General features: G+C 31.2%; 54 protein-coding genes and 2 tRNA genes (1 of these 56 running past the window's edge). 29 read left to right on the top strand and 27 right to left on the bottom strand.

The features are described from left to right. Together GIY83_RS15540 and GIY83_RS15535 are read right to left on the bottom strand one after the other, a co-directional pair. A protein-coding gene (locus tag GIY83_RS15540; RefSeq protein ID WP_194618615.1) for a GNAT family N-acetyltransferase crosses the window boundary here: on the bottom strand, window positions 1-345 show its 5' portion. The gene continues 801 nt to the left of window position 1, outside the view; 345 of the gene's 1,146 nt are visible here — the first part of the coding sequence; its start codon is at window positions 343-345; its stop codon lies off the left edge, out of view. 118 nt (window positions 346-463) lie between these two features. Further along, window positions 464-952, bottom strand: coding sequence for a DUF1761 domain-containing protein (locus GIY83_RS15535; RefSeq protein WP_208682406.1), 489 nt, complete (start codon window positions 950-952; stop codon window positions 464-466). Window positions 953-1,184: 232 nt separating this feature from the next. Between GIY83_RS15535 and GIY83_RS15530 the strand changes: the two genes are divergently transcribed. Next, window positions 1,185-1,490 carry a hypothetical protein gene (locus tag GIY83_RS15530; RefSeq protein ID WP_194618613.1) on the top strand — a complete coding sequence of 102 codons (306 nt, stop codon included), beginning with the start codon at window positions 1,185-1,187 and terminating at the stop codon, window positions 1,488-1,490. Window positions 1,491-1,588: 98 nt separating this feature from the next. Next, the gene (locus GIY83_RS15525) at window positions 1,589-2,320 is read left to right on the top strand and encodes a bifunctional 2-polyprenyl-6-hydroxyphenol methylase/3-demethylubiquinol 3-O-methyltransferase UbiG (RefSeq protein ID WP_208682404.1); all 732 of its coding nucleotides are present in this window, start codon (window positions 1,589-1,591) and stop codon (window positions 2,318-2,320) included. A 111-nt stretch (window positions 2,321-2,431) separates the two neighbouring features. Here GIY83_RS15525 and GIY83_RS15520 read toward each other — a convergent pair whose 3' ends face one another. Continuing rightward, entirely contained in the window at window positions 2,432-3,412 is a 981-nt protein-coding gene (locus GIY83_RS15520) for a phosphotransferase (protein ID WP_208682402.1), read from the bottom strand. Window positions 3,413-3,713: 301 nt separating this feature from the next. On the opposite strand from GIY83_RS15520, the gene GIY83_RS15515 reads away from it, so the two are divergent. Both GIY83_RS15515 and GIY83_RS15510 read left to right on the top strand, forming a co-directional pair. Further along, window positions 3,714-5,654 (top strand): oleate hydratase, encoded by a 1,941-nt coding sequence (locus GIY83_RS15515; RefSeq protein WP_208682400.1) that lies wholly within the window; start codon window positions 3,714-3,716, stop codon window positions 5,652-5,654. Window positions 5,655-5,869: 215 nt separating this feature from the next. Next, the gene (locus GIY83_RS15510; protein ID WP_208682398.1) at window positions 5,870-6,751 is read left to right on the top strand and encodes an AraC family transcriptional regulator; all 882 of its coding nucleotides are present in this window, start codon (window positions 5,870-5,872) and stop codon (window positions 6,749-6,751) included. A gap of 298 nt (window positions 6,752-7,049) precedes the next feature. Here GIY83_RS15510 and GIY83_RS15505 read toward each other — a convergent pair whose 3' ends face one another. Beyond that, window positions 7,050-8,144, bottom strand: a complete 1,095-nt coding sequence (locus GIY83_RS15505) for an exopolyphosphatase (RefSeq protein ID WP_208682396.1) — start codon at window positions 8,142-8,144, stop codon at window positions 7,050-7,052. Between the two features lie 418 nt (window positions 8,145-8,562). Here GIY83_RS15505 and GIY83_RS15500 point away from each other — a divergent pair, with 418 nt between their 5' ends. Continuing rightward, window positions 8,563-8,709, top strand: a complete 147-nt coding sequence (locus tag GIY83_RS15500; RefSeq protein WP_194618598.1) for a hypothetical protein — start codon at window positions 8,563-8,565, stop codon at window positions 8,707-8,709. A gap of 81 nt (window positions 8,710-8,790) precedes the next feature. Here the strand turns inward: GIY83_RS15500 and GIY83_RS15495 are convergent, their stop codons facing one another. From GIY83_RS15495 to GIY83_RS15480, 4 genes are all read right to left on the bottom strand, one after another. Continuing rightward, window positions 8,791-9,345: a porin family protein gene (locus tag GIY83_RS15495; RefSeq protein WP_208682394.1), complete on the bottom strand. Its 555-nt coding sequence runs from the start codon at window positions 9,343-9,345 to the stop codon at window positions 8,791-8,793. A gap of 290 nt (window positions 9,346-9,635) precedes the next feature. Then, window positions 9,636-10,109, bottom strand: a complete 474-nt coding sequence (locus tag GIY83_RS15490; RefSeq protein ID WP_229029117.1) for a DUF3575 domain-containing protein — start codon at window positions 10,107-10,109, stop codon at window positions 9,636-9,638. A gap of 149 nt (window positions 10,110-10,258) precedes the next feature. After that, on the bottom strand, window positions 10,259-11,395 hold the full coding sequence (locus tag GIY83_RS15485; protein ID WP_208682392.1) for an AraC family transcriptional regulator: 1,137 nt from the start codon (window positions 11,393-11,395) through the stop codon (window positions 10,259-10,261). Window positions 11,396-11,655: 260 nt separating this feature from the next. Further along, window positions 11,656-13,209: a S41 family peptidase gene (locus GIY83_RS15480; protein ID WP_208682390.1), complete on the bottom strand. Its 1,554-nt coding sequence runs from the start codon at window positions 13,207-13,209 to the stop codon at window positions 11,656-11,658. A 564-nt stretch (window positions 13,210-13,773) separates the two neighbouring features. On the opposite strand from GIY83_RS15480, the gene GIY83_RS15475 reads away from it, so the two are divergent. The 22 genes from GIY83_RS15475 to GIY83_RS25180 all read left to right on the top strand — a co-directional run bounded on the left by GIY83_RS15475 (window position 13,774) and on the right by GIY83_RS25180 (window position 40,319). Further along, window positions 13,774-15,786, top strand: a complete 2,013-nt coding sequence (locus GIY83_RS15475) for a M13 family metallopeptidase (RefSeq protein WP_208682388.1) — start codon at window positions 13,774-13,776, stop codon at window positions 15,784-15,786. A gap of 145 nt (window positions 15,787-15,931) precedes the next feature. Further along, entirely contained in the window at window positions 15,932-16,525 is a 594-nt protein-coding gene (locus GIY83_RS15470; protein WP_208682386.1) for a DJ-1/PfpI family protein, read from the top strand. Window positions 16,526-16,615: 90 nt separating this feature from the next. Continuing rightward, the gene (locus GIY83_RS15465) at window positions 16,616-16,957 is read left to right on the top strand and encodes a hypothetical protein (RefSeq protein WP_208682383.1); all 342 of its coding nucleotides are present in this window, start codon (window positions 16,616-16,618) and stop codon (window positions 16,955-16,957) included. Between the two features lie 46 nt (window positions 16,958-17,003). Then, window positions 17,004-17,423, top strand: a complete 420-nt coding sequence (locus GIY83_RS15460; RefSeq protein ID WP_208682381.1) for a hypothetical protein — start codon at window positions 17,004-17,006, stop codon at window positions 17,421-17,423. Window positions 17,424-17,889: 466 nt separating this feature from the next. Next, window positions 17,890-18,216 (top strand): TOMM propeptide domain-containing protein, encoded by a 327-nt coding sequence (locus tag GIY83_RS15455; protein WP_208682379.1) that lies wholly within the window; start codon window positions 17,890-17,892, stop codon window positions 18,214-18,216. Window positions 18,217-18,311: 95 nt separating this feature from the next. Continuing rightward, window positions 18,312-20,267: an adenylate/guanylate cyclase domain-containing protein gene (locus GIY83_RS15450; RefSeq protein ID WP_208682377.1), complete on the top strand. Its 1,956-nt coding sequence runs from the start codon at window positions 18,312-18,314 to the stop codon at window positions 20,265-20,267. A gap of 168 nt (window positions 20,268-20,435) precedes the next feature. Next, window positions 20,436-21,500, top strand: a complete 1,065-nt coding sequence (locus tag GIY83_RS15445; protein WP_208682375.1) for a hypothetical protein — start codon at window positions 20,436-20,438, stop codon at window positions 21,498-21,500. Between the two features lie 695 nt (window positions 21,501-22,195). Further along, window positions 22,196-22,525: an NHLP leader peptide family RiPP precursor gene (locus GIY83_RS15440; RefSeq protein ID WP_208682373.1), complete on the top strand. Its 330-nt coding sequence runs from the start codon at window positions 22,196-22,198 to the stop codon at window positions 22,523-22,525. 116 nt (window positions 22,526-22,641) lie between these two features. Next, complete coding sequence (locus GIY83_RS15435) at window positions 22,642-22,989, top strand: hypothetical protein (protein WP_208682370.1); 348 nt, start codon at window positions 22,642-22,644, stop codon at window positions 22,987-22,989. A gap of 90 nt (window positions 22,990-23,079) precedes the next feature. Beyond that, the gene (locus GIY83_RS15430) at window positions 23,080-23,427 is read left to right on the top strand and encodes a hypothetical protein (RefSeq protein WP_208682368.1); all 348 of its coding nucleotides are present in this window, start codon (window positions 23,080-23,082) and stop codon (window positions 23,425-23,427) included. 134 nt (window positions 23,428-23,561) lie between these two features. Continuing rightward, complete coding sequence (gene lanM / locus GIY83_RS15425; RefSeq protein ID WP_208682367.1) at window positions 23,562-25,076, top strand: type 2 lanthipeptide synthetase LanM; 1,515 nt, start codon at window positions 23,562-23,564, stop codon at window positions 25,074-25,076. Window positions 25,077-25,668: 592 nt separating this feature from the next. Further along, window positions 25,669-25,821, top strand: coding sequence for a hypothetical protein (locus tag GIY83_RS15420; protein ID WP_208682365.1), 153 nt, complete (start codon window positions 25,669-25,671; stop codon window positions 25,819-25,821). Between the two features lie 83 nt (window positions 25,822-25,904). Then, on the top strand, window positions 25,905-27,959 hold the full coding sequence (locus GIY83_RS15415; protein ID WP_208682363.1) for a sensor histidine kinase: 2,055 nt from the start codon (window positions 25,905-25,907) through the stop codon (window positions 27,957-27,959). Window positions 27,960-27,965: 6 nt separating this feature from the next. After that, the gene (locus GIY83_RS15410; protein ID WP_208682361.1) at window positions 27,966-28,628 is read left to right on the top strand and encodes a response regulator; all 663 of its coding nucleotides are present in this window, start codon (window positions 27,966-27,968) and stop codon (window positions 28,626-28,628) included. A 581-nt stretch (window positions 28,629-29,209) separates the two neighbouring features. Next, window positions 29,210-29,863 carry a helix-turn-helix transcriptional regulator gene (locus GIY83_RS15405; RefSeq protein WP_208682359.1) on the top strand — a complete coding sequence of 218 codons (654 nt, stop codon included), beginning with the start codon at window positions 29,210-29,212 and terminating at the stop codon, window positions 29,861-29,863. A gap of 216 nt (window positions 29,864-30,079) precedes the next feature. Beyond that, window positions 30,080-30,619: a cyclic nucleotide-binding domain-containing protein gene (locus GIY83_RS15400; protein WP_208682357.1), complete on the top strand. Its 540-nt coding sequence runs from the start codon at window positions 30,080-30,082 to the stop codon at window positions 30,617-30,619. 9 nt (window positions 30,620-30,628) lie between these two features. Further along, window positions 30,629-32,194: a TolC family protein gene (locus GIY83_RS15395; protein ID WP_208682355.1), complete on the top strand. Its 1,566-nt coding sequence runs from the start codon at window positions 30,629-30,631 to the stop codon at window positions 32,192-32,194. A 14-nt stretch (window positions 32,195-32,208) separates the two neighbouring features. Beyond that, window positions 32,209-33,471 carry an NHLP bacteriocin system secretion protein gene (locus GIY83_RS15390; protein WP_208682353.1) on the top strand — a complete coding sequence of 421 codons (1,263 nt, stop codon included), beginning with the start codon at window positions 32,209-32,211 and terminating at the stop codon, window positions 33,469-33,471. A 9-nt stretch (window positions 33,472-33,480) separates the two neighbouring features. Then, window positions 33,481-35,679 (top strand): NHLP family bacteriocin export ABC transporter peptidase/permease/ATPase subunit, encoded by a 2,199-nt coding sequence (locus tag GIY83_RS15385; protein WP_208682351.1) that lies wholly within the window; start codon window positions 33,481-33,483, stop codon window positions 35,677-35,679. 11 nt (window positions 35,680-35,690) lie between these two features. Further along, on the top strand, window positions 35,691-38,591 hold the full coding sequence (locus GIY83_RS15380) for an NHLP bacteriocin export ABC transporter permease/ATPase subunit (protein WP_208682349.1): 2,901 nt from the start codon (window positions 35,691-35,693) through the stop codon (window positions 38,589-38,591). A gap of 2 nt (window positions 38,592-38,593) precedes the next feature. After that, window positions 38,594-39,730: a hypothetical protein gene (locus GIY83_RS15375; protein ID WP_208682347.1), complete on the top strand. Its 1,137-nt coding sequence runs from the start codon at window positions 38,594-38,596 to the stop codon at window positions 39,728-39,730. A 310-nt stretch (window positions 39,731-40,040) separates the two neighbouring features. Continuing rightward, a complete protein-coding gene (locus GIY83_RS25180) occupies window positions 40,041-40,319 on the top strand; it encodes an IS1-like element transposase (protein ID WP_370514211.1) in 279 nt (92 codons plus the stop codon). On the opposite strand, the gene GIY83_RS15365 is transcribed toward GIY83_RS25180, so the two are convergent. The 17 genes from GIY83_RS15365 to GIY83_RS15285 form a co-directional block, all read right to left on the bottom strand. After that, on the bottom strand, window positions 40,285-41,187 hold the full coding sequence (locus GIY83_RS15365) for an erythromycin esterase family protein (RefSeq protein ID WP_229029324.1): 903 nt from the start codon (window positions 41,185-41,187) through the stop codon (window positions 40,285-40,287). The two genes, GIY83_RS25180 and GIY83_RS15365, sit on opposite strands and share 35 nt — an antisense overlap. 59 nt (window positions 41,188-41,246) lie before the next feature. After that, a complete protein-coding gene (locus GIY83_RS15360; protein ID WP_208682345.1) occupies window positions 41,247-41,507 on the bottom strand; it encodes a hypothetical protein in 261 nt (86 codons plus the stop codon). A gap of 481 nt (window positions 41,508-41,988) precedes the next feature. Then, window positions 41,989-42,558, bottom strand: coding sequence for a hypothetical protein (locus GIY83_RS15355; RefSeq protein WP_208682343.1), 570 nt, complete (start codon window positions 42,556-42,558; stop codon window positions 41,989-41,991). Next, window positions 42,545-43,039: an RNA polymerase sigma factor gene (locus tag GIY83_RS15350; protein ID WP_208682340.1), complete on the bottom strand. Its 495-nt coding sequence runs from the start codon at window positions 43,037-43,039 to the stop codon at window positions 42,545-42,547. The genes GIY83_RS15355 and GIY83_RS15350 overlap by 14 nt, the downstream gene beginning before the upstream one ends. A gap of 1 nt (window position 43,040) precedes the next feature. Next, on the bottom strand, window positions 43,041-43,877 hold the full coding sequence (locus GIY83_RS15345; protein ID WP_208682338.1) for an alpha/beta fold hydrolase: 837 nt from the start codon (window positions 43,875-43,877) through the stop codon (window positions 43,041-43,043). Between the two features lie 401 nt (window positions 43,878-44,278). Beyond that, a tRNA-Met gene (locus GIY83_RS15340) sits at window positions 44,279-44,351 on the bottom strand. A 127-nt stretch (window positions 44,352-44,478) separates the two neighbouring features. Beyond that, window positions 44,479-45,003 (bottom strand): DUF4269 domain-containing protein, encoded by a 525-nt coding sequence (locus GIY83_RS15335; protein ID WP_208682336.1) that lies wholly within the window; start codon window positions 45,001-45,003, stop codon window positions 44,479-44,481. Between the two features lie 48 nt (window positions 45,004-45,051). Further along, window positions 45,052-45,345, bottom strand: a complete 294-nt coding sequence (locus tag GIY83_RS15330; RefSeq protein WP_208682334.1) for a hypothetical protein — start codon at window positions 45,343-45,345, stop codon at window positions 45,052-45,054. A gap of 9 nt (window positions 45,346-45,354) precedes the next feature. Continuing rightward, on the bottom strand, window positions 45,355-46,884 hold the full coding sequence (locus GIY83_RS15325) for a glycosyltransferase family 39 protein (RefSeq protein ID WP_208682332.1): 1,530 nt from the start codon (window positions 46,882-46,884) through the stop codon (window positions 45,355-45,357). A 133-nt stretch (window positions 46,885-47,017) separates the two neighbouring features. Then, window positions 47,018-47,455, bottom strand: a complete 438-nt coding sequence (locus GIY83_RS15320; RefSeq protein WP_208682330.1) for a hypothetical protein — start codon at window positions 47,453-47,455, stop codon at window positions 47,018-47,020. 44 nt (window positions 47,456-47,499) lie between these two features. Continuing rightward, the gene (locus GIY83_RS15315; protein ID WP_208682328.1) at window positions 47,500-48,042 is read right to left on the bottom strand and encodes a DUF4494 domain-containing protein; all 543 of its coding nucleotides are present in this window, start codon (window positions 48,040-48,042) and stop codon (window positions 47,500-47,502) included. Window positions 48,043-48,168: 126 nt separating this feature from the next. Further along, the gene (locus GIY83_RS15310) at window positions 48,169-49,923 is read right to left on the bottom strand and encodes an STN domain-containing protein (protein ID WP_208682326.1); all 1,755 of its coding nucleotides are present in this window, start codon (window positions 49,921-49,923) and stop codon (window positions 48,169-48,171) included. An 18-nt stretch (window positions 49,924-49,941) separates the two neighbouring features. Continuing rightward, entirely contained in the window at window positions 49,942-50,904 is a 963-nt protein-coding gene (locus tag GIY83_RS15305) for a FecR family protein (RefSeq protein ID WP_208682324.1), read from the bottom strand. A 20-nt stretch (window positions 50,905-50,924) separates the two neighbouring features. Next, window positions 50,925-51,527 carry an RNA polymerase sigma-70 factor gene (locus tag GIY83_RS15300; protein ID WP_229029116.1) on the bottom strand — a complete coding sequence of 201 codons (603 nt, stop codon included), beginning with the start codon at window positions 51,525-51,527 and terminating at the stop codon, window positions 50,925-50,927. A 257-nt stretch (window positions 51,528-51,784) separates the two neighbouring features. Continuing rightward, on the bottom strand, window positions 51,785-51,943 hold the full coding sequence (locus GIY83_RS15295; RefSeq protein ID WP_208682322.1) for a hypothetical protein: 159 nt from the start codon (window positions 51,941-51,943) through the stop codon (window positions 51,785-51,787). Between the two features lie 44 nt (window positions 51,944-51,987). Further along, the gene (locus GIY83_RS15290) at window positions 51,988-53,016 is read right to left on the bottom strand and encodes a sterol desaturase family protein (protein ID WP_208682321.1); all 1,029 of its coding nucleotides are present in this window, start codon (window positions 53,014-53,016) and stop codon (window positions 51,988-51,990) included. Window positions 53,017-53,038: 22 nt separating this feature from the next. Beyond that, window positions 53,039-53,719 (bottom strand): DUF6134 family protein, encoded by a 681-nt coding sequence (locus GIY83_RS15285; protein ID WP_208682320.1) that lies wholly within the window; start codon window positions 53,717-53,719, stop codon window positions 53,039-53,041. Window positions 53,720-54,127: 408 nt separating this feature from the next. Between GIY83_RS15285 and GIY83_RS15280 the strand changes: the two genes are divergently transcribed. Then, window positions 54,128-55,879: a hypothetical protein gene (locus GIY83_RS15280; RefSeq protein ID WP_208682319.1), complete on the top strand. Its 1,752-nt coding sequence runs from the start codon at window positions 54,128-54,130 to the stop codon at window positions 55,877-55,879. 69 nt (window positions 55,880-55,948) lie between these two features. After that, window positions 55,949-56,461 carry a hypothetical protein gene (locus tag GIY83_RS15275; protein ID WP_208682318.1) on the top strand — a complete coding sequence of 171 codons (513 nt, stop codon included), beginning with the start codon at window positions 55,949-55,951 and terminating at the stop codon, window positions 56,459-56,461. A gap of 13 nt (window positions 56,462-56,474) precedes the next feature. On the opposite strand, the gene GIY83_RS15270 is transcribed toward GIY83_RS15275, so the two are convergent. Together GIY83_RS15270 and GIY83_RS15265 are read right to left on the bottom strand one after the other, a co-directional pair. Then, a complete protein-coding gene (locus GIY83_RS15270; protein WP_229029115.1) occupies window positions 56,475-57,059 on the bottom strand; it encodes a GNAT family N-acetyltransferase in 585 nt (194 codons plus the stop codon). Between the two features lie 151 nt (window positions 57,060-57,210). After that, window positions 57,211-57,282 (bottom strand) — tRNA-Glu (locus GIY83_RS15265). Window positions 57,283-57,671 lie beyond the last annotated feature (389 nt).

The raw sequence follows: 57,671 nt of genomic DNA, 5'->3' as shown, positions 1-57,671 counted from the left end.
GAAAGCAAAAGCGTTTTGTCCGGTAAGCATATTATTGCCCACGAATAATACATGCGATGCAAAATTTTTGAAAGCAAAATTACGTACCGAAGTTTTCAGGCATTGATCACGTTCTCCAAAAGAATCCAGTTTTTCTGCAAATAAAAATTGGGTCAGGACAATCCCGGCTAATTTATCTTCGTTGAAAATTCCAATAAAATGACAAATCATATTTACCGGAGAAGAATTTTCCAGTACTTCGAGATATTCTCTGGTCAAAAAAATATTATCTACAGCCAGCGAATTCCATTCTAAAGGCAATGATGATGTGCTATTGTAGATTTTAAAAGAATATGTTGTATTCAAAAGAGTGCGCTAATTTTTTCAAAATTAGGTAATATTTATAATAACTCATCTGGTTTAAGTTATTATTAAGAAAAACCCGTTTGAATTGTAATTTCCGAACGGGTTTCTGTTTTTGTCATTATGCATATGCACATATAATTCCGCCCATAAGTGTTAGGGTTAAAATCCAGTATCCTGAATTGATAAAAATGTATTTCCAGGATTTTCTTTCGAATAAACCATTAATAGCCAACATTGGAAAAGCAAAAAACAACCCCGATATAAAACCATGAAGCGCTCCGTGCTTAAAAGTGCGATAGGCAGTTCCGTAATCGGCCATAAAAGCCGCGAATGAAGGTTTTGCAGTTTCTATTAAAGGAGGTCCGCCCACCATACCTACAGCTCCGGACTGGTGAATTGCCAGTGCTGAGATAATCATGGTCATCATTAAAGAAAAGATGTAGGTGAGTCCGAAAATTTTAATCATATTTCCGTTTTTCAGGGCTTCAGGCGTTAGTCCGGCCTCTCGCATCCAGACAGTTCCGAATACTTTAGGATTATACCAGATAAAACCGGTAACAAGAGTAATTAATGCCGAAATAAAAAAGGGTAAGAAATTCATTTCCATAAGATTAGGTTTTTAGATTAGTTGCTCAAATTTAAGCAAAAATAAAAGACGAAAGCCTCTGAAATTCTTTCATTCTTTTAGAGTGGAGATCTGTTAATTCTCATCAGAAAAAAATAATATATAATTAAGATCGTATTTTTTAAGAATTTGCTTTTTTTTCATAACTTTAATTCATCAATTTGCATAATCAAATAAAATGATAAAAATATTCTAACCTTTTAATAGCAAAATTATGGTAGTACAATATCAAGGTGAACAACACGGAAAAGCAACAACATTTACGATAAGAATTATAGGGAACAATTTGTCTAAAAGCAGTTCTAATTATCAAATCGATTTATTGGTAGGAGATAAAAAATTGCCAACATTTACAACGGCAATTCATCAAAGTTTATCGAATTGTCTTAAAGAGATTTACTTGTTTAGAAAACATAACGGAATAAAATTCGATGCTTCTTCAGAGAAAGTAGCAACGCCTTTAGTGCCTTACGATCAGGTTTTATACAACTATAACAAAGGAGCTTTATTTATGGCATAAGCTGCTTAGATATAGTATACTATTTAAAAGATTGTTCATTGAGCAATCTTTTTTATTTAGCATAAGTTTAAACTTTTAATGAAAAAAAGAGATAGGAAATGAAACAGAATATTTATGATGATATAGATTTTTTCGAAAGTTATGGCAAAATGCCGCGTTCGTTTGATGGTTTAAACTCAGCTGGCGAATGGCATGTATTAAAAAATATGTTACCGGATTTTAAAGGAAAAAGTGTTTTGGATCTTGGCTGTGGTTATGGCTGGCATTGTATATATGCAAAAGAACAGGCAGCGGAGAGTGTTATTGGAATCGATTTATCGCAGAAAATGATTGATAAAGCGAAAGAAAATTCAAAAAATCTCTCAATCGATTATTATCAAATGCCTGTTGAAGATATTGATTTTAAGGATGAACAGTTTGATGTTGTTTTTAGTTCACTTACTTTTCATTATATAGAAAATCTGGAAACTGTTTTTAGCAAAATAAACCGATTTTTAAAGAAAGGCGGAAGTTTTGTTTTCTCAATGGAACATCCTGTTTTTACTTCAAGAGCCCAACAAGATTGGTCTACGAACGAGGAAGGAAGCAGGTTACATTGGCCGGTTGACAATTACCAAGACGAAGGAATCAGGCAAACAAATTTTCTGGGCCATAAAGTAATTAAATATCATCGAACGCTTGCCAGTATTATAAATACCGTCATTGATTCTGGTTTTAGTATTCAACAAATATCAGAGCCTAAACCATCAGAGGAAATTATTGAAAAATATGCTGAGATGAAAGACGAACTGAGAAGACCAATTTTTATTATGATTTCGGCTTTAAAATAGTATTAATCCTGATACCTGAGATAACAGATTACTTGCGATATTATTAGCTAAAAGTTTAATTATACTATTTGAATCTTTTTAATGCTGCTTATCACTTTAAGGCGTTTTATTTTAAATTACTTTTTCATAGTAATCTTTGATCAAAACAGAAATAAAACGCTTTAAATAGACTTCATTCAAAAAGGTGTTTGACCAATTTTCAAACCTGTTGCATTGAACTCCTAAATAAAAATAGTACATGCAAACACCCAAAATTGGAATTAGATGTTTCTCTTCATCGCTGATTTTTTCTATCGTCTCATAACCTTTATAAAATGCATTTATTTTTGTATTTCTTTCGATATCGTCTTTTTCAGTACTGTGCAATTGCAAAATGTAATAGGCAATGTCTAAGCAAAGCCAGCCATTTCCGCAAAAGTCAAAATCAAATAGTGTGACTTTATTATCATCAGAAATATTCAAATTATCAAACCATACATCCATATGCACGATTCCTGTTCGTAATAATTTGTTGTTGGCATTTAGTAATTCCTTTTCCAGAATGAATCGGGTCGAAGTAAGAAATTGCATCTCTTCGGTATCATCAGGGAGAAAAGGTTTGATATAATTCAGGGATTGATTTAATAAAATTTCTGGCGAATAGGTAATTCTGTTAAGCTCTAATCCTTTGGTTTGCTTATGAATTTTAGCCATTAGCGTTCCAATTTCAAAATGAATATCCTCGCTAAAGTTTAAAACTTTATTTCCTTTAGCAAAAGAGAACAAAACAGCAAAACGCAACCCTTCCGGAGCATTTATAGAGTTAATTAGATTATCTGAACGATCTGAAATTGGATATGAAACCGCAATATCATTTTGTTTTAAAAGCTGTAACAATTTTAATTCTTCTACAATTTCTTCTCTGGTTCGCCAGTTGTAGCTATAAAGTCTAAAGATAAATGTATTGTTATCGCTATCAATACGATACGTGTGATTGATTCCTGCTTTTAACAATCGGCAAGTTGTATTTGGGGATAATACATATTTTTCGCAAACAAAATCTGCAATGTCTGACAAAGAAATTATAGAGCTAATTACAGAGAAGGTTTTCATTTGATCGTGCTTAGATTGTTTTTGAGTGTATAAAATTCAAAAGTAAGCAGATTTATTTTTGCAACAAAAAGATTTCTATATTGGATCGCCAACAAAAACGATTATTTAATTAGGTTTAAATAATCACTTAATAACTAAAAAAGTACTCTGCTTTTTATTGATTTTTAGAGATTTTAAAGGATTTAATCGTTTAGTTTTCAATAATCAAAACGGAATTTAGGGATAGCAATAATGAATTTCGGGATGCAGATTATCTTACAGGTACTGCTAACTTTGAGTAAATCAAAAAAATAGATTAGTTATGAATTCTACGACTTCAAAATTCGAAAAATTATTACATGGTTCTAAAGAATATGGAAATGTGAACCACCAACCCGACTCAAGTAAAGAGATTCAAATTAACACACCTGAAAAAACAATGCCTTTTTCAGACCAAATTGGAAATTATCAGCGTAATAAAGCCATTCCGTCAAAATCGTACAAAGACAGTAAAATTTATATTGTAGGAAGTGGTATCGCCGGAATGGCAGCTGCTTATTATTTTATTCGCGATGGTCATATTCCGGGCGAGAATATTATTTTTCTGGATCAGTTGCACGTAGATGGCGGATCGTTGGATGGCGCCGGAAATACAACTGATGGTTATATTATTCGTGGGGGACGCGAGATGGATATGACCTACGAAAACCTTTGGGATATTTTTCAGGATATTCCGGCTCTGGAGTTGCCTGAACCTTATAGTGTATTAGACGAATACCGTTTGGTAAATGATAATGATCCTAATTACTCAAAAGCGAGATTAATTCATAAAAATGGACAAATTAAAGACTTTAGTAAATTTGGACTGGACAAAAAAGACCAACTTGCTATTATAAAATTGTTGCTTAAGAAAAAAGAAGATTTAGACGATATTACCATCGAGGGTTATTTTAGTAAATCTTTTCTGGAAAGTAATTTTTGGTTTTTCTGGCGAACTATGTTTGCTTTCGAAAACTGGCATAGTTTACTAGAATGTAAATTATACATGCACCGTTTTCTACACGCAATAGACGGAATGAAGGATCTTTCTTGTTTGGTGTTTCCGAAATACAATCAGTATGACACTTTTGTTACGCCTCTTAGAAAATTTCTTCAGAGCAAAGGTGTGCAAATCGATCTTAACACACTTGTGAAAGATTTAGATATTCATAGTGATATAAATGGCAAAGTAGTCGAAGCGATCATTATTGAAAAAGATGGTAAAGAAGAAAGAATTCCTGTAGGTAAAGAAAATTATGTAATTGCCACAACTGGTTCAATGACTGAAGATACTTTTTACGGCGATAACAAAACGGCTCCGGCTATTGATTTAAACAAAAATAATAGCGGGCAAAGTGCAGGATGGACATTATGGAAAAACCTGGCAGCGAAGTCACCTGTTTTTGGAAAACCTGAAAAATTCTGTGGAAACATAGAGAAATCTTCCTGGGAATCTGCTACACTTACTTGTAAACCTTCTGCTTTTACAGAGAAAGTAAGAGAGTTGTGTGTAAACGATCCTTATTCAGGTAAAACAGCAACAGGAGGAATTGTTACTATAAGCGATTCAAACTGGTTAATGAGCTTTACCTGTAACAGACAGCCGCACTTTCCTGATCAGCCAGATGATATTTTAGTGATTTGGGTATATGCCCTTTTTATGGATAAAGAAGGCGATTATATCAAAAAAACAATGCCACAATGTACTGGTGATGAAATTCTGGCTGAATTAGCTTATCATTTAGGGATTATTGATCAACTGGATAATATTGTCGAAAATACAATTGTTCGTATTTCATTTATGCCATACATCACCTCTATGTTTATGCCAAGAGCAAAGGGCGATCGCCCGCAAGTGGTTCCCGAAGGTTGTAAAAACTTAGGTTTAGTAGGACAATTTGTAGAAACCAATAATGATATTGTATTTACAATGGAAAGTTCTGTACGAACTGCGAGAATAGCCGTTTATGAATTATTGAATCTGAACAAACAAGTGCCGGACATTAATCCGTTGCAGTATGATCTTCGTCATTTGCTTAAAGCGGCACAATCGTTAAATGATTATGAGCCAATAGTAGGGGAGGGACTTTTAAGAAAATTTCTAAAAGGAACTTACTACGAACATCTTCTTGTAGAAAACGCAGAAGATTCGCAAGAACACGAATCCTTTTTTACAGAACAAATTAATAGATTAAAAGGTTGGATAGGAGGAATTAGAGATTAAAGATTTCTAATAAGATCTATTTATTCTTTACAGGATAATAATTTAGAAAAAAAATGACGCTAAGGCTATTTTGCTGTAGCGTCATTTTTATATTAATTAACGGTCACTTTTTTCTTAAATCATCAGATTTTATAAGGGATTATCTCGAATTATTGCTTATTTTTATACGTAAATTGGTTTTCCAGAATTAATAGTTTTAGCAATATTTACGCAGTATGGATCAACCTTACGATAAAATCAGCGATACATTAGCCTACTTTGAGGTTGATAATAATTTGCCCTATTATGTTTCTTCGGGCAAGAAACAAATAGATTATCCTCAGAAACCTTTCAGGATGGATTATTATTCGTTGTGTATTTGTACAGAAGGAAATATTGTTGTTTCAATCGATGGTCAACGGCATGCTGTAAGTCAATTTAGTTTATTATTGGCAAGACCCGCTACAATTATTGCGTTTCAGAATAATAGTGAAGACTTTAGAGTGAAATTACTTTTCTTTGAAAAAGAGTTTCTTCTTAAAAACATATCGGATCCTTTTATTATTGAGCGGCTTACATTTTTTAAAGACAGATCTTACGAGTTCATACATCTCAAGGAACAAGAAGCTAAAAAGTTGATTAAGCTAATGAAATACCTTGAAAATAAAATTAATGCCAATCTTAAATTTAAAGATGAAATTCTCAGGACGATAATCTTTAATTTGCTTCTGGAAACGGCTGAATTTTTGCCACAAGAAAAAACAGAAAATGACTTAGTTCTTAATAATCCCAAAGAAATTTATTTTCAGTTTCTTAAGCTGGTTATGGAAAATATAAGTCAGCATAAAGGAGTAAATTATTATGCTCAAAAACTTCATATCTCAAACAAATATCTGATTCAGATTGTAAAGAAAGCCGTAGATAAAACGCCTCACGAAATTATCGATGCACATTTATTAAAAGAAGCCGTAGTGTTGTTAGGAAATCCTGCAATCAATATAAGCGACATTGCTTATAGATTGCGTTTTAATTCCGTTTCAGCCTTTGGACGTTTTTTTAAGAAACATTCCGCTATTTCTCCTACTGATTATCGTCGTTTACAGAATTTGTCGCACTAGATTAAAATCTGAAACTTCTTTATTTGTTGAGATCATAGATTTAAATTTTATAAAATTGAATCTAACACAAGATTGTGTAAGAGAGAAAAGTCTTGCGATTTTGTTTTGATGTCCTACGTGAATGCAGCAAACGCAGAAGGAACACCACCAAATGCATAACATAGAAACGATCAAAGTTGTTTTACTAGTGATCGAGAATGCCTAGCAACTTATTATAATTATAAAAGGGTTGTCTCAATGTTTATTTGAGACAACCCTTTTTTTTGCTTTAATCTATAAAAGAAGTAAAACTGATATTTTAGAAATTAGTATTAATTTTCTTAGAACGGTCTGCAATGTATGACATAAGCCAGGTTACTTGTCCGTCTTTTACAAAATATATTTTCTTTGTCGCTACGTTAGGAATACTTTCAAGGCAGTTTGAAAGAATGTTGTTTGCAGAAATAAGGTATTTCTGGTCGTATGTTTTTAAAACTCTGTCTACTTCTGCATTGGTTTTAGAGAGATTACTGAACTTGCTGAAGTTATTTTTCAGGATCGCGTCATAATTAATAACATCTTCTAAGCTGAAAGGAATATAGTGATCTTTTAAGTTTTCATTATAATATAAAGTTGCAAAAGCCCATACAGCTCCTCCTGATAAATAGATTTTTTCCTTTTTTAATATAAGAGGATTTGCATCAAGCATTTCTTTGATTTTTTTACGCAAAACGGTATTAAAGTCAAAAGATTTTTCCTGATATGTCGACATATCATTGGCCTGACTTGGATTTACAACCGTCTTTTTTACTGCATCGGTAAGTGTCATTGTACCAAAATCAAGTTCTAGAGCAATGAACTCTAATTTGTTATCATCAATTTCATCAATGTATCCCCCTTTAGTAGTTTGAGCACCAATGTCTAATAATATTGCGTTAGAATAATCAACAGGAGGTATAGCACCTTTAACTAACATTTTAGCTTCCTCGTCAACGTTGATGATGTCAAAAGTTTTGTTGGTAAGAGTCGAAATTTTATTTTTTAAAACGTCGATGTTGCGGGCAGAGGAGAAAACTGGAGAAGCAACTATAAATATATTTCCTTCAGAAATTTTAAAGTCAGCTCTTACTTTTCTTAATTGGTCAGCAACTATAATACTGGTTTTGTTGATGTCTTCCTGAGGTAATTCTCCAAAACTTGCAATATGATCAGCAAGGCTAATTCTGTCATTGGAAAAGTAAAGAATTTTATAATCTGCTTTCTTGATATTGTTGATTTCAAGAACAGAAGTTTTGATTGCTCTTCTTCCGATTTCAATTCCTACATATACATTTTTTTGCGAAAAGGAATTAATGGAAAAAAATAAGTTTAAAAGAATAAAAAATAAAATCTGGGGTTTGTTTTTTTTAAGCATTGTGTTGTGTAAGTATGATTATAAAAATTTGTTTTGGATGAAGACTTTAAGGTAATTTTGAGGTATTTGTGTGAAAGTCATAATTTTGTGCTGAAAATAAACGGTTTCAATATAAGATTGCAAATTTATAAAAACATTTACGAATACAAACTGCGTTGTAGAGAAAACATTTTAATTAATTTACTGTAATGTTTTCCAATTGTTATTTCTTTTAGAAAATGTTTTTTATTATACAAAATCAAAACAAATTTGTACTATTTTGAAAGGCATCGTATTATTTTGAAAGGTGTTTGTAAATCGAATGAGAATGTATGTTTTTTATACTTGTTTGAAATTCATTTACTTATGATTTATCCCATTATTTTGGCACAACATTTGACTTTACGCAGAAAAAAGTGGTGAATTAAAATGAAAAAATATGAAAGTAAATAAATCAAGAAAAAAAGACACGACGAAACTAGCATTCTCTAATAAATCGATTCGGGCAAAAGACAGAATCGTAAACTCAATAGTATTTACCGTAGTTTTTTGTATTGCTATTTTTATAATTTCCAGATTGGTTTAGGTTTTCTAAGCAATAAAAAAGCTCCAGATTTCTCTGAAGCTTTTGTTGTATTAAAGCGGTTTTTCTAAAACTTAATAAGTATTAGAAAAAGAAATAACCAACAGATAATTGAAATACACTGTTTTTATTTTTGCTGGAAGAACCCTCTACATTATTAATATCCGTTAGTCCCAGATTGTATCTTGCGCCAAAATTAAGTCCGTTGTCAAGTTTATAGCCTAAGCCAAAATTAACACCAAAATCAAAAGTGTTAAACGAATCTTTTACATTTGTCTTTTCATTTTTGGCCGCAAGTAAAAAACCTATTTGCGGTCCGGCTTCAAGGCTCAATCCTTTTGTTAAATAATATTTTCCCATTAAAGGAATGTTCAGATAACTTAAGGCAACTGTATTATCCTCGAAACTATATCCCTGACCGGAATACATTATTTCAGGTTGAAAAGAAAATTTCTCGGAAATGGGAATTTCTGATACAACACCAACATTAAACGATGTTACAACATCAATACCTTTGGTATTATCTCCGCTGATATTGGCAAAGTTTAGACCTCCTTTAGCACCAAATTTAATTTCTTGGGCATTAACATTTAAAAATCCTAAAACTGTAAGAACAGCTAGTAATAAAAAATTTTTCATAAAAATTTGTTTTGAATTATTGAGTCCAAAATTCATATAAGAAAAAGTAAAAAAGGTTTCAAAAGCTTAAAAATGGATAAAATGGCACCTATTTTGGCGGTGTTTTAACATTATTTAATGTTCTGACATGTTGTTTTTTTTTAAGCTTTATAAAAGGTCGTTTTGAAATACCCCTGAATTGTAATCTCTCAGCTTGCACGAGTTTCGCGCTTGTGAATACAAAATTGTTTCAGGATAATCGACAATAAAAAAAGCTCCAAATTTCTTTGAAGCTTTCTCAACGGCAAGCATTAAAATAGATATCCCACACTCAGTCCAAATTTTGCAACTATAGTATGATCTGTTTTATCTGCATTGACTATTATACCGCCATAACCAACATTTGATTCAAAAAGAAATCCGCTTTTACTGACCCATTTCCAGCCTCCGCCGGCACCGAGAGCAAAATTAATAACGTCGGGATTCTCGGTATATATTGAATGATCATCTGATGTGTATATTTTTTTACCATCTATTGAAGCCAGTATTCCAAATCCTTCAACAAACCAGCCTGATGCGTATTTTTTACCAAAATATCTTCTGTAATACGGAGATATTGAATAATTTAAATCCTTTTCATTTTTTGTATTGTCAAAAACATAATAAAAAGAAAGTCCTAATGACGAATTATTATTTAAATGTCTTTGGTAACCAACCTGAAAAGATTGCAATAAAGGAGCCAGTGCATTTAATTTCATTATTTTTCTGATAAGGATCAGTTTCATTTTGAGCATTGACACAATAAAAGGCAAACAAAATGATAAGTAGTAAATAGTTTTTTTTCATAAAAAGGAATTTGAATTATTTAAACGCAAAATTCACTTAAGAAGAAATAGAAAAGGTTTCAAAAACTCAGAAATGTATAAATTGGTACTTATTTGCTGGTGTTCTTATATTCATTTGGTGTCTGACCAGTAACTTTTTTAAAGGCTTTATAAAAAGTTGTTTTTGAAGTAAACCCAGATTCCAATCCCATCGTCAACAAATTATAGTTTTCATATTCAGAATTTGAAATCATTTCTTTGACCGCTTCAACTCGATAGTTATTGATGTAATTGGCAAAGTTGTCTCCTGTTATCGTGTTTATAATTTGTGAAACATATTCTGGGCTTATACCTAATTTTTCAGCCACTTTTTCTCTGTTTAATGTACTGTCTGTATAAATGTGCTGCTCTTTACAAAGATGTTCCAGTTTTTGAAAATAAAGATTATCTACTGTGATAGCTTCCCTATATTCTTCTGGTGTACTATTTTCTGCCATTTGCAGATTGCTATACGAAAGAGCTACATCTGTATTTAAAAAATTGAAAACTGCATCTTGGTCTTTGGCCAGTTTGTATTTGTAAATGCCTATGTAAGCTGTCCAGTGAATTATGAATGTTGCAGAAAGAGCCAGAACACTCATAGTAGAGGAAATATCTAAACCAAGCAATAACCCAACCAAATAGGTCGTAAGCCAAGTCAATAACAATAAATAAAGAATAGTTAATAAAGTAATTATCCATTTTTTTTCTTTAGAGTCTTTTAAATGCCTTATCATAAAATAAGAGTAAAGAGGTAGAAACGGGATGATGATAACGGCAAATAAAAGCTGAATTAGCATAAGTATATTGATTAGGAAAATACTTGAATCCGGGATTTTATAAATTCCTGCAACATTACTAAGATCGTATGTAATATGAACAATAGAGGAATAGGCAAACGGAATATAATACAAATAGTGCTTCTGCCTATTCCTTACAGTATCGTCAATCCGGTTTATAATGAACAGAAATATGAAAACGGGTAATAAAAATATCCACTCGATATCGTCTATAAAACGTAGAAAAGGATACGAAGTAAATGCACCTTCAATTTCAAAAACATAATTCAGTAAAACAATGGAAAGTGCAAATAGTAAGTATGCTAAATATTTATTTGAATTGCTATTGAATAGTGAAGACTTTAAAATGATCAAGCCTAAGACAATTCCTTGAAAAATCGCAATATTTATAAGTGCTGTATAGATCAATTTTTTACTGTAAAAGTTGTTTTTAAGATTTGTTTTGGGATATCATGGTAATGAGTCATTTTTTAAAACATAACTTATTTCATACGAATTGACAGAACGAATTTAGAATAATACTAATAACTTTCTTATTGGATTAAGAAATGATTAACTAAAAAGATTCGTTCTGAATCAGACATTGTTTTACAATCTAAATAAACGAAAAAAGCTCCAGATTTCTCTGAAGCTTTCTGTTGGTTTTGGGAAGTATAAACAAATCCAAATTATTTTGTTTTTATAAGGTTAAGTGTAAACTCCATTTGTGTATCCTTATGTTGGAAAAAATCATCTAGAGATGGCCATACTTCATGGTCGGGCATAATCCCATGACCTTCTGGCTGATTATCCTTTTTTGGAGCATCCTGCAGCAGATTTACAATTGAAAATTGGGTTTTTATCTTTGAATTGGGAAGCTCATAGACCAGTGGTGAATGTCCGTTGTGACGATAGTAACCGCCAACAGTTTCTACACCAACTATGGTAACATTTTCAACGTATGCTTTTACCAGAGAAGCAAAGTGTGAGGCAGCTGATGCTACATTTTCATTAATCAAAAGGTAAACATTGCCTTTAAACCCTGGTGATTTAGGATAATAAACCGGATTGTATTTTTGGTTTTGTACACTTATATTGTTTTTGAAAACCGGATACAGATCTTTTAGGTATGCTTTCCCCATTTTTTTAGAAATACTATCCATTCGTTCTGATGTTGAAACGCCCCAGAAATAGTTTTCAAAAGGCAACAAGTTGGGATCGAAAATTATGGTGGCTTTTAGATTTTCTTTGAATGGTTTATCTGTGAGATACATTATAGGCTGTTCAAAGTTAGGGTCACTGCCACCGGGATTATTTCGAACATCAATTATCAGATTAGAAACCTTGTTTTTGTCCAGTCCTGCAAAAACGCTATCCAAAAAATGAACATAGGGTTCAAATTTAGGATCGTCTGATCCGTATGCCATTCCAAACCATCTTAGATTTAACAAACCTGTAGCCGGATTAATCATGCGAAAACTATAGGAAGCCTGCTTTTTGTAATCTATCAAATCAGTAACAGGAGCACTAAATCTATTTTTAATGTTTGTTTCTCTTTGCTTTAGCGTTACTGCAGGGAGTGTCTTTTTTTCAAGAGACTCAGATTTTGGTGAATTGTATTCTATTGTGAATTCATTACAAAGACCATATTCCAGAAGATAGTTTATCCCAAAGGATTTATTTACGCTGGCCGATAACTTTTCTGTAGTGTTAAAGCCATCTGCTGTATAATATTTATAAAAAGATTGCATCAATTTTACGTCACTTATCCTGTTTATGCTTCTTATCCTCGAGCCGGCTGGTATATCTGATGATTGACCATCGAAAATAATTTGCCCGTTAATATAAATAAGAGGATAAGGAAAAAATGATTTTTGGCGATTGAGAAATTTTATTAAATCAAGATCAGGGATGGTGTAGTTATGTACACTTCCTTCATAATCGGCCAGTGGGAGCATTATTTTGTAAAACTCGGTAATGCTCATAGGCTTTTTAATACTTTTGATGGCTGCATTGTAAATGCTGTCTATTTGTTTTTTAGAGCGGTATTGGTACAAGCCAGAATTTGCTTTTTCGTTTATAGCGAGGAGTATTTTAAGATCTTGCTGCATTTGTTTTACTGAAAGCATTTTATTGTAGAGCATTATACTATCCTTCGCGTTTTTATCAGATCCTTGTGCCTTGATTTTAAACGATAAGAAAAGCAATACTATAAAAATTAATATTAGATTTTTATTACTCATGTAATACATTAGTTATAGGTTAGGGGTTAGAGGTTTAATTTTTAGAGTTTAACAATCATTTTTATTTCATTTTTTTAACTACAATCTTGTGATAAAAATAAGATAAAATTGCATTACAAAAAAAAGAAAAATAGTGCAAAATGATTAGTGAAATTGATAGAGTTGAATTATAGTGTTTTGATTAATAGGTGTTTAGTTTTTTTTTGTTTATGAAGAAAGAGTCAGCGATATTTATGTGACCTTTGCTAGCTGACCCCGGAGAGTCAGTTTTATATTTAGGATGATTTTTTTAGGTTTGTGCGCTATCGCTTGGCTGGTAAATCTCAATAACAGGATTATTTAGGTTTTAAAGCCAGGTGCGGGAGTGTTATACCAGATTATTACAGTAATGATAAATAATTAGCTATAATTCTGTTATTTATACGCAGTAATTTTACAAAAACTTTAGAATTAAAAACTGAATTCGTATATTGTTCTGCTAAAATTAACTATGCCTAGCATAGAGATTTTAAAAATCTGCTTTCAAACGTTTTTCAGTTCATTTTAATAGAAATAGTCTAGATTATGAAAAATTCATTAATGCTCTTCATCGCATTTTTAGCTTTTACAGCATGTTCAAAACATGAAGGGAAAAAAAATGTTGCTATCACCGGAATAGATTCCACATTGCGGCCTGGTGATGATTTTTTTAAATATGTAAATGGCAAATGGTACGATTCTGTATCAATACCTGCATCTCAATCCGGAGTTGGTGCCTATATGTTTATGAATTACCCACAACGAATGCGCCTGCAAGGGATATTAGACAGTATTTCGCAAAGCAAAAATTCAGCAGGAAGTATAGCGCAAAAGGTAGGAGACTTTTATGCATCAGGTATGGATACTCTAACTATTGACAAACGCGGTTATACACCCATAAAACCCTTACTTGCCAAAATTGAAGCAATTAGCGATTTACCATCGTTAATGAACTTTGTGGTGACTGAAGAAAAAGTGAACAATTCTTCTATTATAGGTTTTGGAGTGTCACCTGATGATAAACACAGCAGTATGAACATTGCCCAAATCTATCAGACAGGTATCGGTTTGCCTGACAGGGACTATTATTTCAAATCAGATTCATCAACTCTTGCCATACAAAAAGCGTACAAAAAATACCTTGCTACATTATTTCAGCAAACAGGCAGCAACGTTCAGGAGGCTCAAAAGAATGCTAATTTGGTTTACGATCTTGACAAACAACTCGCCGTTGCGCATAAAACAAAAGTTGAACTTCGCGATGTGCAGGCCAATTATAATAAAATAGCTGTAACAGATCTTGCAAAAAAACATCCCAACATAAACTGGACTACTTTTTTAAATGATTTAGGCGCTCAAACCGATTCTATTAACGTAGGACAGCCTGCTTATTATGATGCCCTTAATAAGCTCTTGAAAACAATTCCCATAAATAATTGGAAAATTTACCTGAAAGCAAATTCTCTGGAAAGATATGCAGATGATTTAAGTAAACCTTTTGCAGATGCCTCATTTGAGTATACCAAAGTGCTTTCTGGTCAGGCTGTTCAAAAATCACGTGGCGAGAAAATGGCGAATGTCCTTGACAATTACTTAGGCGAAGCGTTGGGTGAATTGTATGTAAAGAAATATTTCTCTGAAGATGCCAAAAAACGCATGTTAGTTCTGGTGAATAATCTGCAAAAAGCGTATGCCAAAAGAATTGATAAATTGGAATGGATGAGTCCTGATACCAAGCAAAAAGCGAAAGAAAAATTGGCGGCCATGACTAAGAAAATAGGATATCCGGATAAATGGAGAGACTATAGTAGTGTAAAAATAGCCAGAAATACCTATTTTGAGAATATGGTTTCGGCCGCTACAGCGGCATATCAATTTCAATTGGCAAAATTGGGAAAACCAGTAGATAAATCAGAATGGTATACTACAGTTCCAACAGTTACAGCATATAATAATCCTACTGCAAATGAAATTGTTTTTCCTGCAGGTATTTTGCAAGCCCCATATTTTGATAATAATGCAGATGATGCGCTTAACTACGGAGGTATTGGAATGGTTATAGGGCACGAAATAACCCATACTTTTGATGATCAGGGTGCTCAATATGACAAGGATGGTAACTTGAAAAACTGGTGGACAAAAGATGATTATGCAAAGTTCAAGGCAAGAATACAACAGGTTATCAATTTGTATAGTACCTATACAGTTTTAGATAATCTACATATTAATGGTGCAATGACAGTTGGGGAAAATACGGCGGATATTGCCGGAATAGCAGTTGCCTATGATGCTTTTAAAATGACCCAACAAGGTAAAGGAAATACAAAAATCGACGGTTTTACCCCGGACCAGCGCTTCTTTATATCTATAGCTAAAATATGGAGAGTAAAAATGAAAGACGAGTTCCTGCGTTTATGGATTAACAATAATCCGCATTCTCCACCAAATTGGCGTGTTAATGGTCCTCTAATGAATACTACACCTTTTTACGAAGCATTTAATGTACAGTCTGGAGATAAAATGTTTGTGCCAAAGAAAGATAGAATAACAATTTGGTAGTAAGTACGAATTTGGATAATCGGCTTAATGGAAATTTGGTTTTGCATTTAGGATGATGCGGCAAATCTGAATAATGAACTTAATTTAGTCCCAAACCTGCTGTAGTATCAGGAAGTTGAAGATAATTTATAAAAGACGCCAGACTATGAGCATAGCAGTTTTACTATTTGACGACTTTGAAACCTTAGATGTTTTCGGACCTGTAGAAGTTTTTGGACGACTTTTAGACTTGTATACTATTAAGTTTTATTCACTAAATGGTGGGCAAATAAAAAATAGACATGGAGTTTCTATCTTGACCCAGAAACTGGAAGAGGTTCACGACAACCTGGAAATATTTATAGTACCTGGTGGAATGGGAACAAGAAAAGAAGTTGAAAATAAATTACTCATAGATAAAATAAAAGAAATATCAATCTTCAGCAAATTCGTATTGACAGTTTGTACGGGAAGTGCGTTACTTGCAAGAACTGGACTTTTAGACAATAAAACAGCAACTTCAAATAAACGAGCATTTACTTGGGTGATAACAAATGGGACAAATGTAATTTGGGACAAAAAAGCTCGTTGGTCAATTGATGATAAATATTATACATCATCAGGTGTAAGTGCTGGAATAGACATGACATTGGGTTTCATAAGTGACCGTCACGGAATTGAATTAGCAAGACAAATTGCATTTGAAATTGAATATAACTGGATGGAGGATAAGGACAATGACATTTTTAAAGTAGAATAAAACAACAGATAATAGTTACTATTTAGACAGATTTATGTAGGATTTGCAATATTTAATCAAGTTAAAAAAGAGAAACTAAATACAAAAGCCATGGATCATAGTGCCAAAGAACTTTTTTACTATTTAAATCAATCTATATCAAATAATGTAACTTATAGAGAGTTGTCAAATTTATGCTTGACGTTATTTTGTACCTGTGGTATTTTACCAGAAAGATTCCAAACAACAATTATTAACAAAGAACAATTAGCAATAATATTTTCTAAAATTGCAAAAGAGAGAAATATTGTTTCTTATCCATCAACCGCTTCATTTTATGGTGCTTCATTTCATGATACTTATGGTGAAGGACATTGGTTAGAGGTAATGGCCAGCGTTTTGAAATTAGCCAGAGAACCTAATATAGAAGAAGCTAAAAAATTACTAGTATAACTTTTTATGCAACATGCACCAAAACATTACCGCTAAAAAAATATTCATGAAAAACACAATCTTAATATTGTCATTTTTATTGATTTCTATTGTTTGTAAAGCTTCTGATACGATAAGTGTTTGGCATGTTTACTACAATAAAATAAAGATTAAAGAATATAATCAATTTAATAACATGACTCCAATAGTCCTAAAAGGTAGTGATTATAAAATTGGAGACTCAATTACAGTCAAATATATTTCAGATACTAAATGTCATGATTGTCTAACGGGAATAATGGTAAGATCAAAAGACAATCGAGTAACAATGGTTGGGAAAAGTGTTGGAAGAGGAAATCCCATATCTTTTCCTGCAAGCTATTTAATAGATCCAAAAAGGATCAACAAAAATTTTGAAATCTTATATTTAGATAGTAATGGAGAAAATGCTACATCAACCATATTATTTGAAGTTGAAGTTAATTGAGGAAATATGCACGTTGCATAACATCTACTACAACGCATTTGGGCAATTGGTTTAATGGAAAGTTGGTTTTGTATTTGGAATGATTTGGCAAATCCCAAGAATGGACTTAATTTAGTCCCAAACCCGCTGTAGTACCAGGACGTTATTTCTCACTCGTGCGGATAAGTTGAAGTTTGAATTTATGGTCTACTTTTTAAGAAATAATCTGCAATGGCGGATTATTTCTATTATTGGTATCTCTTAGATTTCAAAATTTCAATTTTACTTGGTGTATTCTACCTGTTTTTTTCTAATTCCATAAAAATTATTTCGAAATACTTTTTGATAAAGAAATTAAAAGAAAACTAATAACAATAATCAAATTGGTTAAAAAATAAATTTTTTTGTCAGCATATTTGGCAATTCTATACCTGAAAAAGAAGTTAATTTTCCCAATGTAAAATGGAATTAACTAATATACGAAAAAATGGAATTAACTAATGACCAAAAAATTCTAGATGCAATTGTTAAAAAAGCATGGGAAGATCCAACTTTTAAAAATAATTTGATCACTAGACCTCTCGCAACAATAGAAAGTTTTTTAGGGCACCCAATTCATCTACCCGAAGGTAAAAAAATTGCATTTGTTGATCAAACAGATTCTTCGACAATTTTTATCAATATTCCTGCTGAAGTCAATATGGAGGATGTAGAATTGAACGAAGAACAGCTTGATATCGTTGCCGGTGGAGATGGAGATATAACCCCTCCTATAATTATTAAGCCTACCAATCTTTCGGGCAAACTCTTTTAATAAAAATTAAGTTATTGGCAATTTTAAAAATTTAAAACGTACCTATTCTATATTTGAATATGTACGTTTTAATATTTATTAAAACATATATATTCATGAAAAGAAACATACATATTGTTTTCTCTCTATTTCTATTATTTAACGGAATACCTTTTTTTGGACACTCAAAAACGGGGCAAAAAGAGATCGTGACAAATATAAATAGTAAGAATGCAGATTCTATTCTTAATTTAGGTATGAAAAGTCAGGATGCAGGAGATTATTCACGATCATTATTGTATTTTGATAAAAGTTTAAACTTTTATAAATCCTTAGGTAAAAGCCGAAAAGTAGGTGATTGTTATAGTTATAAAGCGGTAACTTATTATTATCAGGGAGATTATTCAAATGCTTTGTTCTTTTTTAAGAAGAGTAACGAAGAATATAAAAAAACAAACTATAAAAAAGGAATCTCTTCGATATTAAATAATATAGGAGGTGTTTATTATTATTTAGGAAACTATCTAAATGCTTTAAACTACTACAAACAAGCTATTATTATTCAGGAAGAATTAAATGACAAGAAAATGACTGCGGCAACATCCCAAAATATTGGCGCAATATATTCACAAGTAGAAGATTACCCAAATGCATTAAAATACTATGATAAATCATATTTAATTTATAAAAATAGTAAGGATGTAAAAGCTATTTCGCAAAACTTAAATGCTTCGGGAATTGTCTATGCAAAATTAGGTAATTACCCAAAAGCTCAAAAGAATCTTGACCAGGCACTAGTGAATGCAGATAAAATAAATGATAAACAATTAAAAATTGAAGTATTATCCAGTTTAGGAGAATTGTTTTTTAAACAATCAAATTTTGAGAAAGCATTATATTATTATAATCTGTCGCTTCAATATTCTACTAAAATTAATAGTTTGCAATACATAAGTATGGCAGAAGTTGCCATTGGGAAAATATTAAATAAACTAAATAAAAACAAACAAGCAATTACAAAATGCTTAAAAGGTTATGATAATGCTCAAAAAATAGGGGCTATGTCAGTTAAAAAAGACGCTTGTGATTGTTTGTATAATGCTTATAAGGTGACTAAAAACGATAAATTGGCGCTTTATTTTTTTGAAAAATCAATTAATTTCAAAGACAGCTTAAAATCCGGAGAAACTTCTAATAAAATGATGATTATGGAGTTTCAGCATCGGCAATTACTGGACAGTATATCTCATGTACGAAAAGACCATGTTGTTGAAACCAAACATAAAGAAGAAGTTCAAAAACAGGAAAGACAACGAAATATTATTATTATCTCTTTGTGTTTTATTGTTCTTATAGCTTTAGGATTATGGAACAGATTAAACTACACGCGAAAGTCTAAAATAGCTTTGAAAATAGAAAAGGACCTCTCTGATGAGCTATTACTAAATATATTGCCAGAAGAAATAGCGCAAGAACTAAAACAAAAGGGTTTTGTTAATGCCCGTGACTTTAATTTAGTTTCTATACTTTTTTCAGATTTTAAATCCTTTACTCAAACCGCTGAGAAAATGTCTCCTAAAAATTTAGTAGAAGAAATAAATGCCTGTTTTAAAGCTTTTGATTTAATAACGGAGAAATACAATATAGAGAAAATTAAAACAATTGGAGATTCTTATATGGCTGCCGGAGGTATCCCAAAACCAGATAAAGAATCTTTGACAAATATTGTATTGGCAGGGTTAGAAATGCAGGATTTTATGTCTAAGAGAAAAATTAACAATGATGCCAATAATAATCCTGCTTTTGAGATGCGATTAGGGATTCATGCAGGACCCATTGTAGCGGGGATAGTAGGAATAAAGAAATTTCAATATGATGTATGGGGTGATACTGTAAATACCGCCAGCAGGATTGAAAGTAATGGTATTGTAGGCAAAGTCAACATTAGTGAATCGCTTTATAATCTCATAAAAAACGAAGAATGCTTTCGTTTTGAATATCGCGGAAGTATTCAGGCCAAGGGAAAAGGAGAACTCAAGATGTATTTTGTAGAAAAGTATATTAATTTTTAAGTTCGTTTTTGTCAGTCTATTTGGCAAATTTATAGAAAAACCCTGCTTTATCTTTACGTTTAAGAAGACTTAGTTTGTTTTAAAATTTGACACTTTGTATGTAAAATACATATGAACAAAGGTTTCAAAAAACAACTCTTTTCAATTTAACAAAAAACACATTCAAATATGAAAACAACTTTAGAGTATGAAAAAATAGAGGAATTTTTGTGTTTAATTCCTTCTTTCCCAAAATCTATAGACATACCTTTCTTTGACGAAGATAAAGAGAAACTGTTTATGGATCTTCACAGAAAGGAATTAAAAGAAATATGTGGAATAAACAAAGAAGATACTACAAGTGATGATAATATTCTTAAAAAATTGACAGAGATTGTAAAGGAATTGCTTTCCAAAAACACGAATTTAGATGATACGTTTAAAAAATATTTAGCAATAGAGCAAGAAATTGAAAGTTCTTCTTTAGGAAATCAATATATATATGAAAAACAGCGAGCGTTGTCTGTTAAAGCATTATATTATCATAAAATTAAAAATTTTAACAAAGCAATTGTTTTTACATTAGAATGTATAGCTCTAATCGAATATTTATTACAACAGGGTATGTACACTTTAAGTACTAGATGCTTTGAACAAAATAAAAATATATCAAGGGTATATTTTAAAAGTAATCAGATAGAATTAGGAAATAAAACAGCAAAAAGTTTAATGTGTTATTTGTTTAATGGAGAACACAAAGAAGGTTTGTTTGGAAGTGTTTTTAAAAACAATTTCTATTGGACTAAAAACCCTGATGCAAGAGAGTATTTTGCTTATGACACATTTATAAGTATTGCAGAAGATATGGTTAGATCTAATTTGAATAATCATTTGGATTTTTTTCCAAATGAATGGAATATAGATTTGAATTTTGAAATAGACAATCCTAACAGACAAATAATACGCAATTGGATTTCTGTCAATGAGCACTTAAAAAATCTCAATTACGAGGAATACTTTGATTCATTAACTTACTTTTTTCAGCAGTCCTATAATAAACATTATGATATTCTAAAAATATCTTTGTTGATAGATTTAACTAAACTTATAATTAAACTAGATTTTGAAAATAAGGAATTTATGACGGAAAAAATAAATGATTTTTTTAATCATAAAATATTATCTAATAGGAATTTATGTAATTTTTGGATTTCGAATCAGCCTTTGTATAATCGAGCAAGGTTCTTATTTTAGAAAAGGTATTTCTAAAACTTTAATAAATAAAAAAAACAAACGGTGAGTTCAAGAGCTTTGGAAAAAAAGCGCCTGATTAATCTGTTTGTTTTTTTTTATTAGTATGGGAATGACACTTTTTTGTCGTACACCAATCATTACATGACTTTCCTGATACCTACTTTGCTGTGATAATTTAATGTGGTTAGATCTTTTGTCAATACTGACCTGGTCTTTCTAAGAGTTTCTTTTCTCCCTTTTTATGTTGATGATAAGAGAGAAGCTTAATTAATTTTTTGCCTAAATAAGATTTTCTGTCTTTGCAAATATGCTCATAGATAGCCTCATGTGAAATGGATATAATTAGATCGTTTGAATAACGAACTTTAATTCTTCCAGCAATCGGTTCTGTACTTAATTTGTTCAATAATTCTATCTAAACATAGACTTTTAGCTTTTTATAAGTATTGATTTTTCTGCTAAAAATCAAATGGCTGCAAGATAAAAAAACATTTTCATGTTTGAAGTAAGATTGTCAGGTTTACACATAAAACACAAAATACCTTTGTTTTATTAGCACTGACATCTTCAGAAGTAAGGAGAAGAGATAAGAGGGGCAAATTTCAAAAAAAACAATTTTGTCAGTTTTGAAGTACAACTTGGCAAATTCATAGAGAAAAGGTGTTTTATTTTTACAACATAGAAAACAGAATGTTATGGAAGACAAAAAACAACAAATTATACAAAAGGTTATTTCTAAAGCTTGGGAAGATATCAAATTTAGAAAACAACTATTGGCAAATCCTGTAGAAGCAATAGAAAAATTAACAGGTGTTAAGATAGTTTTGCCAGAAGGAAAAGAATTGGTGGTTGTTGACCAAACAGATAAATCTAAAGTATATGTAAATCTGCCTGCAGAGCCTGAAATAGATAATCTGGAACTTACAGAAGACCAACTAGAAGCAATTGCGGGAGGTGAGCAAATGATGTGGAAGAATTTAACGGACTCTTTATTTTCTACACTGAAAAATTGTATTAGTCTGTAAAGAATCAATTTTTAAGAGATTGTGCCATAGATAATCTTTTAAAATGAATAAACAAGAAAGAATGTGATTAAGTATAAACATTAACCTTAAATATAAACCTTAAAATTTTTAAAATTATGAGTACTAAAATTGAATTAACAGACGAATCAAAAGTAAAAACCAGAGAAGTTATTCTTAAAGCACTTAATGATGCTTCCTATAGAGAAAGATTGGTAAATAATCCTAAAGAAGCCATAAATGAGCTGTATCCAGGTTATGCTGCAAAAGAGACAAGAAAAGTAGTTGTTTATGATCAAACAGATAGAAACACTCTCTTTGTTAATGTATCAGATTTGGAATACATTTTATTTGATGGAGATCAAGATGCAATTGAATTAAGTCAGGAAGAATTAGATCAAGTTGCAGGAGGAATGGAGCTTGCTCCAGAGTATTCAAGTTGTAAAAGTATTTCTTGTATCTTCTAATGACAGATATATTTAAGAAATAAAGTAGGTTGTTAATAAACAAAAAAAATAACATTAAAATTAAATATAAACATTAAAATTTTTAAAATTATGAGTACTAAAATTGAATTAACAGACGAGTCAAAAGTAAAAACAAGAGAAGTTATCCTTAAAGGTCTTAATGATGCTAGCTATAGAGAAAGATTGCTAAATAATCCTAAAGAAGCTATAAACGAACTTTATCCAGGTTATGCAGCAAAGGAGACAAGAAAAGTAGTTGTTTATGATCAAACAGATAAAAACACTCTATATGTCAATATATCAGATTTGGAATATATTTTATTTGATGGAGATCAAGACGCAATTGAATTAAGTCAGGAAGACTTAGATCAAGTTGCAGGAGGACTACAGATTGCGCCAGAGTATTCAAGTTGTAAAAGTATTTCTTGTATCTTCTAACAACCACTTGATTTAACATATAAAATAGGCTGTTTGAAAAAACCAAACAGCCTATTTTGTTTTAAAGCTTTTTAAATTTAAAATACTGTCCTAACATAAAATATGTAATTAAATATTTTTGATAAACTAATAAGATGAAAAATGTGAATATAAAAGACAGACCATTCTTAGTGGAAGAAAAAACCAATTTTGTTATTTGCTCTTTATATGAAAAAAGTATAACAGAGTTATTGTCTGTTTGTATAGCAAATAATGAAAATTTAGTTTTTGAAGATTTTTTTGAAGATTTAAAAAAGAATGAATGGAAGAGTCTTCACCAACTATTTCCAGTTTTAGAAGAGGTTTTGCCATTGCAAAAAAACAATATTCAGAAATTGTATGAAAAAATAATACGTTCCTATAAAAATGATTCTGCTGATTTGTTTAATAATGGTTTGACTAAGCAAAAAGAAGGGAAAATTCAAGACATTAAAATAGGCGAAGGTGACTTTCATAATGGTTCGTCGACAGCTATAATTGAGTTTGAAAACAATAACCTGGTCTATAAACCTGGTAATGGTGCCATTTCACTTCCTTTTTTTCAACTATTAGATTGGTTTAATGATTCTTTTTCTTTGGGTAGTTATAAGTACAACATCCTAAATAAAGCGCAATACCACTGGCAAGAATTTGTAACAGAACAACCCTGTAAGACAGAAGAAGAAATTAAAAAATATTACCAAAGAACAGGATATTCATTATGCATTTTGTATTTATTAAACTCCTCTGATTTTCATGCAGAAAATCTTATTGCTAATGGAGATTCGGTTGTATTTATCGATCATGAAACCATAATACAGCCAAAGATTAATAATAAATTAGATGAATATTTTGGGGAATCTAATTTAAACAAATCTAATTTAGAAGGATCTAATTTGGACAAATCTAATTTGGATGAAAAAGCTGATACAGTGCTTAATTCTGGTTTGTTGCCTAGTAAAAACGAAGAATCTCTTTCTTGTTTAAAATGCGGTTTGGGATATTCAAAAAAAACCTATGGCTTTTATTATAAAAAAGCAGGAATTAATCGATACACTAAAGATTGGAAGATGGTCAATAAGGAGATCAAAGCGAGTTATATTAAAAACAATGTTCCTACCTTAAATGGGGAGAAAATATTTATTCAAGAACATTTGGAAGAATTTCTTATGGGGTTTGAGCAATGTTATACCTTTTTATTAAAACAAAAGACGCTTTTATTATCTAAAGATTCTCCTATACAAAGATTTCATAATATTCCTATAAGGCATATATGGCGTGCTACTAGTGTGTATGCTAAGATTTTAGAATTAATGAATTTACCTAAAAATCAAAAAGATAAAAATCAATACAAACAAAAAATAGAAAACTATCTTTCAACTGCTTTTAGAAACGTTCCAACAGACTCTAATTTGCGTTTAATCATTAAACACGAAACAGCACAAATGTTAAAGGGAGACATTCCTTATTTTGAGGTAAATTCATCTTCCAGAGATTTACATACAGAGTTTGGAGTAATTAAAGATTTCTTCGAATTTAGTGCAGTAGAAAATATAGAAAGAAAACTAAACAAACTTTCATTAGAAGATTTAGAATTTCAAAAAAGTATAATTTTAGAAAGTCTTAGATAAGGCTTACTAATAAACATAGTTAAATGAAAAAACCGATTACGTATTTCATTTTTTTTTTTTTTGATTTACAGTTTTTTGCAAGAACTCTCTCTTTTAAGTTTTAAAAACATTTCCAAAAAAAAGCTGGAAGAGTTTTATATTGTTTAGCATATTTAAATCAAAAAAAAATGTAAAACCATGTCCTGAAGCTTCTCGGGATTGTATAGCTTTTATTATTATTATTATTATTTATTGAGTCATACTACTACTTAAATAAAAAAAGGTAATATTTTCTTATTACCAATAATATGATCTCATTTTTATTGGTGACTTATCTATGAAGTTCAACCTTCCTTCCTTCCTTCCTTCCTTCCTTAAGAGAATATTGTTTGCAACCGGAATAGTTAAACTTTTTTTCAAATAGAAACACTTTAAAAGTAAGAATTTTAACGTTTTTTACACTTTTAGTCTAAAGTCAAACTTTAGAATCGACCTAGATTTGTCATGTAATATTACAAGTACAAGGAATTCCTGAAAAGCATTTTTTAAGAACGCAACGACCATTACAATACTGTTGCTCAAACCAATATTTTCTAATCAAAACCAAAAATCCATGAAACATTTTTTTTATATTATTGCAATCATAGTCCTATTAGCTACTTTAAATTCTTGTACTGCTGACGAAATTGAAACTGATACACCTAAAAAAGTTCAGGCAGATGTTGATCCAAATAATCCTGGTAGTATAATCCCACCAAAAAAATAACCATTTAAGTTTTTTAGTATTATTTTTAAACATATTAAAAAGTTAAAAAAATGTACTTTTACTCTTATTCTAATCAAGCACGATTGAAACTATTTACAACAATATTGATTTTTAGTATTTTTTTTATTGGATGCGAGCGTAAAAATGAAAATTCTTACGCTTCAAATGCCAATAAGTTAAATTGGTTAATTTCAACTTCGACAGACACAAACAAAACTAAAGCAGAAAGATTAGAAAAGGCGTCATTAGCTTCTGAAATTATTCAAAAAAATGATACTTTAGTGATGTCGGCTGACTATTATTTTGAGTTGGCAGATTCATTTTTACAACTAGGAGAGAGTGATAAATGTCTTGAATTACTGCAAAAGCTGTATCGAAAATCAACTTTATTAAAAGATAACGAAGCTATTCAAAATGTAAGCTACAGTATTGCCACTGTTTATAATAAAGAAACGAAATATGATTCGGCCTATTATTACTTTACAAAATCAGAAAAAGTCGTTCTGAAAAAAAAAAATGAGAACTTATTGGGTAATGTAAAGATCTGGAAGGCAGAAATATTATCTTTTAAAAATGACTATGTAGGGGCTGAAAAATTAGCGATTGAAGCATTAAAATTTGGTATTGAAAAAAAAAATAATCTACTAATTTATAATTGTTATCTCACTTTAGGAAGCACACTGGTAGGTCTGGATAATTATGAAAAAGCTGTAGATTATTACAACAAAGCTATTGAGATTTCGGAAAAATTAAAATCAAATTCAAATTATTTATCCTACAAATGTCAGCCGTACAATCATATTGCTAATATATATGTAAAAACCCATAAATATGAAAAAGCTATTGCATTTGCAAAACAAGGATTAGCTATAGCAAATTTCAAAATAATAGACCCTCCAATTTATTGCTACCTTACCAATAAGCTTGCTTATTCTAAATTTAAACTGGGTAAGAAATCCTCATTAAAACAATTTGAAGAAACTTTAAAAATTGGCAACAAAATCAATAGTATTCCTGTTCAGATAACCTCAAAAATCTATTTAGGTGAATATTATTTAAATCAAAAAGATACTTTAAAAGCCAAAGGCTATTTAAATGACGCGCAATTGCAAGCACATAAAAATAATTTTTTTGAAGACGAGCTCAGAATTCTTAATTTATTGCCCCTAGCATATCCTCAGGAAAAATTCTTTTATACAAGTAAATACATTCATCTTAAAGATAGTCTTCAGGATGTTGAGCGTACTTCTCGTAATAAATATGCCCGGATAGAATTTGAAACCGACCAACTAATCCAGGAAAAAAAAATGGTTGAGAATAAAAAGAATGAAATCTCAAAACAATTCATTTTATATGCTATCATGAGTGCCTTGGTACTATTGTTATTGTTGATTATTTTATATCACAAAAACAAAAATATCAAACTTGAAAAATTGTTTCGCAAACAAGAACAAGCTCTAAACGATTCGCAAATTTATAATTTGATGCTTTCAAATCAACAAAAAATGGAAGAAGGCAAACTTATCGAAAAACAGCGCATCTCGAGAGAACTCCATGATGGGATAATTGGAAAATTGTCGGCAATTCGAATGAATTTATACGAAATAAAATATAATCAATCACCAGAATCAATACAAAAACATTTGGGACATATTGCTGAGATGAAAAATATCGAAGAAGAAATCCGCAATCTAACACACGAACTAAATACGAATGTGTTTTCAGGATCTGATGATTTTGAAACAACGATAAAAGCATTATTCACAGAATTAAATAATAATCCATTAACTGAAATAAGTATAGAAATTGATCAGAGAATAGACTGGTTACTGGTCGATATAAATGTAAAAATGAATCTTTACAGAATTTTTCAGGAAGCATTACAAAACATCAATAAATATGCCGATGCTAATATAATAACAATAACAATTGCTAAAAGTGAAACAGGTATAAGTATTCAAATTGCCGACAATGGTAAAGGTTTTGATGTAATGCAAACAAAAAAAGGAATTGGATTAAAAAACATGCATCATCGCGCACTGGAACTTATGGGACAATTCTCTATAGAATCCAAACAAAATATAGGTACAAAAATAAATTTGTCAATTCCGATAGAATTCAATAGTTTTGAGTTTTAACTACCAATGACAAAAAAAATACTAATAGTTGAAGATCATTCTTCGATGATTACTGGATATCAAACTATTCTCTCTCACAATAAGTTAGGGCATCAGTTAGAGTTTCATTCTGCAAACAATTGTAAGGCTGCTTACGATTGTATTTCAAATGAAACAAAACCAATTCCTTTTGATTTGGTAATGCTCGATTATAGTTTACCCTCTTTTCCTGAAAAGGACATTTTTAATGGTGGAGATTTAGCCCTTTTAGTTCACAAATACATTCCTGGTGCAAAAACATTAATTATTACTTCACATTTTGAAAGTGTTATTTTATACAACATTTATCAAAAAACTCATGTCAACGGAATTATGGTCAAAACTGACTTCGACGATGAAGAATTGTTGTTGGCTTATGAAAAAATCATGACGGGGGAAAGCTATTTTAGTAAAACTGCTAAAAAAGCAAAAACCGAACGCTTGTTAGCCGAAGGTCATTTTGATGCTATTGACCGCCAAATCATAACACTTATTTCTAAAGGATGTCAAATAAAAACCATTGCAAATACTATAAAAGTTTCTGAAGACACTGTGAAAAAACGCAAAAGTAAAATAAAGGATATTTTAGGTATTGATAAAGGCAACGACGAAGACATTTTGCGTGAGTGTAGATTATTACAAATGATATAGAGAGTTTTATAGACTACTTTGTTATATAATTGCGTCATTCGACGAAGCAGAAAAAGTACGTTACAAATACTTTATTTAGTAACTACTTGAAAACTTATTATGTAAATCCTTTTGCGACTATCCTTCGTTTCTTCAGAATTTTTTTCTTAGATAATAAAAAAATCAAAATTTAGTATTTCTCTTTTAGATGTTGATTATTATCAGAGTTCCTTTTAGACTATTTTTTAATGTGACTCCATGATCAGTTTTAGGTATATTCTTCTGTAATCTTCTGTAATCTTCTCTAATCTTTCTGATTTTAACTTTTTTTACACTTTAAGTGTAAAACCTTACAAAACTCTTACACTAGTTTTGACATATCAAATTACTTCCGGAATTACTTATAACTAAAATTTTGGAGTTTATAAAAGCCAATACAACAGAACGCTAGTTAAGTAATAAAAGCCTATTAGTTGTTTTTAAAAATCTGTTTTTGAGATTTTTAAAAACAAAAATCAAATGACTTTGAGGTTGCTTAAAAAGATAGTAGTACTCGATTTTTGAAAATTATTAATCAATAGAATTAATTACCATTACAAATCATGAATACAACAGCAAAAAAAACTGTAATAGATTGGTCTTCACCAGATATTTTAAATCATCTATTCTTGCATATAAAGAGTCCATTAGATTCTATTATTACAGCCAGCACAGCTGGCACACCCGGGAACGAGACTAAAAATGAAATTATTTTTTCTAGTAGTAATGAAATTAATGATCTTATTGAGGAAATATTAAATGAAATTAAATCTAAATCAGTAAGCTTAACAGTACAAAGCCGACCTGATATTTTTGATATTTATGAATCAAATAAGAATGTTCAGGATTTATGCTCAAATAAGATAACTCCTGAAAAAGTTACAAAAAAGGATCAGAATTGGTTGATAAACTTAGAAAAGGAAATTTATAGTTCTATTTCTAAAAACGATCTGGATTTATGCGATTTATCATATAAAATGGCTGTAAGTGAAAGACAACTGCATAGAAAAATTGCCAATTTAGTTTACTTAACTCCTAACAAATACATACGCATATTAAGGTTGCATAAAGCAAAGCAATTAATCGATAATTATATTCAAGATTCTATTTCTCAGGTTTCTTATTCTGTTGGATATAGTGATTCGCATTATTTTTCAAAGTTGTTCAGTAGTCAATATGATATATCACCAAAAGCATTAATAAACTCATTAGCCTAAAAGAGTCTGATAAAAAAGTAGTAATCAAATCCAGAATTTCATTTAAATCTACTTTAAAAAAAATATAGAGTTAAACGATAATAGTTTAGGCTGGATTAGGCTATGGTTGTTAAAGACTCCATAATTATTACTGATTATCAAAATCTATAAAATTCTTTAATTAATTTTTTTAAAATAAAACAGAATTAAATAACCATAACCTTAAAAATATATATTATGAAAAGAGTGCTTTTTTTCTTAGGCCAATTAGATGACAGAGACCTGGAATGGATGATCCAGAATGGACAAAAAATAGAATTAAAAACTGGAGAGACACTGATCCAGAAAGGAAACTATGTAGATAGTTTATACATTTTACTATCAGGTCAATTGTCTGTTTGTTCAAATGAAATTGACGGTGAAGAAGTGGCTCTTCTGGGAGCAGGAGAAGTTATAGGTGAAATGTCTTTCTTAGAATCCAGACCTCCTTCAGTTTCTGTTATTTCAAAAAAAACATCTGTAGTTTATAAAATATCCCGAAATGTAATAGAATTGAGACTTTCTTCAAATCCGGATTTTAAAGCTAATTTTTATTACTCACTAGCATTATTTCTTTCTAATAGGTTAAGAAAAACAACAGATCGATTAGGATATGGGATTCCTGAAGAAGAGGATTTAATTGATACAAAAGTACTAGATGTGGTTTCTCAGGCTGGCGCGCGTTTTGGTCAAATATTAAATAAATTTTCCGAAGTTAAGTTAAGTGTTAATTATTAAAGCTTGAATATGAGGAATTACTTTTTGGGTTGCATTTTCTTGATTAGTAGTACTATTTTATATAGTCAGTCCAAAATTAAATGCGATTTAATAGAGGTTTCAAGTATTGCATTTAATAAAAGTCCAACTATTAAAATCGCTAATTACTCTATCACTAATGCCGAAGCTAATTTCCAGGTTCAAAAAAGTATTTTTGATTTTAACTTAAATTCTGAAGTTAACTATCAAAATGAAAAATACAATCTTTTTAATGCTGATTCCAGAACTAAATACGTCGATAAAACGCTGAAAAGTAATTCATTTGGTGTTTCAACAAGCTTAGAGAAAACATTACGTTCTGGACAAATAGTAGATCTAAGTTTAAAGTATAATTATAATAATAGTAATTATCCCTATAATAATTTTAATGAGTTTGTTGGCCCTTTTTATGGTAATCATCTTAGCACTGTTAATCTTCAATTAACCCAACCTCTTTTAAGAGCAAGAGGAGCAAAGATAACTACAGCTTTAGAAAAAGCTTCTGTTTTTTATATTAATAAAAGTAAATATGATTATGAATTTACAAATTCATATGAAATCGAACAAATTGGTATTGCCTATTGGAGTTACTATACTGCATATAAGAGCCTATCCATTTATATTCAAAATGAAAATAGGGTAAGAGAGGTATTAGATATGACTATTGAACTTGTAAAAGCAGATAAAAAACCAGAAAGTGATTTAGCTCAGGTCAATGCCGATTTAAGTAATCAGGAAAGGCAAACCGCTGCTGCAAAACAAGATCTATATAATGCAAGATTAAATTTAGGACGAGTTATTGGTCTAATCGATGAAGAAAGTCAAAGATTGGATATTCCTGTTAATGACTTTCCTACTATTTTAGAATCTGGATATGATGGTACTATTGATAAAAATGCACTTATTAAAATGGCTAAGGATAAGAGAGGTGACCTAAAGGCTATTGAAGAAGAATATAAAGCAATAGAACTTCAATATCTGGTAGCCACAAATAATCTAAAGCCTCAATTAAATTTGTCGGCATTTGCTTTTTATGGAGGTGCAAGCGTTGGAAATGGTGTAGATAAATCCTGGTCTTCTTTTTCTAATAATCAAGGTCAGGATCTTGGAGGCGGAGCTAAACTAACATTTTCTTTTCCACTGAATAACAATCTTGCAAAAGGGAATTATTCAAGAAGTAAAGTCGCTTTGCAAAATCAATCCACCATAAATGAAAATAACAATAGAAATATTGAATTGAATATTGATATAGCAATTAATAATCTAAATAACAGTGTTATAATTCTTGAAAAATCAAAAGAAGCTTTTGTTTTTTGTCAAAATGCATATAATAACGAACAGGTAAAGTTTCAAGCGGGTTTAACAACTCTTTTAAATTTAATGATATTTCAGGAAAGACTTACTTCTTCAGAATTACAGAATTTAAACGCACAGCAACAATTTTCAAATGCAATCATAATTCTTAGACATGAAACCGGGACTCTTATTTCTAAAGAGGATCTTGGGTTTAAAATTACTCAAAATGCATTTTATACTATTCCTAACACGGAAAATTAAAAATATATAAAGTTATGTCAGCACCTTTTTTTAGAAAATCGGCATTAGAGAAACTTTCTACTCCGGAAAAATTGGATCAATTGATTAAGGTTACCGGAACAAAAGCCTGGATAGCTCTAATTACAATTATAGTAGCAATTTTTACAGCAGTAATTTGGTCATTTATGGGTACTGTAAAAACAAAACTAGATGTAGTTGGGGTTGTATTAGGTGGGGATATTCATGAAGTAGTTGCTACAGCACAAGGTCAATTAGTAGAGTTAAAAATAGCCATAGGTAATAACGTTAAAAAAGGAGATGTTATCGCTACAATACGACAACCAGAATTATTTCAACAAATAGAAGATGCAAAAGTGGTACTGTCGGACAGAAAATTTGAAATGGAAAGGCTAACCTCTTACGGAAATCAAGGCACTCAATTACAAGGTAAAATAATTAGCCAATCGCGTGTAAGTATTACAGGGGAAATCGAATCAGAAAAAAAGAAGATCATATTTCTGAATAATCAACTGGAATCAGAGAATGTACTTCTTGATAAAAGTTTAATAACTAAATCGCAAGTTGCAAATACAAAACAACAGATAGAACTTGCTAGAAATACAATCGAAAGATTAAAAGGACAAATAGTAGAAACATCCCGTCAACAAAATGATTTGGGATTTGATATACAACAGAAAGTTACATTACAAAGACAAAGAATTGCAGAATCTGAAAGAAATCTTAAGTTTTTAACTGAAAAATATGACAATCAAAGAAATGTAAAAAGTCCTTATGACGGAGAAGTAGTTGAAGTTTTAACCGATGCCGGAATTGTAGTATCAGCAGGATCTCCATTATTTAAACTTAAAAATACACTTAACACAAAACAATCACAATTAAGAGGAATTCTTTATATCCCATCTAAAGATGGGAAAAAAATTAAAAAAGGAATGGAAGCTCTAATTGTACCTTCGACCGTACAACCTGAAGAATATGGTTTTATAAAAGCGAAAGTAACTTATGTATCTGATTTTCCGATAACTCAACAAGGAATGCTAACTTCTGTTAAAAATGATCAACTTACAAAGCAACTTTTAGTAGGTGGTCCTTTGTTTGAAGTTTACGTTGATTTCGAAAAGGACCCTGTGTCATATAGTGGCTATAAATGGACTTCTGCTAAAGGGCCCGATATTTTTTTGAGAGAAGGCACATCATGTTTAGGTAAAATTACGATCAAACGAGAGCCTCCTGTAACACTAGTTGTTCCTGCACTTAAGAAATTTTTCGACCTATATTGATCTATCAAAATGGAAAATAACATAAACTTACTTATAAAAAAACAAGCTAAACCTGTTAAAGTACCCACTGTTTTGCAGATGGAAAGCGTTGAATGTGGTGCTGCAGCTTTAAGTATTATTTTAGGATATTTTGGCAAGTTTGTTCCATTAGAAAAATTGAGAATATCTTGTGGGGTATCACGAGATGGCTTGAAGGCTACCAATATCTTAAAAGCAGCAAAAGAGTATGGACTAGAAGCAAAAGGATATGCTAAATCTATTGAAAAACTGATGCAATTAGAAACGCCATCAATTATCTTCTGGAACTTTAACCATTTTTTAGTCCTGGAGGGTTTTACAAAAAAGAGAGTTTACCTTAGTGACCCGGCGCAAGGAAGGTATTATGTGAGTCATAAAGAATTTGACGATTCTTATACAGGTGTGGTTTTAACCTTTAGCCCTACAAAAGAATTTGAAAAAGGAAATGAGAAAAAAGGATTAATACCCTCTTTAATTTCAAGAATTGCCAATTCTAAATTAAGTATTATCTACATTGTTATAGCAAGCTTGTTTTTAGTAATTCCTGGTTTAGTAATTCCTTCATTCCTTAAAATATTTATAGACAAATATTTGATTAATAATTTCTCAGGTTTTGTAATGCCCCTTTTACTAATTATGGGTGTAGTTCTAATTGTCAATGCTTCTTTAGTTTATCTCCAGCAATACTTTTTGCTTAAATTAGAAACAAAACTTGCATTGGTAACTTCCAGTAAATTTCTTTGGCATGTTTTTCATTTACCAATCGCTTTTTTTACTCAAAGATACAGTGGCGAAATAGGTAATCGGGTCTCATTAAATGATAAAGTAGCAAAACTATTAAGCGGGGATTTAGCAAATGCGGCATTAAATGTTATTGTTGTGATTTTTTATGCCATTTTAATGTTCTCTTATGATGTTCTCCTGACTGTAATTGGTGTTTTTATGGCGACACTAAATGTTGTTGCCTTAAAGTATGTTTCGACAGCCAGAAAAGACGGAAGCCGAAGATTAAGCAATGAAATGGGAAAGTTATTAGGCACTACCACCTCAGGAATTAGTATGATTGAAACATTAAAATCCTCTGGTAGAGAAAATGATTTTTTTACCAATTGGATAGGATATCTGGCTAAAGTAATGAATGCGCAACAAGAATTTGGATGGTTAACAATAAGGCTTAATATACTTCCTAATCTAATTTTATCTTTAACAAATACTTTAATATTAGGAATAGGTGCATTACGGATAATGGAAGGAGAAATGACCTTAGGAGCTTTAGTTGCTTTTACTTATTTAATGAATAATTTTATTACTCCGGTAAACCAACTTGTATCAGTAGCAGCCCTGCTACAAGAAACAGAAAGTGATATGGCACGCATTGATGATGTAATGAACTATGAAATTGACAAACAATTTATAGCCACTGAAAATGAAAATACTCAAAAGACAAATGATCAATTTACTAATAACAAATTGACAGGATACTTCGAAATGAAGAATGTGACTTTTGGATATACTCGCACTATGCCTGCATTAATAGAAAACTTTAATTTAAAATTAAGACCGGGTAGTAGAGTAGCATTAGTTGGAGGTTCCGGCAGCGGAAAGTCAACTGTTGCAAGAATAGCTTCCGGACTTTATGATCCATGGGAAGGAGATATCTTATTGGATAATAAGAACAGAAGAGATATCCCCAGACATATTATTACCGAATCATTAGCGGTAATAGATCAGGAAGTTCTGGTGTTTAATGGTACTATTAAAGAAAATATTTCTTTTTGGGACACCATGATTCCTGAAAAAAACATTATAAACTCAGCAAGAGATGCTGACATTCATGATGTTATTGCTGCCAGAAATGACGGATATGATAGCGCTGTACTAGAAGGTGGTTCGAATTTTAGCGGAGGACAACGCCAGCGAATTGAAATTGCCCGAGCTTTAGTTTGCGACCCTACAATTTTGATTATGGATGAAGCTACCAGCGCATTAGATTCTACCACAGAAAAAAATGTGATGGATAATATTAAGAAAAGAGGATGTACCTGTTTAATTGTTGCTCATAGATTAAGTACTATAATGGATTGTGATGAGATAATTGTAATGGAGCTTGGTAAAATTGTAGAACGAGGCTCTCATAAAGAATTATTAAAACTAAATGGTGTTTATGTAAAATTGATTGAAACAAAATAAAAAATTAAGATATGTCAACGAAAGATAAAATATACATAGGAGTTGAAGAACCATTGATACTTAATAGCACAGGCAAGTTTTGGATGGTAGTTTCTGGTGAGGTAAATGTGTTTTATGTTAGAGTTGATGAAAACGGAGAATACTTATGCGCGTTAAAATATCTTTACTCTGCAAAAAAAGGGGACTTATTATTTAGTTTGCTATCCCCTGACTGTAAAGATGATATTCGTTTAATTGTTTTTTCAAATGAAGCTAATTTACTATCTATAAACAAACACGAACTCATTACTATAGATCATTTCTTTCTAAAGGGTATGATTGATAAATGGATATTAAAAACTTCATTTAAAATTAATTCAGGTAATGCTCCAAAAGCTTACAGCACGTTAGATAACTATAATGATTTTATTTTAAATCAAAATTTGATAGCATACCCTTCTCAGGGAATAAATTGGGTAAGTTTAATTCATGGACAACTTTCTGTTTTCTCAGAACAGGAAACTATTAACTTTAACGACGCCCTTAAATTTCCAATTCCTGTTTGTAATAAGTTATGGATTAAATCCTTATCTGAGTTTTCTGAATTAAAATTGATGAGTACCAGAGAAGTTTTAGAAGATGAAATTAATTTTTTAATTTCCTTAGAAAAATTACAAGCCCATTTTTACAATCAGCTTTGCAAAAACATTGAGATCAATAGTTTGTTCGAAAACAATAACCTCAATGATAAATTAACTTATCAGGAAGAAGAATTACAACACACTTTAGAAAAAATAAAATCTATAGTTACGGGCAGTAAAAAAAAAGGGCATCACCTCACGAATAATAAAAAACAAAACATACTTTACTTAACCTGTCAATTAATTGGAGAAAATGCTGGTTTTAAATTTGTAGAACCAAAACATTTTGAATCAGACATACCTAACACAAACAATCTTCTATATGCTATTGCTCAAAGTTCTAAAGTAAGAATACGAAAAGTTATTTTGAGAGATGTATGGTGGAAAGATGAAAATGGGCATTTATTAGCATTTGTAAAAGAGTCTAATGAGCCTGTTGCTCTTATACAGCAAAATTCTACAACTTACATCATCAAAAATCTTTCAAAGGGGACTGAAACTGTTGTTAATAATGAAATCGCCGAATCTTTAGATCCTATAGGTTATATGTTTTTTTCTGGATTTGATATAAAAATGGATTCCATAAAAAAAGTATTAAGTTTTGCTACCAATGGTGTCAAAAAAGACGCCAGACTATTGTTACTTGCTTCTTTATTTGGAAGTCTGATTGGTTTGTTAATTCCTGTATTATCCGGGATGATATATGATGATGTAATACCAACTGCAGATAAATCTATACATTTAGAAATCTTTACGATTATGATCATTATAGGTTTGGTATCTGCCGGACTTCAACTTACTCAGGGAGTCTTACAAATGAGAGTAGAATCAAAATCAAGTGTTAACCTACAAGCTGGAGTAATGGATTATATACTTCGCTTGCCTGTAACTTTTTATAAAAAATATACTGCCGGTGATCTCACAAATAGAGTTTTAAGTATTAACTCAATTAGACAAATTCTTTCTAATACACTCATGACGGTGGTACTTAGTGGGGCATTCTCATTTGTTAATTTATTACTTCTCTTTTATTATGATTCGAGTTTAGCATGGGTAGGAGTTGGACTTGCTTTAATTGCTATTGCTTTTATGGTTTTAATGGGCTGGCTAAAATTGAAATATGATCGGGAGGTGTCTAAATACGAAGGAGAAATTCAAGGTTTCCTTTTCGAATTTTTATCCGGAATTAGCAAAATAAGAATCACCGGAGGTGAAAAAAGAATCTTTTCTTTATGGGGTGACAAGTTTTCAAAATTAAAAAAATTAGGATTTAGTTCAGGAAGTTATCAAAACTTTGTAGAAGTTTTTAATAGCTCTTATCCCCTTTTTACAAGTATATTATTTTTTTCATTTATATATTATACGGTTTTAAAATCTAAAGATTCCGGAATGTTATCTGTAGGATCATTTATGGCTTTTATCATTTCTTTTAATAAATTTTTAAATGATAGTTTAAGATTAAGTATGGCCTTTATTTCTTCGCTTAGCGTTATTCCTTTGTACGAAAGAGTAAAGCCAATTTTAGAAGAAAAACCAGAATCGATAGAAGACAGTATTGATCCAGGCGAATTAATGGGTGAAATTGAACTAAATTCGATCTCTTTTAGATATTATGAAGATCAACCACTAATTTTAAAAAATGTTACATTTAAAATAAAACCTGGCGAAATGGTTGCTTTTGTAGGCGCGTCTGGCTCTGGAAAATCAACAATTATGCGACTTCTTTTAGGTTTTGAACACCCTGAGTTAGGTTCTATATTCTATGATGGTAATACATTTGATGCAATGAATAAAGAACTTACAAGGCGACAAATAGGTGTAGTGTTGCAAAATGGAGCGCTTATGTCAGGTAGTATTTATCAAAATATTGTTGGTAATTCAGAATTAACACTAGAAGATGCCTGGGTTGCAGCACGCATGGCCGGTATGGAAGATGACATAAAGAATATGCCTATGGAAATGCATACATTTATCAGTGAAGGAGCAGGTACATTCTCAGGAGGTCAAAGACAAAGATTAATGATTGCCAGAGCAATTGTTCATAAACCCAGATTATTATTTATGGATGAGGCAACAAGCGCTCTTGATAATAGGACTCAAAATATTGTTGCAGAAAGTTTGGATAAACTTCAGGCTACCCGCATCGTTATTGCACATAGGTTGAGTACCATAAAAAATGCTGACCGTATTTTTGTTTTAGAAAAAGGCGAAATCAAAGAATCAGGAACTTATGATGAGCTAATTCAAATGGAAGGTTTGTTTACAGAACTTGCTAAACGTCAAATTGCCTAACAATGGTAAATCAATCATCTAGTTTAAAAAAAGAAGAACATCTCGTTGATATTAATCTTTCTGAGGAACTCAAAACCTACTTATCAAATAATTTTAAATCAAAAAAAACAATACCGTCTTTCGAAAATGATACAGGTATTAAATACTGGGAAGATTTAGCAACAAAAATTACTGCGGATAATTTATTATTTAATGAATTAAAAAAGTGTTATCCTCAATTGAACTTTCCAATTGAAGCAGGGATAGAAAAAAAAGAAGAATACAAAGATTTAGTTTTGAGAGGTAAAACAGAAAATATAAATCTGCCTTTTTTATTAGAATTAAATGATTATAAAAATATAACCCTTAGAATTAACGAAAGTATTGCAGGTAAAATACCAATAATAACAGTTCCCAATAAAGAAGACTTTATAATAATTATACAGTGTCTATTGTATAAAAGTAATCCTAAACATATCCCGCAATCAATGGGTGCAGTATTGATTAATGGACTCAATAATTGGCAAAAAATAGCTATCTTAAAAAGTGATTGGTTAGCAACCAATACTCCAGAGAAATGGAGTAAAGAGTTTTATATGAGTGTTTTACCAAATTATGACTTGTATAAAGACAAGTTAATTATTATAAGTACAAAAACATACAGTAATGTATCTGCACAACAATTGGGTCTAGATGAAAGTTTATGGTTATCCTATTCCATTTCGATAAGAGAAGAACACGAATGTACACATTTGTACACTCTTAAAAAATTTGGGATAGCATCAAATAACCTGCACGATGAATTAATTGCAGATTACATAGGAATTGTAAAAACTATTGGTAAATACAATAAGTTATGGATGTTAATGTTTATGGGGCTTGAAAACTATCCTGAATACAGGCAAGGAGCAAGGTTAGAAAATTATATATCTGACAATAAATTGTCTAAAGAAGATTTTATAAAGTTAATTGAGATAGTAAAAATGGCTATTGAAAACATTTCAATATTTGATGAATCTGTAGGGAATTTACAATCAAATAGAGATCAAATATGCAGAATAGATGCCCTTTGCGAAACAAGTCTGGAAGAATTATCATCTAGAAATGGATCTTCTTTACTTATTGATAATTATAATAAAAGGTTGGAAAAGGGAATTTAATCTTAAAGTATATTCTCATATTCTTTTTTGGAGGTTTGTCCCAACCTGGGTAGTGTTTCAAATTTAGTGATATAAGATTTTAGATTTCTAACCTTTTAAAATTGAACAAATTTTAGAAATAAATAATTTTAAGATGAGCAGTGATGCTCATCTTTTTTGTTTTATTATTGCCTTAAATGTGCTAAAATGAATAAAAATTCGACATGGTGTTCCAAAGTTAGTGATGATGTAAATTGTCCAAAAATGTAACGAGAAAAAGGTTGTTAAAAATGGGAGAACTAAAAATTATAAACAGCAGTACTACTGTAAAATGTGCTGTCACCGTTTTAAAGAAAGTTATACAAATCAAGCTTGCAAATTAAATATCAATCAAAATATCATTCAATTAACCAAAGAGGGTTTGGGAATAAGAAGCACAGCCAGAATATTAAATATTTCTACTACAACATTATTGAAAAGGATTGTTTCTATCGCCAGAAGTATTTCTAAGCCAATTATTAGCAAAGGCAAAACTTATGAAGTCGATAATCCATTAACTACCAAAGTTAGTTTGATTAGTATAACAGAGTCGATTCACTCGATTTTTTAAGGAAAATAATTCCATCAAAAGCTTCTTTCAATTTTTCTTTTTGAACCATTTTTGGAGAATAAGTTGATCCAATATCTCTGTAAAGTACTTTGGATGTTATGAATTCATTTAATGAGGGAAAATAACTACTTTTATTGAGATCTAAAAAATATATATCAGAAGATGCACCATTAAATACCTCAGTACTTGTCTTTTTTAAAGGTTCATCAATAGTATAACTTTTAATTTTGTTATTTTCAATATCCCAAGCATTAAAACTACCAGATCCAAAGTCAAAACCTACACTGTAATATTTTTCGAAATATTTATTCTTTAAGTAATATCCTAAGGAATTAAATGAAATATTGCTTTTCTTGATATGGGAATTGTGGGCACAAATAAATATATTGCCCTTACTATTTTCTGCTAACCAATTTATATTTTTAAACATTAGTTCATCTCTAAGACTTTGAGTATAATTTATCTTCATCAGAATATATTGCAAAATAGAATTGTTAGCTTGCCATAAATATGGGGCCTTTAGTTTTGATGCTAACGACTTTAAGACCAGATAGTGTTCTTCAAATTCTTTTTTTCTCAGATTATTTGCATTATTTTTTGAAATATAATTATTTAATACAGTAAGATATTGTTGATTATCCGCAGAAGGATCACTTTGCAGGTATTTGTAAAGTATATTTGCTACATTTTCGCAGTTCAAAACATCTATCCCAATAAAACTCAATTGGTTTTCTTTGATTTGTGATGAATTATACAGTTTCATCCATTCAATTAATGATAATATCTCGTTTGTATTCCAGATCCAGTATCCTATTTTTCTTAAGACTTCTTTTGGATTACCCCCTGCTCCTTTAATATAAGAATCAATGCTCAGACAGTCTCCGTAATTTGCTTCTATTGCAAATGTTTTGACATTACAATTAACAACTAAGTATCTAAAAATTTATCTTTTAACTCCTGAAATTCTTTAGTGCCATGTGTCGCTTGCCCAAAACCAAATATTTTTACATTTTGAAATGTATTCTCTAATTTAGGGAGTTCTTTAAAAGGATGTTCTGGATTTGAATTATCAATGTCAACCAAACTTGAATTAATAGAAGCAATTAGTTCTGTATTTTGTGATTTAACTGATTTAGAAGTAATAAGAAAAATAATTAATAGTAATATTTTTAATTTAAATATTTTCAAGATAATTTTTTAAAAATAATAGTAATTTTAAATTTCAGTATGCTTCATTGATAGAATAATAAACTATTAAGCAAATTAATATTTTTATTTAGAAAAAAAGTAATCTTTTTGTTATTCTTTCCCAAAGTTGCGCTTCGGGAAAGAAAAGTTTCAAACCTAGGTTTTCATAAAACTTAAATTATATTTTCAAGCTAAATAGTTCGTGGTTTTTTGCCGAGGAAGTCTATTTATTTTTTAGTAATTTTAGAATTATGTCAAATCTAAATCTATAGTCTACAAAGGTGCGGTAGGAGGAACCGGTTCTATTGGCCCAGGAGGCGGAGCTGGTGTACAATATGCAAAAGATCCTTTAGTCCTGTCTCCACAACAAATCCAACCGTTTGAACAACCGTTAAAAGAAGTGGTTCCTCCTCGGATAGGAGTCAGATTAAAACTATCTTCTCTAAATACTAGATATTTGCTGTGATATCATTTTTTTATTTTAAGAAATATTTTTTAAGAAATTTAAAAGCTTTATTTCCTTTTTGATTATTCTTACCATAAATAATCCAAAGATTAATAAAAAAACATAGCCACTTAAGAGGATGTAAAGATAAAAACCTCTTGAGAAATTGTCTTTAAAAACAGGTAAAAGCAATGTGAAACCAATGATATAAGTCAGATAAATAATGGGTGTGAAAATGTAATGTATTTTTTTTCGCCATTCATAAAACTGATGAGCCAGTTTGCTATATTCAATTAAGTTGACATCGGTTTTTAATCTCTCTAACTTTTTCGCGCTAATCCATTCTAAGGCTATACGTATAAGAAGCATTGTAATCATGATGCATAATCCAAAACTAAACAGTGTTTGTGTGTAAGCGCCTACCCAAATATAATAAGCGATCAGTACTAATGAGGTCAGACTTAAAATTACTTTGGTCCAAAAATGGCTGCGCTTAATTTTCTTATTATTTGCATCTGCTTTTTTAATGATTTCAGTGGCTGTTGGTTTTTTATCAGATTCTGTCTGCTGATCCCAAATATTTTGTAATTCTTCAAATGTTTTCATTTTGTACACATTGAGTTAAACTTTTTTTGATTCGGTGGATTCTAACACGAAGTGTTTCTTCGGTAATCCCGATTACTTCTGAAATTTCCTGATATTCTACACCATCTAAAGTCATCAGGATTATCATTTTATTTGTTTCTTCAAGCTTTTGTATACATTGATACATTTGTCGAAGCTGCTCGTCTTTTTCGCTCGAATAGGTCTCTGAAACAGTCTGAGGCAGGATGTCAGTTCTGATTTCTTTTCTTGAAGATGATTTTCTTAAATAAAGAAGGCACGTGTTTACTGCTATCCTATAAACCCAAGTGCTGATACTCGAGTCGTTTCGGAAAGTGTCTAGTTTCTCCCAGACTTTGATGAAGATTTCCTGTGTCGCATCAGAGGCCAATGCAACATCTCCACAAAAATAACCCTTGCACAAACGAAACACTTTATTGTAATGCTTGTAGTAGATCTCGTTGAATTGTTCTTTTTCGGTCACGTTATCTTAATTCTGATTTTACATTTTCTATAAACCATTCCGGCTGATCGTACATTATAAAATGCGCTGCTTTTGATGCATACAGAATCTTAGCAGATGGCAGATTTTCATACTGGTCTTTATATGTCTTTTGAACGGTAGTAAGATCTGGATTTGTTGCAGCTAAAATTACTACTGGAATTTTGATTTTGGAAATTTCTTTTCTCAGGTCTAAATTAAGCATATCAATATAACCATAAACATAGGTTTTTCTATCGGTACTATTCATCCAATCATTGATTGTTTTTTGTTTTTCTTTGTTTAGACATATGTAAGAGGTTAATTGTAAGTTCATTGCATTAAAATCATTTTGATCCATAGTCAGCATCATTTTACTCTGCGGATTATCGTAAGGAATAGCTTCGCCTTTGTAATTAGGAATCATTAAAGCGGCACTTGCAGGTAAAGCATCAACGAGAATTAACTGTTTAAATAAATTAGTTTCTTCAGATGCTAGCCACAAACTTAAAGTTCCTCCGAGACTATGGCCAATTAAGACCGCATTTTTTATTTTTTTGCTTTTTACATAAAAAATGACTTGATCTTTTATGGTGGATAGCCAAGGTCCTTCAATTGGGGGAACATTACCAAATCCTGCAAAAGTAAAAATGTGGCATTCGTAATTTTTAGAAAGTTCGGCTACTGTTTCATTCCATACTTCTCCTGTACAGCCAAAACCAGGGAACAACAAGACAGGAGCTCCTTTTCCTTTTACATCTACCTTAAAAGCAGTTTGAGAAAAGGCAGATTTTGAGATAAGAAGGATAAATGCAATAATTAAAATAGATTTTGTTTTCATGACATTTAATTTTTTAAAGTTTATCTTTTGATACATTACTAGTTTAATTGTTACCTCAAAAAAGCATCTTTTTTTAAATATTTTTATTGGCCTTAGAATCTAGGTTTGAAAACCTGCAATTTATCACAGTAAAAAGCAAGTAAATAGAAAAAATGATTTAGATAGGCAAAGGCAAAATATAACTGCTGGTGCAAGCATCTCACTCGCGAACGTAACGAGTATGAAAACATCAAAAGAAATAATTTGGAGAAACAAAAAAAGGTTCAGATTTCTCTGAAGCTTTTGTCTTGGTAGCGGGAACAGGACTCGAACCTGTGTCCGCCGCGGCGGATATAAGACTGGCGAGCTGAAATTTATTCCATAAAAAAAGCTCCAGATTTCTCTGAAGCTTTTTCTCTTAGTAGCGGGAACAGGACTCGAACCTGTGACCTTCGGGTTATGAGCCCGACGAGCTGCCTACTGCTCTATCCCGCGATGTTTCGGGTGCAAAGATAAGCACTAAATACGGTTATGCAAAGAAAATTGTGAATTATTTTTAAATTGAGGCTTTTTTATTGTAAATGTTTAAAATAGAGTTGTTTAAATACGTAGAATGTAAAGCTTACATTTTATAGTTTAATAATTCTACGTAAGGATCTCCTTTTAAGCCTAATAAAAATGCAAAGGCAGGCTCGGTTTTGTAGCCATTTTGTTTGAGCTTGATAATCTCTAATCTAAAATTTTCACCTTTTGATTGTAAAATTTCATGTTCAATGATCATGTGTTTGTATCCGTTTTGATTTTTGGTTGGTGTGTTTTGTCCAAATACTTCAATTTCAAAATCATTTATTTTGAAGTTTGCAATAATAGATTCCTTATCGTTTATGATTGATTCTCTGAGGGTAAATTCATTTTCTTTGCTGAAAACTGAATTTAGTTTTTCTGTAAAATCAGTTTTGTTTTTCCAATGGCAAATAATATCCAGATCGCTATTTTCAATATCAATGTTAATGGGAATTGTTCCAACCAAAATTGGGTCGAATTCGGCGAGGTTTAATAAAACCTTATTTTGAGTTAAGATTTCAAATGCCTGTTGTTGTTTTTGATTGCCGTTTTTTAAATATTCAATAGTAGTAAAGTCTGTCATTATTATAATTTGTCAGGATACAATTGATTACCAATCTTGATTCAACTATTAATCTGCAAAAGCAATAATACCGCTTTTTCTGTTTTCTGCAAGGTCAAGTAATTCGTTTAATTGTTTTATGTCTGTATCTTCTTGTATCGACGATTTTGTACTATTTTGACGAATTTGCAATATTGTTTTAGAGTTCCATCTAAAGTCTGAGTAATAATCATAACATTTATCAATAATTCCTTTAGTCTTTAAATTACGAAATGTATTATCGTCAATTTGACCAATAAATTCAAGTCCTGTTGGAGAATTTGGAGTAATTTGCTCGTCTTTTATACTATAAAAATCTAACATAGGATCTTATTATTCTTTGATATAATTTTTCTCTTCTTTTATCTCAGCTTCAATTCTTTTATTAATATTGATTTTAGCATTGGTAAAAACAAAAATGGTCGTTTTGTATTCGCGAGCGTATTTATTGGTTATTTCGCCGGCAATTGCTGAGGATTGAAAAAACGGACCAGTTTCCTGAAACTCGGTACTGTTTTCTTCGTGGTTTTTAATTCTGATCAGGTTTTTGTACTGAATGTTAAGATCAAACCAATTGACATAATCAGCATTAAACGAAACGGCTTTTATCCCTTTTTTAGTATAATAATTGACGGCACCTGCTTGTCCGTAATTGTCGCAAAGTACAATCGTTTCTTTTTTGTTTGGGATCAAAGCATAAAGAGAATCTGTTTTTCGGGCCAGTTCTTTCCATCCCAGCATGTCGGCAAAATCTTGTGGTAAATCGTGATCTTTTCCGTCTTCCCAGCGAAGCATTCCTAACTTTTTATATTTCTCAGGATTTTTTATAAAATATTCCGGGCTTTTATTGGGGAAAGACAGATTGTACATTGGTATAAAAAACAATAGCGGAATAATAATAAACACCGGTTTTAAATACCGTTTCCAGCCTGTTTGCAATATTTGCGAAAGAAAAACAGCTCCAAAAGCAATATAAACAGGATATAGCCCAATAGCATAATAGGCTTTGGCCTTAAAATACATAAAGATGACAAGTGTAAAAATCAGCGATGCAAAAAAGAATTTGAATCTGGCAAAAGGTTTGTAAAATAGCAAAGCATATAAAGCCGCGATGATAACAAAGAAAGAACCAATAAAAAACAAGACTTGTTCTTTTAGAAATCCTGTTCGATCTACATTGATCAATTGTGTTGCTGACAATTCTTTCATATGATGTACAATAGGAAAATGATTGTTGTATTGCCAGAAAATGTTTGGCAGTATTAAGAGCAATCCTGTAATCAGGGCCAAATAAAGTTTTTTCTCTACAAATACTTTTCTCTGACTCGATAATAATAAGGCAGGTAAGAGGCCAATTAATAAGAACAGAATGTTGTATTTGTTTAAAAAACCAAAAGCAAAAACGATAGCACCTATAAAAAGCCATTTAGGTTTTTGGCTCGAAAAGTATTGAATGATCACATAATAGAATCCTGTCCAGCATAATACATCTAGAGAGTTGGGTTGATAGAGCATATTAATTCGCAACAATGACGAAAATACGATACAGGTTGCACCTAAAATTAGTGCATATAAATTGCCTTTTAAAGATTCAATGGTTTTCCAAACTATTAAAAGTGTCAAAGCACCAAAAAGGGCAGGAAAGAACCGGACCCAAAATACACCATTACCTAATGAAAAAATAATATACGAAATCCAGGAGGTTACAGGCGGAACCGATAAATAGCCCCAGGCCAAATGATGTGCCTGGTCGAGGTGTAAATATTCATCGCGTTGCAAATCGTATTGAGGACTTATTAGTACATATTGCAAAACAAATTTTAGAAGGATAAACCCAATCAGGATTAGAGTTTTTTTGGTCATGAAGATTTGGTTTGTAATTGGTTAATGGTAAGGCTAATATATAATTTATTTTGAATTTCGAATAAGACAGTTTATTCTCTTAAATGTTACAAAATAAAAAAACTCCAGATTTCTCTGAAGCTTTTCGTGTTATTTATTTAACTTGCTCAATCCACCAGATCATTGTCTCTGCATTATCTTTCTCATTAGATTTTAATGGATGGTTTGAAATTGTAAGAAGTTCATTCTTTAGGGTTTCTTTAGTGTAATTATTTAAAAGCCAATAAGGCAAATTACTTATACTTTTATTCCAGTTATCTAAAGTTTTGTCTAAAATTAATTTTAAATCTATCGTAGATTTTGGATTAATTTGAGTTAAAATTTGTCCAGCATATAGTTGGTCAAGATATAAAGTATTGTTTCTGTTTTTATTTTCAAAAATTTGTATTACACCTTGAATAATTATTTCATCTGAAACTTTATTTAGTATTTTATAGAGTTGTCTAATTCTTAAATCTCCTAATTTTTCACTTAAATCAACACATATATAAATCTCTTCAATTAAATCCTGTGATGATTTTGGAATTTTCATAAAAAATAATTAAGAAGTTCTTATAGAGTTTAAATATAAAAAAATTATTCCTCTAATGCCTCTTCAAATTCCATGTGGTCGATTTTTTCAACTTCGACAGGTCTGGAAGCTTTTAGCTTGTTGAATCTTTCTAATTGTTCGGTTTCGCTTTCTTCACCGCTGAAATAAGGGAAAACATCCATAATTGGAGACTCAGAAACCGCCGGGATAGAATATTCTCCCATTGTGCTTTGCATTACATGAAGTGTATTGTCGTAAGCTTCTCTTACATCATTTGCCTGCACTAACAAATACATATTCGATTTTCTTTCTTTACCGCTTTCTTCGTCATAGGCCATTAAAGAAACTTTCGATTTAAACCAACGATCTGCATTTTCAAAAGGATGAATTTCGGCATAATTTGCCACTTTTATATTCGTGATTTTAAATTCTTCACTAATATAAGCCGCCATCTCTTCATTGATTCTTTTTTCTGCTTCGGTATAGGATAAAGCATCAACCAAATAAGGTTCGGTTAAAACTTTTTGTCCTCCGGTTTCGTCAGTCTTTCTATATTTTACTTTGCATTCGTACCAAGTTGCGCTCATCTCTATTAATTTTTAAGGATGCCAAAGATAGATTTTACCGGAAAATAAACCCTTAATTCCTGAAATAGATATTCACAATTTTAGTTGCTTTTTGGTAATGTTTTGAATGTCTGTTGATTGTGGGTATTAAAATAAGGTTAAACCAAAACTCCAGCCCACCCAGCCTGTTATTGCGTTGCCATTATCTCTTATGACATTATAACGTTTGGTTCGATTCTCAACAAAAGTAGAATTATTGATATCCGGACTATTTTTATCTCTTCTTTCAGAGCAATAAAGATTAAAAGAAGGTCCGGCAGATAGTGCTACACCTTTGAAAATGCGAAAGGTAAAGGGAGAATCGAATTTATAGACAAAATTATATCGGTCCCAATTTCCTAAATAAAGATATTGAATGCTGATTTCGGGATTATAATTAAGGCGATTTGCTAATGGGATATTTTTTCCTAATCCAAATCCAAAAGAAGTTAGTTTTTCTTCGTCACTTCGTTCGCTTTTTCCAGCCATCAAAATAATGTAGAGTTTATTATCTCCTGTTTTTATGGCTAAATTTATATCCGAAATTTCATTACGTGTCACACTAAATTTTTGGTAACCATCTTTTTTAAAGTTTAATAATCCAAAACTATAACCTGATGGCGAGCCCGTGATGTTCACTAACCCAATCTGAACTCCGTCTAATTCTTTGGCATAATTTAATGCGGCAATTTGCATACCACGAACTTTTTGATGTCCGGCATTATAAATACCTGAAATTTGCAATCCGTTTTGAGTACCATTTACATTATTATAAATAGCGGCCATCTGGATCCCTTTAGCATCCATCTGAACATGATTATAAATACCGGACATTTGCAAACCTATCTGCGAACCTTTTACACTGTTATGAATTCCGCTCATTTGCAAACCGTTAAGATCTCCAAATACATTGTTATAGATTCCGGCTAACTGAACTCCTTTTACAGATCCTCCCACGGTGTTGAATAGACCGGCCATTTGAAGTGCGTGAACATTCATACGGTTGATATTATAGAGTCCGGCCATTTCCAGACCGCGAACCCCGCCGGTATATCCTCCTAATAAGTTTAAAGAAAAACTGCTGTTAATTTGCGAATTCATCATACCGCGCGTACTCAGGCTCGGGATTAAAGAAGCTTGTACGGGAACTTCGGATATAAGACCTCCAAGGTTCAGGGATTGTATTTTTTGTCTGGATGAAATAAAAAAACGGCCAATTCCCGATCTTTCCACTGCAGAGAAATCACCGTCGAGGTAATCTTCATTTGATTTTCGGGCGCCCATCTGGATCTTAATTTCCGACAGGAAAATGGTTGTTATGGTTTTATAGTTTTCCTTTACAACAGTGAGTTCTATGCTTTGTGGTATGTTTTTTAGTTTTAGTTCAAAAAAACCTTCCTTATCTGTAAGTGTAGACTGTAAAGCATTCCTTTCGTAAACACTGGCATTTTCGATACGTTTGTTGGCTTGTACATCCATGATGTAGCCATTTACAACCTGATAGTCGCCCACAACGCTGTTTTTTTCTAATACAAGTGCCAGTTCCAAAGGGGCATAACGCAGAATAATAAACCCCTTTGATTCTTTATATTCATATCGGTTTTTTAATAATTGATCGAGCACTTCTTTTATGGTAGACTCATCAGCATGAATGCTTACCAGACTATCTTTTGCAACCAGTTTACTATAATAAGCAAATCTAAAATTTCCTTTTTGCTCCATTACACCTAAAATACTGCCCAATGGTTTTTTATCTGCCTGAACAGACATTGGCGTATCCAGCATAGATTGGGCATGAGCACCAGAAAAAATGCCTGAAAGAAGTAGAAATAAAACTGATATTAAAGTAATTTTTGAATTCATGAACATATAAAAATAGAATTACTCTAATATAATTTGATTGCCTTTACGTTCAATTTCGATCATAAAGGTCTCTTGAATTACTTCTAATATCTGATCTAATGACTGGTCTTTAAAAACGGTTGTGATTGGTTTTTTCTGCAAATCGGTTTTCTTTATAATGATATTGGCGTCGTATATTTCGTTGAGCGCATCAACTAATTCCTGTAGGGGAGTCTGCTCGCAAATAAGTTCTTTATTGCGGTAATAATTATACAGTTTTCCTTTGCTGACACTTTTTAATAATTGCGATTGCAGATCGGTAATGATTACTTTTTCGCCATTTCTTAATTCTACCTGATCTTTGTTTTTACTTACTTTTACAATTCCGGTTTCGACATCTACGGTTGTTTTTCCGTTTTTGTTTTTCACATTAAACGAAGTTCCTACCACTTGTACCGTAACATCATTGATGGTAATGATAAACGGCTTTGTTTTATCTGGAGAAACATAAAAAAAAGCTTCGCCTTTTAAGATAACAGGACGTGTATTGCCCTTAAACCTACTGGTATAAGACAATGATGAATTTTTGTTTAAAGTAACTCTTGTGCCATCGGGCAACGTATCATTTAGAGTAGTGTTTGCTGCATGTATCTGAATTAATGTGTTAGCCGATTTATTTTCGAAATAAGAATAACCAATCCATCCTAAAGTACTAATAAGTGCAATAGAGGCCGCAATGCGTAACCACTGGAAAGAAGTTTTTTTCAGGTTATGCACAGGAGCATCTTTTTCGTGCATACGGTTTTGCAGTCGTTTCCAGGCAGCATTTTCATCTAGGTGCGTATTTTGGGCAGCAATCAAAAGGCTGTCTTCCCATATTTTCTTAAAACCTTTATAATAGTCTAGGTTTTTTTTATCGGCTTTAAGCCAATATTCTACTGTTGCATTTTCGTCTGTATTAGTTTGGCCAACCAGATATTTCACTAGTAAATCATCGTTCATATTCATATTGTTTTGGCTCATCATCTTCTAATTAAATGTAATAAGGATAGGAAAAAAGGAAGATATTCTACCAGTTTAGATCGTAACACTTTCAGGGCTTTTCCCATTTGATTTTCGACTGTTTTGACAGAAATATTCAATTGATCGGCAATTTGCTGATATTTGAGCTGCTCGAAACGACTCATCTGGAAAATGGTTCGGCATTGCTGGGGCAGCTCATTAATTGCTTTGTAAATATCATTTTCGAGTTCAGATGCAATCATTTGGTTGGATGCATCTTGATTTGAAGATTCCATATTAGCTGAATACTGAAGTTGAAAGGAATTTTTTATTTTAAGGTGTTTAAGGTGATTTAAACTTTCATTATGAACCGCTCTGTAGAGGTACGCTTTTAATGAATCATCAATTTGTAATTGATCTCTTTTTTCCCAAATCTTAAAAAATACATTTTGTACAATCTCTTCGGCAATGACATCATCTTTCATAAAAGTATAGGCAAAAGTATGAAGGTTTCTAAAATACATTTTAAAAACCTTTTCGAAAGCAGCTTCATTTCCGTTTTTTATAAAACGGATTTGGTCGATATTGCTATACTCCACTAGTACGTTTTGATATTCAATCAAAGATAGATACTTTTTATATTTAATAACTCATTGGGTTAATTACTTCGTTTGTTCTCTTTGCTTGACGCGTAAAAAATTAAACACATAGAAACATAGATTTTTTTGTGCTGAAAAGGAAACAAAAAGAAATACATTTCTTTCACATAGATCTCTATGTGTGTTTTAAATAAGTGAAACGCCTTTTTAGGTAAACAAAAGCTATGTTTCTATGTGTTTAAAAATATTTGCATTTGGATTATTTAATGTTACTTTTTTGATTAATTACAGGATGGATTAGGCTGGTAATGCACCCTGTTATGACTGGCCAATAAAGCAATAAAAACATCAATTGTAGTATTCATATCAATATCAGTATTTAAACTGAATTCATAACTATGAACAATACAGCTATGATCTGAGAGATAGGTAAAAGACAATCCTTTATCTGTCTCTGCAGTAATTATTTCGTTATTGATGGTCTTTACACAATTATCTTTTCGGCTAAAGTATTTGAAAAGCTGTTGTTGAAATTGTTGGTGTTTTTTTTGACTTCTTGGCATGATACAGGCAATTGGGGTGGAGTAATTTCTTTTTTGAATTTCTTTTTGGCAATAGCATCCGGACTGGCAAAAATGTAATACATCTTTTTTTGAAAGCCACTTGCTTTTCTCACATCGGTAATAATGTCCTGAAACTCGTGAATGTTGAGGTATAACGGATTGAGTTTGCTTTTAAGCGCGCTGGTAATCCCGTAGCGCGGTTTTTCTTCTTCGTACTGAAAGGAATTAAATAAGTGATCCCAAATCATAAAAGTGGCTCCAAAGTTTTTGTCGAGATATTTTTCCTGGCTTCCGTGATGCACACGATGATTAGATGGGGTTCCAAAATGTTTTTCGATAAAGGGATGCAGCTTTCCAATGGCTTCTGTATGTACCCAAAACTGATACAATACACTGAGCTGATTGGCAATAAAAAATACTGCAGGATGAAACCCGGCAAAAATCAGCGGAATAAAGAATATAATTTTGGCATACTGAAACCAGCTTTGCCTAAAGCTTACGGTAAGATTATAATGATCAGCCGAATGATGCACAACATGAGTCGCCCAGAAAAAACGGCAATAATGAGAAATGCGGTGTGTCCAGTAAGAACTAAAATCATAGAGTATGAAACATGGAATGAGACTCCACCAGTTAAATTCCATTCGATAGGGCAGTATATTATAAATGCCAACTACAGCATAGAGCAAACCGGTTTTCATTAATAAATTCACCGTTAGATTACCCAGGCCAATTAGTACAGATCCTACAGTTTCTTTTTTGTCATATTCTTTTTTTTCTAAGAAATAAAAAACAACAAATTCAAGTATGGTAAAAAATAATACAACGGGCAGTGCATAGAGAATTAAATTGGGCGCACTTTTTTCTATTTCATGAATCCTTCCCATTGCAATGGGCTCTGCACCAAAGAAGGTTAGTTTTGTACATATGTAGTTGATGATTTTGATCATGATGATTGTTTTTTAGATTGATTTATGCGATTTGAATGTTGATTGTAAATAAGGAATGATGCAATTCGACTTTTTGGCATACGCCATTCAGGAAATGATAATCGTTATAATTTCCATCAGGTAATACAATGCGATAGGAGTGATTGTTTGTTTTTTTAATGACCAAAAATTGCTGAAAACTATCAGAGTAAACCTCGCTTTCGCCCACAGGTTCTTTGCTGTAGAGTAACATCAGGTTATAGTCGATGTATTGTTGTTTGATTTGTCCTTTTTTATTTTCAGCTAAGGTTTTATAGCTAGAATCTACAAGTTGGGTCGTTTTATTGGCTTTCTCTTTTCCGTTTACCTGGCGCTTCACGTACGATGAGATTAGTTTTCCGTTTTTAAAATGTGAGCCTTCTTCTGTTTTGATATCGATACCAAAAATCAATCGGGTTTTTACCTTTGATGAAATTTTCAAAAAAACATCATCGTTATTGGTCTTTTGATGAAACTGCATTTGCCCAATGATAGTGCCATTGCGCAGTACATTGTAGTTTATTGTTTTTTCTTGTGCCTGAAAAGTCATTGCAATCAGAAAAAAGAGTACAACAAATTTTGCTTTGCCGGAGATCATTAGAAAGCTGGAGTTTCCTGATACAGTAGTTTCGGTTTTTTGTAATAACCAAAATAGTAATCCGACAGTGATCATTATTGTTATCATACGGCAATTTGAGATTAAGAGTTACTTCAGTGTACTCTTGTTATTGTAGTAATACAACTGAATCTCATTTTACCCCTACGTCCTTTTTTTATTTTTTTTGAATTTTTTTTTGAATGGTTTTTTGAAATTCTGGAACAGGAAAATTTCTTTAGAAAACGCAGGTGTTTTGTGAAGGAAATAATTTTTACTTTTATGAAGTTCTTATTGGTAGTTTACAGCTGTCTTTGCGTAAGTTGCAGCGTAAATGATTAGACAGGTTGTTATCTTCCGGAAGGCAAAATTCTAATGATCAAAATCAAAAATAAAATACCCTATTATTGCATAAGATAATTTTTATAAAGTAGATAACTTAGTTTTTTATTCAACCATTATTTAAATATCCTTTTCTAATTAAAAAGCAATACTATTTTGAAAAAAAAACTTTTAGTACCCTTAGTTGTTTTAATAAATATTCTTTTTACCAATCTTGCATTAGCGCAAAACCAGATAAAATATAAAGCCTTTAGTCAAAATGATTTTGATAAAAATGCAGTACTTAAAGAGACTTATAATCTATGGAATAATAATAGGACAAATTGGTTTTCAGAGTCAAAAGATAGTGCAAAAACATCCTATTTTGTAGATACCAGAAAGTATAAAGGAATTGTGAATTACGGAGTAACCTTTAAAAGTAAGACTTTTAGAGGTTTTCAATTTTTAGAACATTTATCGATGTGTTTTTTAAAAATAGAGATAACGAAGTGTAATTTCAACCCGAAAGACAGTATTGCAGAAATAGAAGGTTTTGTTAGCGGAAATAATGATTGGGGTTCTAATGTATTTATGAGAACTAAAAAAATAAAGGATTATGTTGAGGTATTTCTGGGAGAAAAAAAAGATACGATAAGAGTTTGTTATTTGGGAAACACTGTAAATAAAGATAGTGTAGGGGTAAAATTGCGCAATAAAGAGGCAGATGAATTTACCGTTCTGGATCAATTTACAGCTTTTTATTTTAAAAATTATCAGTACTACAAAACAAATTTAGCAGAAAAACAACCTTTTAAAATTAAAGGAAAAGTTAGCAAGAATACACTTCTTGCATTTGGTTCAGGCGCGTCTTATGCTGAGATTTTCGATTTGGGATCTATGATCTATGACCCAAACAAAAATAGAGGAAAAAAAATAATACAAAGAGAAAATTATGACTGTAAACCTCTAATTACGGCTAATAAGCTGGTAGCAGATATTGAAAAGGAGAAAAGTCAAAAACAAGAAATCAATTACTATACTTATACAAAAAGTGCTGAAAATTATATTCTAACCAGGCAGTTTGGCAAAGCAAAAGAAGAGTATAATTTGCTTGCTCAAAAATATCCCACATTGTTTGCAAGAGATATTCATAACGCTATTCGCTGTGCTATTTTATCAAGAGATTTTAAAACTGCTTTCTGGTGGGGCGAAAAACTGGCCTTAAAAGGAGTTGAATTACCGTATTTTAATGCTAAAATTTTTAACGGAATTAGAAAAAATCCGGAATGGAAAAACTTTAGTACCAAATACGATTCGATCTGTAAAAATGCGCAGAGTAAGTGGAATGTAAACTTAAAGAATGAATTAACAAATTTGCTCAACGAAGACCAGGCCGATTATGGATTGGAAAATCGAAAGAGTCCTAAAGTATTATATCAAACCACCGAAAGAGTAACGGGTAAACTGATCGATTTAATAAAAAAAGAAGGATATCCATCAGAAGAAAGAATAGGCAGTCTTGTAATAAAGGATACTGTTTTGATCTCTTTTCCGGATTTTAATGTTTTAATTATTCACGCTTTGCAACAAAAACCAGATAACCTTCCTGCTTTAAACGAACTTCTTGATAAAAGCAGTAATGCTCTGGAATATGATGCCAAAAGGCAAGTTAATATAATGGGAGGGGGATCTTGCTTTTGTATTTATAAAGGTAATTTGTATAGTTTGAAATCGTGCGGAAGAAATGAATTAGAGCTGAAGAAAATAATTTTTAAGTTTAATAATCCTAAGGGATTTATTATGGAAAACGGAAATTTCGTAGTCGAAGCACATGACTCTAAGAATCCAAAAGAGGTAGATGATTATTATAAACAGAGATACAATTTAATTATGAAACTTACTGATGATTGGGAATTTTATGAGAAATAAAAACAGATTTTTTATAGTAATATTACAATCAGTTTTAGAGTTTAATTCTTGTATGATTGCCAAATAGTTATGAAAAGAGTTTTATTGATTATGCTTGTATTGCTTACAAGTTCCTGCCGTTTAACGCAGCATTACACAAAGTATATTGACAAAAATCAGTATGGCAGATTGCATTTGAAAAAAATGAAGTTTGAAAAAACTTTTACCAAAGAAATGTCTAATAAGATAGAAGCAGATGCGATATATTTTAATTTTTATGAAGATGAAACTATAAATTTAAAAGGATATAACTATATAAGATTTTTTAATTCAGGTCAGTTTGCGCTTTTTGGTAGTAAGACTGAGAGTATTGATATCAATAATCTAGAAAAGGCAGGTTGTGTAGGCTACTATAATATTAAGAACGATTTACTTTTGTTAGAACTGCCAAACAGTTCATTTAGCAAGGCAGGAAAAAGAGTAATTAGAAAATTTGTAATTGAAGGTAATAGCTTAAAAGAGAAAAGAAAGCGAAATGAAGGGGAAACAATATTTACCAAAATTACAGTAAAAGACATAAGGCCGGTACTTCCTGATTGGTAAAATAGCATTAGTTTTATGATTGTCTTTCTATCTTAAAATAAGCCAGTTCTTCTTGATCTCGGATCAAATTATTTAATCGTTCGAATCCTGATTTTTGCAACACATTTTGCGATCCGGTGTTGTCGATATCAGTTATCGCTACAACTTCTTTCGTATTTGTATGGGCAAAACTATATTGAGTTAGAGCCTTGCATACTTCTGTGGCAATACCTTTTCCCCAATATGCCTTGCTAAGTACATATCCAATTTCTATTTGGTTAGTATTGTGTACAAAAATGCGTGCAACACACATTCCTATAAAATTCCTATTTGTAGTATCGAATATCGCCCAACGACTAAGATTTTTCTTTTCGTAATTTTCAAGTAATTCATTAAACATTTCCAAATATCTTTCGGGTGAGGTGACAGGAAGGTATTGAGTAACCTGATTGTCTTTAAAAAGATCCAAAAAAGTTTGTTGTTCCTGAGGTAAAAATTCTCGAATAGTTATTCTCGGGCTTTGATAAAGAGTAGACATAGATGGTAGATAATATTTGGTAAATAATTCAGAGCTTTTTGCTAAAATAGTAGCAGAGTTTTGTCTCGTAATTACAGCCAAATTTACAGAAAATAAATCAGTAGAATAATTTTCTGCTCTTCAAAATTCCATGATTTTGTGTAAAAAGAAAATATTTGATTTCTTCTATTTTTGTATTTAATGAAAGATGATAAAAGCAAAAAAGCTTCAGATTTCTCTGAAGCTTTTTTAGTAGCCCGTAGCGGAATCGAACCGCTCTTACATGGATGAAAACCATGCGTCCTAACCGATAGACGAACGGGCCTACTTTTCTATTGCGGGTGCAAAAATACAATCAATTTTAAAATACACAATACTTTTTTCGAAAATTTTTTTTTGGTCACTCCGGAAATAGCGCAGTTAGAAAAGATGAATCATAGACAGAATTGAGTTAACTAAAATGTATTTGTTTGATTAATAAATGGTTGTTTTTATATGTGAAGATGTTTTTTTCTTCTTTTTGCTAAAAGAAAAATTTTCAATAAAATTTAAAATTATATTGATATTATTTATTTTGAAGGAATTTACTTGTGTTTTTTCATTGCGTTTTTTAGAATACTCGTAAAGACTGGCGCGAGCGTCCCGCCATGAGTTTTCGAAACTTGTTGCTCTGAAAGAGCCTTAGCAATAGCATGGTGCGAAGCACTATGAATG

Source organism: Flavobacterium sp. SLB02 (genome assembly GCF_009664855.1).
GTDB lineage: Bacteria > Bacteroidota > Bacteroidia > Flavobacteriales > Flavobacteriaceae > Flavobacterium.
Note: the sequence above shows the minus strand (reverse complement) of the source record. Positions and strands in the feature narration are given on the sequence as shown.

Excerpts from the sequence above, each read along its gene's own strand:
- GIY83_RS15335 (WP_208682336.1), bottom strand. The coding sequence starts at position 45,003 with ATGACAGACTTTACTACTATTGAATATTTAAAAAACGGCAATCAAAAA.
- GIY83_RS15465 (WP_208682383.1), top strand. The coding sequence starts at position 16,616 with ATGGATCATAGTGCCAAAGAACTTTTTTACTATTTAAATCAATCTATA.
- GIY83_RS15430 (WP_208682368.1), top strand. The coding sequence starts at position 23,080 with ATGAGTACTAAAATTGAATTAACAGACGAGTCAAAAGTAAAAACAAGA.
- GIY83_RS15410 (WP_208682361.1), top strand. The coding sequence starts at position 27,966 with ATGACAAAAAAAATACTAATAGTTGAAGATCATTCTTCGATGATTACT.
- GIY83_RS15495 (WP_208682394.1), bottom strand. The coding sequence starts at position 9,345 with ATGAAAAATTTTTTATTACTAGCTGTTCTTACAGTTTTAGGATTTTTA.
- GIY83_RS15380 (WP_208682349.1), top strand. The coding sequence starts at position 35,691 with ATGTCAACGAAAGATAAAATATACATAGGAGTTGAAGAACCATTGATA.
- GIY83_RS15460 (WP_208682381.1), top strand. The coding sequence starts at position 17,004 with ATGAAAAACACAATCTTAATATTGTCATTTTTATTGATTTCTATTGTT.
- GIY83_RS15455 (WP_208682379.1), top strand. The coding sequence starts at position 17,890 with ATGGAATTAACTAATGACCAAAAAATTCTAGATGCAATTGTTAAAAAA.
- GIY83_RS15285 (WP_208682320.1), bottom strand. The coding sequence starts at position 53,719 with ATGATAACAATAATGATCACTGTCGGATTACTATTTTGGTTATTACAA.
- GIY83_RS15440 (WP_208682373.1), top strand. The coding sequence starts at position 22,196 with ATGGAAGACAAAAAACAACAAATTATACAAAAGGTTATTTCTAAAGCT.
- GIY83_RS15520 (WP_208682402.1), bottom strand. The coding sequence starts at position 3,412 with ATGAAAACCTTCTCTGTAATTAGCTCTATAATTTCTTTGTCAGACATT.
- GIY83_RS15480 (WP_208682390.1), bottom strand. The coding sequence starts at position 13,209 with ATGAGTAATAAAAATCTAATATTAATTTTTATAGTATTGCTTTTCTTA.
- GIY83_RS15275 (WP_208682318.1), top strand. The coding sequence starts at position 55,949 with ATGAAAAGAGTTTTATTGATTATGCTTGTATTGCTTACAAGTTCCTGC.
- GIY83_RS15330 (WP_208682334.1), bottom strand. The coding sequence starts at position 45,345 with ATGTTAGATTTTTATAGTATAAAAGACGAGCAAATTACTCCAAATTCT.
- GIY83_RS15510 (WP_208682398.1), top strand. The coding sequence starts at position 5,870 with ATGGATCAACCTTACGATAAAATCAGCGATACATTAGCCTACTTTGAG.
- GIY83_RS15420 (WP_208682365.1), top strand. The coding sequence starts at position 25,669 with ATGAAACATTTTTTTTATATTATTGCAATCATAGTCCTATTAGCTACT.
- GIY83_RS25180 (WP_370514211.1), top strand. The coding sequence starts at position 40,041 with ATGTGCTGTCACCGTTTTAAAGAAAGTTATACAAATCAAGCTTGCAAA.
- GIY83_RS15305 (WP_208682324.1), bottom strand. The coding sequence starts at position 50,904 with ATGAACGATGATTTACTAGTGAAATATCTGGTTGGCCAAACTAATACA.
- GIY83_RS15535 (WP_208682406.1), bottom strand. The coding sequence starts at position 952 with ATGGAAATGAATTTCTTACCCTTTTTTATTTCGGCATTAATTACTCTT.
- GIY83_RS15470 (WP_208682386.1), top strand. The coding sequence starts at position 15,932 with ATGAGCATAGCAGTTTTACTATTTGACGACTTTGAAACCTTAGATGTT.
- GIY83_RS15445 (WP_208682375.1), top strand. The coding sequence starts at position 20,436 with ATGAAAACAACTTTAGAGTATGAAAAAATAGAGGAATTTTTGTGTTTA.
- GIY83_RS15325 (WP_208682332.1), bottom strand. The coding sequence starts at position 46,884 with ATGACCAAAAAAACTCTAATCCTGATTGGGTTTATCCTTCTAAAATTT.
- GIY83_RS15525 (WP_208682404.1), top strand. The coding sequence starts at position 1,589 with ATGAAACAGAATATTTATGATGATATAGATTTTTTCGAAAGTTATGGC.
- GIY83_RS15355 (WP_208682343.1), bottom strand. The coding sequence starts at position 42,558 with ATGAAAACATTTGAAGAATTACAAAATATTTGGGATCAGCAGACAGAA.
- lanM (WP_208682367.1), top strand. The coding sequence starts at position 23,562 with ATGAAAAATGTGAATATAAAAGACAGACCATTCTTAGTGGAAGAAAAA.
- GIY83_RS15310 (WP_208682326.1), bottom strand. The coding sequence starts at position 49,923 with ATGAATTCAAAAATTACTTTAATATCAGTTTTATTTCTACTTCTTTCA.
- GIY83_RS15505 (WP_208682396.1), bottom strand. The coding sequence starts at position 8,144 with ATGCTTAAAAAAAACAAACCCCAGATTTTATTTTTTATTCTTTTAAAC.
- GIY83_RS15490 (WP_229029117.1), bottom strand. The coding sequence starts at position 10,109 with ATGAAACTGATCCTTATCAGAAAAATAATGAAATTAAATGCACTGGCT.
- GIY83_RS15315 (WP_208682328.1), bottom strand. The coding sequence starts at position 48,042 with ATGAGCGCAACTTGGTACGAATGCAAAGTAAAATATAGAAAGACTGAC.
- GIY83_RS15400 (WP_208682357.1), top strand. The coding sequence starts at position 30,080 with ATGAAAAGAGTGCTTTTTTTCTTAGGCCAATTAGATGACAGAGACCTG.
- GIY83_RS15375 (WP_208682347.1), top strand. The coding sequence starts at position 38,594 with ATGGTAAATCAATCATCTAGTTTAAAAAAAGAAGAACATCTCGTTGAT.
- GIY83_RS15320 (WP_208682330.1), bottom strand. The coding sequence starts at position 47,455 with ATGAAAATTCCAAAATCATCACAGGATTTAATTGAAGAGATTTATATA.
- GIY83_RS15345 (WP_208682338.1), bottom strand. The coding sequence starts at position 43,877 with ATGAAAACAAAATCTATTTTAATTATTGCATTTATCCTTCTTATCTCA.
- GIY83_RS15405 (WP_208682359.1), top strand. The coding sequence starts at position 29,210 with ATGAATACAACAGCAAAAAAAACTGTAATAGATTGGTCTTCACCAGAT.
- GIY83_RS15450 (WP_208682377.1), top strand. The coding sequence starts at position 18,312 with ATGAAAAGAAACATACATATTGTTTTCTCTCTATTTCTATTATTTAAC.
- GIY83_RS15515 (WP_208682400.1), top strand. The coding sequence starts at position 3,714 with ATGAATTCTACGACTTCAAAATTCGAAAAATTATTACATGGTTCTAAA.
- GIY83_RS15385 (WP_208682351.1), top strand. The coding sequence starts at position 33,481 with ATGGAAAATAACATAAACTTACTTATAAAAAAACAAGCTAAACCTGTT.
- GIY83_RS15500 (WP_194618598.1), top strand. The coding sequence starts at position 8,563 with ATGAAAGTAAATAAATCAAGAAAAAAAGACACGACGAAACTAGCATTC.
- GIY83_RS15290 (WP_208682321.1), bottom strand. The coding sequence starts at position 53,016 with ATGATCAAAATCATCAACTACATATGTACAAAACTAACCTTCTTTGGT.
- GIY83_RS15435 (WP_208682370.1), top strand. The coding sequence starts at position 22,642 with ATGAGTACTAAAATTGAATTAACAGACGAATCAAAAGTAAAAACCAGA.
- GIY83_RS15530 (WP_194618613.1), top strand. The coding sequence starts at position 1,185 with ATGGTAGTACAATATCAAGGTGAACAACACGGAAAAGCAACAACATTT.
- GIY83_RS15475 (WP_208682388.1), top strand. The coding sequence starts at position 13,774 with ATGAAAAATTCATTAATGCTCTTCATCGCATTTTTAGCTTTTACAGCA.
- GIY83_RS15390 (WP_208682353.1), top strand. The coding sequence starts at position 32,209 with ATGTCAGCACCTTTTTTTAGAAAATCGGCATTAGAGAAACTTTCTACT.
- GIY83_RS15395 (WP_208682355.1), top strand. The coding sequence starts at position 30,629 with ATGAGGAATTACTTTTTGGGTTGCATTTTCTTGATTAGTAGTACTATT.